This window comes from Streptosporangium oxazolinicum (genome assembly GCF_039537505.1).
Taxonomy (GTDB): Bacteria; Actinomycetota; Actinomycetes; order Streptosporangiales; family Streptosporangiaceae; genus Streptosporangium; species Streptosporangium oxazolinicum.
The window spans coordinates 343944-385253 of record NZ_BAABAQ010000010.1; the positions used below are offsets into that span (position 1 = coordinate 343944).

Annotated in this window: 36 protein-coding genes and 1 pseudogene (1 of these 37 cut by a window edge); 14 read left to right on the forward strand and 23 right to left on the reverse strand. The window is 71.2% G+C overall.

Annotation, left to right across the window (positions count from 1 at the left end; all coding sequences use genetic code 11):
• The 3 genes from ABD817_RS26090 to ABD817_RS26100 all read right to left on the reverse strand — a co-directional run.
• On the reverse strand, positions 1 to 136 hold the 5' end (the start) of the coding sequence (locus ABD817_RS26090; RefSeq protein ID WP_344920773.1) for an acetamidase/formamidase family protein. It extends 875 nt beyond the left edge of the window; only the first 136 of its 1011 coding nucleotides appear in the window; its start codon is at positions 134 to 136; the stop codon falls past the left edge of the window.
• A gap of 142 nt (positions 137 to 278) precedes the next feature.
• A complete protein-coding gene (locus ABD817_RS26095) occupies positions 279 to 1724 on the reverse strand; it encodes an APC family permease (RefSeq protein ID WP_344920774.1) in 1446 nt (481 codons plus the stop codon).
• A gap of 102 nt (positions 1725 to 1826) precedes the next feature.
• Complete coding sequence (locus ABD817_RS26100; RefSeq protein WP_344920775.1) at positions 1827 to 2915, reverse strand: substrate-binding domain-containing protein; 1089 nt, start codon at positions 2913 to 2915, stop codon at positions 1827 to 1829.
• 89 nt (positions 2916 to 3004) lie between these two features.
• On the opposite strand from ABD817_RS26100, the gene ABD817_RS26105 reads away from it, so the two are divergent.
• Positions 3005 to 3484 carry a MarR family winged helix-turn-helix transcriptional regulator gene (locus ABD817_RS26105; protein ID WP_344920776.1) on the forward strand — a complete coding sequence of 160 codons (480 nt, stop codon included), beginning with the start codon at positions 3005 to 3007 and terminating at the stop codon, positions 3482 to 3484.
• Positions 3485 to 3690: 206 nt separating this feature from the next.
• Here ABD817_RS26105 and ABD817_RS26110 read toward each other — a convergent pair whose 3' ends face one another.
• Positions 3691 to 4980, reverse strand: coding sequence for a Glu/Leu/Phe/Val family dehydrogenase (locus ABD817_RS26110; protein ID WP_344920777.1), 1290 nt, complete (start codon positions 4978 to 4980; stop codon positions 3691 to 3693).
• A 258-nt stretch (positions 4981 to 5238) separates the two neighbouring features.
• Here ABD817_RS26110 and ABD817_RS26115 point away from each other — a divergent pair, with 258 nt between their 5' ends.
• Positions 5239 to 6810 (forward strand): alkaline phosphatase D family protein, encoded by a 1572-nt coding sequence (locus ABD817_RS26115; protein WP_344920779.1) that lies wholly within the window; start codon positions 5239 to 5241, stop codon positions 6808 to 6810.
• A gap of 180 nt (positions 6811 to 6990) precedes the next feature.
• Here ABD817_RS26115 and rocD read toward each other — a convergent pair whose 3' ends face one another.
• The 5 genes from rocD to ABD817_RS26140 all read right to left on the reverse strand — a co-directional run bounded on the left by rocD (position 6991) and on the right by ABD817_RS26140 (position 12158).
• Positions 6991 to 8202, reverse strand: coding sequence for an ornithine--oxo-acid transaminase (gene rocD, locus ABD817_RS26120; RefSeq protein ID WP_344920781.1), 1212 nt, complete (start codon positions 8200 to 8202; stop codon positions 6991 to 6993).
• Positions 8203 to 8254: 52 nt separating this feature from the next.
• Positions 8255 to 9049, reverse strand: coding sequence for a dimethylargininase (gene ddaH / locus ABD817_RS26125; RefSeq protein WP_344920782.1), 795 nt, complete (start codon positions 9047 to 9049; stop codon positions 8255 to 8257).
• Between the two features lie 136 nt (positions 9050 to 9185).
• Positions 9186 to 9683 carry an Lrp/AsnC family transcriptional regulator gene (locus ABD817_RS26130; RefSeq protein WP_344920783.1) on the reverse strand — a complete coding sequence of 166 codons (498 nt, stop codon included), beginning with the start codon at positions 9681 to 9683 and terminating at the stop codon, positions 9186 to 9188.
• A 193-nt stretch (positions 9684 to 9876) separates the two neighbouring features.
• Entirely contained in the window at positions 9877 to 10587 is a 711-nt protein-coding gene (locus ABD817_RS26135; RefSeq protein ID WP_344920784.1) for a DUF5941 domain-containing protein, read from the reverse strand.
• The gene (locus ABD817_RS26140) at positions 10584 to 12158 is read right to left on the reverse strand and encodes a CDP-alcohol phosphatidyltransferase family protein (protein ID WP_344920785.1); all 1575 of its coding nucleotides are present in this window, start codon (positions 12156 to 12158) and stop codon (positions 10584 to 10586) included. Before ABD817_RS26140 ends, ABD817_RS26135 begins: the two co-directional genes overlap by 4 nt.
• Before the next feature lie 171 nt (positions 12159 to 12329).
• Between ABD817_RS26140 and recO the strand changes: the two genes are divergently transcribed.
• From recO to ABD817_RS26155, 3 genes are read left to right on the forward strand one after another with little or no spacing between them, the layout of a single operon-like run.
• A complete protein-coding gene (gene recO / locus ABD817_RS26145; RefSeq protein ID WP_344920786.1) occupies positions 12330 to 13067 on the forward strand; it encodes a DNA repair protein RecO in 738 nt (245 codons plus the stop codon).
• The gene (locus ABD817_RS26150; RefSeq protein ID WP_344920787.1) at positions 13064 to 13873 is read left to right on the forward strand and encodes an isoprenyl transferase; all 810 of its coding nucleotides are present in this window, start codon (positions 13064 to 13066) and stop codon (positions 13871 to 13873) included. The genes recO and ABD817_RS26150 overlap by 4 nt, the downstream gene beginning before the upstream one ends.
• Positions 13874 to 13916: 43 nt before the next feature.
• Entirely contained in the window at positions 13917 to 14681 is a 765-nt protein-coding gene (locus ABD817_RS26155) for a crotonase/enoyl-CoA hydratase family protein (RefSeq protein WP_344920788.1), read from the forward strand.
• A 24-nt stretch (positions 14682 to 14705) separates the two neighbouring features.
• Here ABD817_RS26155 and ABD817_RS26160 read toward each other — a convergent pair whose 3' ends face one another.
• The 11 genes from ABD817_RS26160 to ABD817_RS26210 form a co-directional block, all read right to left on the reverse strand.
• Positions 14706 to 15200 (reverse strand): beta-class carbonic anhydrase, encoded by a 495-nt coding sequence (locus tag ABD817_RS26160; protein WP_344920790.1) that lies wholly within the window; start codon positions 15198 to 15200, stop codon positions 14706 to 14708.
• 84 nt (positions 15201 to 15284) lie between these two features.
• Entirely contained in the window at positions 15285 to 15833 is a 549-nt protein-coding gene (locus tag ABD817_RS26165) for a CGNR zinc finger domain-containing protein (protein ID WP_344748104.1), read from the reverse strand.
• Between the two features lie 212 nt (positions 15834 to 16045).
• The gene (locus ABD817_RS26170) at positions 16046 to 16453 is read right to left on the reverse strand and encodes a Fur family transcriptional regulator (protein ID WP_344920792.1); all 408 of its coding nucleotides are present in this window, start codon (positions 16451 to 16453) and stop codon (positions 16046 to 16048) included.
• Positions 16450 to 17283: a metal ABC transporter permease gene (locus ABD817_RS26175; protein ID WP_344920793.1), complete on the reverse strand. Its 834-nt coding sequence runs from the start codon at positions 17281 to 17283 to the stop codon at positions 16450 to 16452. Before ABD817_RS26175 ends, ABD817_RS26170 begins: the two co-directional genes overlap by 4 nt.
• The gene (locus tag ABD817_RS26180; protein WP_344920823.1) at positions 17280 to 18032 is read right to left on the reverse strand and encodes a metal ABC transporter ATP-binding protein; all 753 of its coding nucleotides are present in this window, start codon (positions 18030 to 18032) and stop codon (positions 17280 to 17282) included. The genes ABD817_RS26175 and ABD817_RS26180 overlap by 4 nt, the downstream gene beginning before the upstream one ends.
• A 36-nt stretch (positions 18033 to 18068) precedes the next feature.
• Positions 18069 to 18995: a metal ABC transporter substrate-binding protein gene (locus ABD817_RS26185; protein WP_344920794.1), complete on the reverse strand. Its 927-nt coding sequence runs from the start codon at positions 18993 to 18995 to the stop codon at positions 18069 to 18071.
• 733 nt (positions 18996 to 19728) lie between these two features.
• The gene (gene fdhD, locus ABD817_RS26190; RefSeq protein WP_344920795.1) at positions 19729 to 20562 is read right to left on the reverse strand and encodes a formate dehydrogenase accessory sulfurtransferase FdhD; all 834 of its coding nucleotides are present in this window, start codon (positions 20560 to 20562) and stop codon (positions 19729 to 19731) included.
• Positions 20555 to 21514 carry a 2Fe-2S iron-sulfur cluster-binding protein gene (locus ABD817_RS26195; protein ID WP_344920796.1) on the reverse strand — a complete coding sequence of 320 codons (960 nt, stop codon included), beginning with the start codon at positions 21512 to 21514 and terminating at the stop codon, positions 20555 to 20557. Before ABD817_RS26195 ends, fdhD begins: the two co-directional genes overlap by 8 nt.
• Positions 21511 to 23583 (reverse strand): NAD(P)H-dependent oxidoreductase subunit E, encoded by a 2073-nt coding sequence (locus ABD817_RS26200; protein WP_344920797.1) that lies wholly within the window; start codon positions 23581 to 23583, stop codon positions 21511 to 21513. The genes ABD817_RS26195 and ABD817_RS26200 overlap by 4 nt, the downstream gene beginning before the upstream one ends.
• Positions 23584 to 23590: 7 nt before the next feature.
• On the reverse strand, positions 23591 to 25525 hold the full coding sequence (locus ABD817_RS26205; RefSeq protein ID WP_344920798.1) for a molybdopterin oxidoreductase family protein: 1935 nt from the start codon (positions 25523 to 25525) through the stop codon (positions 23591 to 23593).
• A 46-nt stretch (positions 25526 to 25571) separates the two neighbouring features.
• Positions 25572 to 26561 (reverse strand): 2-dehydropantoate 2-reductase, encoded by a 990-nt coding sequence (locus ABD817_RS26210; RefSeq protein ID WP_344920799.1) that lies wholly within the window; start codon positions 26559 to 26561, stop codon positions 25572 to 25574.
• A gap of 72 nt (positions 26562 to 26633) precedes the next feature.
• Between ABD817_RS26210 and ABD817_RS26215 the strand changes: the two genes are divergently transcribed.
• The 7 genes from ABD817_RS26215 to ABD817_RS26245 all read left to right on the forward strand — a co-directional run bounded on the left by ABD817_RS26215 (position 26634) and on the right by ABD817_RS26245 (position 36399).
• A complete protein-coding gene (locus tag ABD817_RS26215) occupies positions 26634 to 28064 on the forward strand; it encodes a molybdopterin molybdotransferase MoeA (protein WP_344920800.1) in 1431 nt (476 codons plus the stop codon).
• A 78-nt stretch (positions 28065 to 28142) separates the two neighbouring features.
• On the forward strand, positions 28143 to 29834 hold the full coding sequence (locus tag ABD817_RS26220) for a thiamine pyrophosphate-binding protein (protein WP_344920801.1): 1692 nt from the start codon (positions 28143 to 28145) through the stop codon (positions 29832 to 29834).
• Between the two features lie 10 nt (positions 29835 to 29844).
• Complete coding sequence (frc, locus tag ABD817_RS26225) at positions 29845 to 31068, forward strand: formyl-CoA transferase (protein ID WP_344920802.1); 1224 nt, start codon at positions 29845 to 29847, stop codon at positions 31066 to 31068.
• The gene (locus ABD817_RS26230; RefSeq protein ID WP_344920803.1) at positions 31068 to 33203 is read left to right on the forward strand and encodes an acetate--CoA ligase family protein; all 2136 of its coding nucleotides are present in this window, start codon (positions 31068 to 31070) and stop codon (positions 33201 to 33203) included. Before frc ends, ABD817_RS26230 begins: the two co-directional genes overlap by 1 nt.
• Before the next feature lie 71 nt (positions 33204 to 33274).
• Positions 33275 to 34777: an Nramp family divalent metal transporter gene (locus ABD817_RS26235; protein ID WP_344920804.1), complete on the forward strand. Its 1503-nt coding sequence runs from the start codon at positions 33275 to 33277 to the stop codon at positions 34775 to 34777.
• 15 nt (positions 34778 to 34792) lie between these two features.
• Complete coding sequence (locus ABD817_RS26240; protein ID WP_344920805.1) at positions 34793 to 35311, forward strand: hypothetical protein; 519 nt, start codon at positions 34793 to 34795, stop codon at positions 35309 to 35311.
• On the forward strand, positions 35308 to 36399 hold the full coding sequence (locus tag ABD817_RS26245; protein WP_344920806.1) for a TerC family protein: 1092 nt from the start codon (positions 35308 to 35310) through the stop codon (positions 36397 to 36399). The genes ABD817_RS26240 and ABD817_RS26245 overlap by 4 nt, the downstream gene beginning before the upstream one ends.
• A gap of 52 nt (positions 36400 to 36451) precedes the next feature.
• Here the strand turns inward: ABD817_RS26245 and ABD817_RS26250 are convergent, their stop codons facing one another.
• The 3 genes from ABD817_RS26250 to ABD817_RS26260 form a co-directional block, all read right to left on the reverse strand.
• Complete coding sequence (locus ABD817_RS26250; RefSeq protein WP_344920807.1) at positions 36452 to 36640, reverse strand: hypothetical protein; 189 nt, start codon at positions 36638 to 36640, stop codon at positions 36452 to 36454.
• 596 nt (positions 36641 to 37236) lie between these two features.
• Positions 37237 to 37986, reverse strand: a complete 750-nt coding sequence (locus ABD817_RS26255; protein ID WP_344920808.1) for a GntR family transcriptional regulator — start codon at positions 37984 to 37986, stop codon at positions 37237 to 37239.
• A 127-nt stretch (positions 37987 to 38113) separates the two neighbouring features.
• Positions 38114 to 39436 (reverse strand): MFS transporter, encoded by a 1323-nt coding sequence (locus ABD817_RS26260; protein ID WP_344920809.1) that lies wholly within the window; start codon positions 39434 to 39436, stop codon positions 38114 to 38116.
• A gap of 99 nt (positions 39437 to 39535) precedes the next feature.
• Between ABD817_RS26260 and sucC the strand changes: the two genes are divergently transcribed.
• Together sucC and ABD817_RS26270 are read left to right on the forward strand one after the other, a co-directional pair.
• Positions 39536 to 40699: an ADP-forming succinate--CoA ligase subunit beta gene (sucC, locus tag ABD817_RS26265; protein ID WP_425583406.1), complete on the forward strand. Its 1164-nt coding sequence runs from the start codon at positions 39536 to 39538 to the stop codon at positions 40697 to 40699.
• Positions 40700 to 40778: 79 nt separating this feature from the next.
• Positions 40779 to 41310: pseudogene (locus ABD817_RS26270) on the forward strand (succinate--CoA ligase subunit alpha); the annotation flags it as partial.

Below are 41310 nucleotides of genomic sequence, written 5' to 3' on the forward strand. Positions count from 1 at the left end.
AGGTCACCCGGCCGCCGAAGCAGTCCTCGGTGTACGTCTCGACGATCGAGCCGGGGGCGATTCTGGCCACCGCGGGCCGCCCGCCGAAGGTGTAGCTGAGGTCCTCGGGCGCGGGCCGGTAGGAGAAGACGTTCATCGCGCGCCTCCCGCGGTGGCGCGCTTCATAGTGGGGGAGGGGGTACGGAAGGAGCCGAGCCCCTCCCCGACCTCCTGGAAGATCTCGAACAGGGTTCTGCCCTCGCATGCTGTCGGGTCGGCGGGATGGGGGTCGTGGGCTTTCAGGGCTTGCCCGCGGTGCCGGACGTCGCGGACGTGCCGGGCGCGGCGGGGGTGCCGGGGGTGTCCGGGGTGTCGACGAGCCCGGCCAGGGTGGGGCGCCGGCCCGTGGCGTAGGAGACGCCGAGCACCACCAGGCCGACGACGAACCAGACGACGCCGAGCGTCTGGGCCGCGATGCTGGCGTTGATCACGACGTAGAGCAGGATCGCGAAGCCGAGCACCGGGGCGACCAGGTGCCGCCACAGGTCGCGGCTGCCCTGGCGCACGACGTAGTGGACGACCACCGACACGTGCAGCGCGAGGAAGGCCGTCATCGCGCCGAAGTTGACCAGCCCGCTGATCAGCGTGATGCCGTCGTCGCGGGTGGTCAGGTAGAGGCCGACGACCAGGGAGATCGCGGCCACGACGAGGGTGGCGTTGACGGGCACCCTGTGCCTGGGGTCGATCCTGGCCAGGAAGGAGGGGAGCTGGCGGTCGCGGGCCATCGCGAACAGCAGACGGGAGGTGGCGGCCTGGGCGACCAGGGAGTTGGCGAAGCCCCAGGCGATGGCGGTGGCGACCGCGGTCAGCACGCTGAGCCAGTGGCCCCCGGCGAACTCGGCCATGTCGTAGAAGGCGGTGCCCGCGGGGTCGCCCGTGGTCAGCAGGTCGGCCCGGTTGGGGGCGAGCAGCGCGGCGACCCAGGTCTGCGCGATGAACAGCACCCCGGCCAGGCCCAGCGCCGCGACCATGGACCTGCCGAGCCGCCGCGTGTCCTCGCGGCTCTCCTCGGCCATCATCGAGATGCCGTCGAAGCCGAGGAAGGACAGGACCGCGATCGAGACCGCGCCGAAGACGAGCGACCAGGAGAAGGTCGAGGAGTCGAACAGCGGGCTGAGCGCGCCCGCCTGGGCCTTGCCCTGCGCCAGGGCGACCACGCCGACGACCATGAAGATCGCCAGCACGATGAGCTCGCCGATCAGCATGATCTTCGTGATGCGCGCGGTCATCTGGATGCCCGTGTAGTTCACGACCGTGTTGAGCACCACGAACACGATCAGCCAGCCCCAGACGGGGATGGCGGGCACGAAGGAGGCCATCGCCGCGCTCGCGATGAGGTAGAGCAGGGCGGGCACCAGCACGTAGTCGAGCAGGATCACCCACCCGGCCAGGAAGCCGACGGGCGCGGCGATGCCGCGGCCCGCGTAGGTGTAGACCGATCCCGCCATCGGGAACGCGCGGGCCATCTGCGCGTACGAGAGCGCGGTGAAGGCCATCGCGACCATGCCGATGGCGTACGCGAGGGCGACCATGCCACCCGAGGCCTGGAAGACGCCGCCGAAGATGCCGAACGGCGCGATCGGGACCATGAAGATCAGGCCGTAGACGAGCAGGTCGGTGAAGCTCAGTGACCTGCGGAGTTCTTGGCGGTAGCCGAATTGTTCCAGTGAGGGCTCGGTTGTCATGTACGGCTCCTTGAAGTGGGTGCAGCCGTACCCTAGAACTTTTCTTTGCAGAGGAAAAGTTTTCAGTCGAAAGTTTTTGCTCGATCCTGACCCGCCACGTGCCTAGCGGACGATGTCGAAGTCCAGCCCGTCGGCCCGGCCGATGTGCGCCTGGCGCCGCACCCCGTGCCCACGCAGCGTGAGCCGTCCCCGGGCGGTGACGATGGAGGTGCCGTCGGCGATCGCGTCCACCTCGGGCACGGCGAGCGTCCCGGCGCGCGAGCTCAGCGCGGCGAGCATCAGCACCGCCTCGTAACAGCCCTGCCCGTGCCCGTTGAGCAGCGGCGCGGTCGAGCCGAACCGGCGGGTGTAGCGCTCGCCGAGGCTCAGGCTGTCGTCGGTGACCAGGCTCGCGAAGTAACCCATCGCCCCGTACAGCTCGCCGGTGGCGTCGCCGCCGATGCCGAGCAGGCCGTGCTCCTCCAGCGCGCCGCAGAGCCGGGGCCACGACAGCCCGGCCGCCGCGAAGGCCCGGTTGAAGGCGACCAGGTCGCTGCCGATCAGGCTGAGCAGCACCGCGTCGGGCCTGCCGGCGACCAGTCTCTCCATGATCGAGGGGATGTCGCCCATGCCGTACGGCACCAGGAGCTCGCCGACGACCCCGACGTCCCGCGCGGCGAGGTGGCGGCGGGCCGCCCCGTGGACCAGGCGCGGCCAGACGTAGTCGTTGCCGAGCAGGAACCACCTGCGCGCCCGGCGCCGGTCGATCAGCCAGTCGAGGCCGGGCCGCAGCTGGCGGGCGGGGGTCTCGCCCAGGAAGTAAACACCGGGCGCGTGGCCGCCCCCCTCGTACGGCGGCGCGTAGACGAACGGCACCCGCCCGGCCAGCGCCCGCACCACCTCGATCCTGACGTCGCTGCCGTGGGTGCCGACCACGGCGTCGATCGCGCCCCAGCGCGCGAGCCCCGCCACCTCGGCGGCCACCTGGGCCGCCGGACGGCCGCCGTCGACCAGGACCAGCTCCACCGGCCTGCCGAGCATCCCGCCCGCGAGGTTCACCTCGTCGGCGGCGAGCATCGCGCAGTTGATCGCGCACGGACCCACCAGGCCGAGCACACCGGAGACCGGCACGACCAGCCCGACGCGCAGCGCGTCACCCCGGAGAAGCTGGGCCTCCAGGGGTTCTATGACGGGTGTGATGGCTTCTGCCACAGGGACGAGTATCCTCCGGGATGGAAGGGTACGGCAGTCCCGTTACCTGGACGGGACACGGATCGTGACGCAGACGGGAGCTCCATGTGGTGACGACCGGGCTGGGATCCTCGCTCGCCTACCTCCTCAGCAGGGCTGAGCGCAGCGTCAACCGGGCACTCGCCGCCGCGGTGACCGCCGAGGAGGTCTCCGTCGAGCAGTGGCGCATCCTGCGCGCCCTCGCCGACGGCCGGGGGCACTCGATGGGTGACCTGGCCGAGGCCGTGCTGATGCCGCATCCGACGCTGACCAAGGCCATCGACCGGCTCATCGACCGTTCTCTCGTCTATCGGGGCCACGATCCGGGCGACCGCCGCAAGGTCGCCGTCTTCCTCGCCGACCGAGGCTCCGAGCTGCTCGACCGGGTCGAGGGCGGGGTGGCCGAGCACCACCGGCTGATCGAGGCGGTCTACGGCACCGAGCGCACCGAGCGGCTCATGCGGGACCTGGAAGGGCTGGTCGCCGCCCTGGACGAGTCTCCGGCGACCCCGGAGCGTGAGCGTGCCCCGGGCGGCATGAGCCGCTCGTGACACGCCCCGGCCAACGGCCGTCGAGCTCATGACGCGCTCCGGTCCGCGGTTTCGGGATCCACCGCACATTCCCTCACGGCTTCTGGGCTCATGTACGCGCTCCGGTGCGCGGCTTCGGGATCGATGGCGTGTCCTCCCATGGTCTTCTGGCTCATGACACGCTCCGGTTGGCGGCTTCGGGATCCATCGCACCTCCCCGTACGGCCTCAGGGGTGCAGCCCGCGCGCCCGGTGGGCCTCGGCGACCCGGCCGACGCCGATCACATGGGCCGCCTGGCGCAGGGTGATCCCGCACTCGGCCGAGACCGTCGCGGTGGTGTCGAACGCGTCCTCCATGATGCCGCGGAGCCTCGCGTCGACCTCGCGCGCGCTCCAGCGGCGCGCCTGCATGTCCTGCAGCCACTCCAGGTAGGAGACGATCACGCCCCCCGCGTTGGCCAGGATGTCGGGGACCACGGTGACGCCCGCGTCGGCGAGGACGCGGTCCGCCCCGGGCGTGGTGGGGGAGCTGGCGCCCTCCACGATCAGACCGGCCCTGACGCGGACGGCGTTCTCCTCGGTGATCGCCCCCTCCATGGCGGCGGGGACGAGCACGTCCACGTCGAGCTCCAGCAGCTCCTCCCACGACAGCGTGTCCGCCCGGCGGTAGCCGCGTACGCCGCCGGTCTCCTCCGACCACGCCCGCAGGTCGTCGACGTCCAGGCCGGAGCGGTCGATCACGGCCCCGGTGCGGTCGGAGACCGCGACCACCAGGCAGCCCGCGTCGGCGAGGTAGCGCGCGGCGGGGGCGCCGACCTTGCCGAACCCCTGGATCGCGACGGTGCGGCCCTCGGGGGAACCGCCCAGGGCCCTGAGCGCGGCGATCCGCACGCCGCGGGAGGTGGCCCCGGCCCGGTCGGGCGCGCCGCCGGGGGTCACGGGACCGCCGGTCGTCACGCCGGGCACCGGATAGCCCGCGTTCACCGAGTAGGTGTCCATGATCCAGGTTATGGTCCGCTCGTCGGTGCCGACGTCGGGGGCCGGGACGTCCCTCTCGGGGCCGATGATCGGCAGGACCTCGTTGACGTAGCGCCGGGTGACCCGTTCCAGCTCGCGGGCGCTCAGCGAGGCGGGGTCCAGGGAGACGCCGCCCTTGGCGCCCCCGTAGGGGACCCCGGCCAGCGCGCACTTCCACGTCATGCCCATGGCCAGGGCGGTGACCTCGTGGACGTCGGTGCGAGGGTGGAAGCGGATGCCGCCCCTCGCCGGGCCGCGGGTAGTGTTGTGCTGCACCCGGAAACCCTGCACGACGTCCATCCGGCCGTCCTCGCGGCGGACCGGAACCGAGACGGCGAGCGAGCGGCGGGGAGTGGCGAGCATGGTGCGCAGGCTGTCGTCCAGGTCCAGCCGATCCGCCGCCTGGTCGAGCTGGAAGAGCGCGGCGTCGAGGGCCTGCCGGCCCGGACTGACGGAAGCGGTGGCGGCCGGCGTCGTCGACGGCACCGTGAGCGTTCTCAAGGGAAACCTCCGTACGGTGAGTGGAGCGCCTTTGCTCCGCTCGGGGCACATGGTCACGATCAGACTAGGTGCGGTTTTTTGCCCGCAGGGACGGACTGTGTTTCGTTCTCATGACTGATTCCCTGACCCGGTCGCGAGCCCGCGACCAGGAGGTGCGTTGTTATCTGCCAGCCCCCCTGGGCAATCTGGGAGTAACACGCAGATTTGCCAGGATCCGGTCAGGGGTCTTGGCGTTGTGCAGTGGCTGAGGGGATGAAAGTGCCGGAACTTGTGGTCGGACCGATGCTGCGTTACGTGGACGAGACGAGCGCGTCGGTGTGGGTGGAGACGAGCGAGCCGTGCGAGGTGACGGTCGAGGTCGGCGAGGTGCGCTCGGAGGCCAGGACGTTTACCGTCCACGGTCACCACTACGCGCTCGTGGACGTGGAAAGCGGCGGGACCTACGAGGTGCGCCTGGACGGTGAGACCGTGTGGCCCCTGCCCGACCGGCCGCCGAGCCGCATCCGCCTGCTCGGCCCGGACGGCCCGAACCGGGTGATGTTCGGCTCCTGCCGGACCAGCGTGCCGCACGACCTCGTGTACACGATCTCCCACGGGGTGGACGTGCTGCGCGCGTACGGCGGCACCCTGCCGGACGCGCCCGACGAGCGCTGGCCCGACCTGCTGCTGCTGCTCGGCGACCAGGTCTACGCCGACGAGCCCTCCGCCGAGATGCTGGAGTTCATCGCGGGCCGCAGGGACACCGACCCGAAGAAGGAGATCGCCGACTTCGAGGAGTACGCCGAGCTGTACCGCCTGGCGTGGACCGACCCGGAGATCCGCTGGCTCCTCTCCACGGTGCCCACCGCGATGATCTTCGATGACCACGACCTGCGCGACGACTTCAACACCTCCATCTCCTGGCGTACGGCGATGGAGGACGTCCCGTGGTGGCGGCACCGGGTGGTCTCCGGGATCGGCGCCTACTGGGTCTACCAGCACCTGGGCAACATGTCGCCGGCCGAGCGCGCCTCGGACGAGGTGCTGAGCAAGGTGTGCGCGGCCGAGGGGGACGGCGCCGAGGTCCTCGACGTCTTCGCCGAGCACGCCTACGACGTTCCCGCCGACAGCCGGTGGAGCTACGCCCGCGACCTCGGCGACACCCGCCTGATCATGCTCGACTCCCGCTGCTCCCGCCAGCTCGACCCCGCCGACCGGCGCATGATCGACCCGGTGGAGTGGGAGTGGCTCACCGAGCAGCTCCACAAGGGGGGCGCGAAGCGCTTCGTGATCGGCTCCTCGGTGCCGTTCCTGCTCCCCGCGGGCATCCACCACATCCAGAACTGGAACGAGGCCCTCGCCCAGGGCGCCTGGGGCAAGACCGTGGCCCGCTGGGCGGAGGTCCTGCGGCAGGCCGTCGACCTGGAGCACTGGGCGGCCTTCCGCCGCTCGTTCGAGGACCTGTCCAAGCTGCTGGCCGGGCTGGGAAAGCCGGTGATCATGCTCTCCGGCGACGTGCACTACTCCTACGTGGCCAAGGCGCGCGGGCTGCCCATCTACCAGCTGGTCTGCTCCCCGATCCGCAACCCGCTGAGCCGCACCCTGCGCCTGGCCAACATCGTCGCCCAGTTCGGCATCGCGAGCCTGATCGGCCGCTCGCTCTCCCGCGCGGCGAAGATCCCCAAGCCGCCCTTCAAGTGGCGGATCACCAACGGGCCGTGGTTCTCCAACGCGGTGGCGATCCTCTCCCTGGACACGCACCCCACGTCGGTCCGCTGGGACACCGCCGCGGGCACCGAGGTCTCGGAGATCACCGTCGTGGAGCTGGGCGAGGACTCCGCCGTCCGCTAGAGGACCCGGGCGCCGCCCGGGGGAGCGGCGGTTCCGACGCGGCGCGCCCCCACCGGGGCGCGGGCCGCGCCGGAGGGATTTCCCGCGGGGCCGCACCGAGTCGGCTCCCGCACCGGAGAAGTCACCTCGCGAGTTCCTCCAGAACCGCGCCGCACCGTACCGACTCCCGCATCGGAGGGGTCACCTCGCGAGTTCCTCCAGGACCGCGCCGAGCTGGCCGACCGCCCACAGGAGGTCCTCCTCGGAGACGACGATCGGCGGGGCGAGGCGGATGGTCGAGCCGTGGGTGTCCTTGGCCAGGACGCCGTGGGCCATGAGCGCCTTGGAGACCTCCCGCCCGCTCGCCAGCGACGGGTCGATGTCGATCCCCGCCCACAGGCCGCGCCCGCGCACGGCGATCACACCGTGGCCGACCAGCCCGCGCAGCCTCTCGTGCATGACCTCGCCGAGTTCCCTGGCCCGCGCCTGGTACTCGCCGGTGCCGAGCAGCTCGATGACCGCGTTCGCGACCGCGCAGGCGAGCGGGTTGCCGCCGAAGGTCGAGCCGTGCTGCCCCGGCCTGATCACGCCGAGCACGTCCTCGTTCGCGGTGATCGCCGAGACCGGGACGACGCCGCCGCCCAGGGCCTTGCCCAGCACGTAGACGTCGGGGACGACGCCCTCGTGGTCGCAGGCGAAGGTCTCGCCGGTGCGGCCGAGACCCGACTGGATCTCGTCGGCGATCATCAGGATGTTCTCCGCGGTGCACAGCTCGCGGACCTGGGTGAGGTAGTCGTCCGGCGGCACCAGCACCCCGGCCTCGCCCTGGATGGGCTCCAGCAGCACCGCGACCGTGTTGGCGTCGACGGCCTCGCGGATCGCCTCGACGGAGCCGTACTTCACGATCCTGAAACCGGGGGTGTACGGGCCGAAGCCGCCCCGGGCGTCGGGATCGGTGGAGAAGCCGACGATCGTGGTGGTCCGGCCGTGGAAGTTGTCCTCCATCACGATGATGTTGGCCTGCTCGGCGGCCACGCCCTTGACCTCGTAGCCCCACTTGCGGGCCACCTTGATCGCGGTCTCCACGGCCTCGGCGCCGGTGTTCATCGGCAGGACCATGTCCTTGCCGGTGAGGTCGCCCAGCCCGGCGGCGAAGGCGGCGAACTGGTCGTGGAAAAAGGCGCGGCTGGTCAGGGTGAGCCGCGACAGCTGCTCCTGCGCCGCTGCGATGATCTTCGGGTTGCCGTGCCCGAAGTTCAGGGAGGAGTAGCCGGACAGGCAGTCGAGGAACCGCCTGCCCTCCACGTCGACGACCCAGGCGCCCTGTGCCTCGCGGATCACGACGGGCAGGGGGTGGTAGTTGTGCGCGCTGCGGCGCTCGCTCAGCTCGATGAAGTCGTCGGTGCCGGTCATCCGATATCCGCCCCTCCCTGGTGTGTCTGGTCCGTGGCCGTCATGCCGGGCACTATGCCCGGATTTCCAGCGTGCAGCACTTGGGACCGCCGCCCGCCTTGCGCAGCTCCGACAGGTCCACCGGGATGACCTCGAAGCCCCGGCGCTTGAGTTCGAGCTGCAGGTCGGCGGCCTCGGCGTTGATCACCACGTTGACGCCGTCGCTGACGGCGTTGAGGCCCAGTACGGCCGCGTCGCCCTCGCTCGCGATGACGGCGTCGGGGAAGAGGTGGCGGAGCACCTCCTGACTTCCTGGAGAGAAGGCCCCCGGGAAGTATGCCACGTTATGTCCGTTTAGCGGGAAGAGTGCGGTGTCCAGGTGGTAGAAGCGGGGATCCACCAGCTGCAACGTCACCACCGGGCGGCCGAGGAACTCCTGGGCCTCCTTGTGCGCGGTGATGTCGGTACGGAACCCGGTCCCGGCCAGCACCAGGTGGTCGAGGGTGAGGAAGTCGCCCTCGCCCTCGTTGGTGAAGGCCGCCTCGCGGACCCGCTCGTAGCCGTTGTCGACGAACCACCGCAGGTACGCGGGCCCCTCGGCCGCGCGTTGCGGGTGGGTGAACCGCGCGCCGTACACACGGCCGCCCACGACCAGCGCGCCGTTGGCGGCGAAGACCATGTCCGGCAGGCCCTCCACCGGCTCGATGAGACTGACGCGGTGCCCGAGCTCCTCGTAGGCGCTCCTGAGGGCCTCCCACTGCCTGATCGCCACCTCGCGGTCGGCTCCGGCCTCGGGGTGCATCCACGGGTTGATCGCGTACTCGACCGCGAAGTGGTCGGGCCGACACATGAGGTAGTGCCTCGTCATGGATAACCCCGCATATGAAAAGATCGTGATGACAGCCGCCGATCATGGTTCCGATGGCGGCGTCATCAGCCTAGGAACAGCGTTCTCGCAGGCCAAGAGCCTGCGATTGCGCGCTGACGCGGGTTTCTTGCGTCGTTCAGGCCAGGAACGTCGATTCGTTGTGCGGGGCGATGAACGGCTCGCTGCGCGAGGTCACCAGGGGTGCCTCGATGAGGCGGGAGAGCACGATGGAGCTCTTGGTCCGCACCACGAACGGCTCCGCGGCGATGCGCTCGATCACCCTCTCCACGTGCCGCACGTCGGTGGCCCTGATGTGTAGCAGCGCGTCGGCCTCACCGGTGATGGTGCACGCCGAGACCACCTCGGGATGGCGGCCGACGGCCACCCCGATCTCCGACGGCGAGGTCTTGCCCGCGCAGAACAGCTCCACGTAGGCCTCGGTGGTCCAGCCGAGCGCCGCGGGCTCCACCCGGGCGGTGAACCCGGTGATGGCGCCGGTCTCGCGCAGCCGGTCCACCCGGCGTTTCACCGCCGACGCCGACAGGCCCACCCGCTGCCCGATCTCCGCGTACGTGGCGCGGGCGTCCTCGACGAGTGCCCCGATGATGTCGCGATCCAGCCTGTCCAGTTCCACGCAGACCTGTATATCGCTTCGGATCGGCGCGGGCTCGCGGCGGGCGGCGTGGCGGCGGTGGGGCGGTGGTGGGGCGGTGGTGTGGCAGGTGGCCCGGACGCGCGAACGCCGCCGGACGGGTGGTCCGTCCGGCGGCGTCCTCTTCGGTCAGGTCTGTTTGGCGGCCTTCCGAGGGCCCAGGGGAGGTCTCAGGTCAGGTCTGGTCGGCCTCGCCGGTGGCCTGCTCCTGGGCCTCCTCGGGGGAGGTCTCCAGATCGTCGCTCGCCTGCGCGGCGTTCGCCGTCTGCTTGTCCAGGCCGACCCAGCTCGTCACGCTCTCGACCGCGAACAGCACGCCGAGGTAGAGCGTGAGCGCGGCCAGCACCCACGTCAGCACGCCCAGCGCGGCGCCGGCGCCGATCAGCAGCAGCCGCAGCTCCCAGCCCAGCCCGGCCTGGAACACCCAGGGGGCCGGCCAGATGCTCTGCCGCGTCCGGTAGACCGTGTCGTAGGTGTGGTAGCCGATCACGTAGATCAGCACGTACAGCAGCCACTTGGGCGCGTCGGCCGCGAGACCGACGAGGATGATCGTGAGGAACTCGGTCCCCCGGATCAGCGGCGGCGTCAGCCAGTCGAGCTTGCCGAGGTGGTCGCGGGCCGCGGTGGGCAGCACCAGGACGATCATGACCAGCACCGGGACGAGCAGGATCGGCCCGTCCACCAGCATCCCGGTCACCGCCATCGCGATGATCGCCAGCAGCGCGGCGAGCGCGGCGGGCACCGGGGGCAGCCCCGGCCCCACCTTGTCGCGGAGCAGCCTCACCAGCGGGCCGTCGTCGCGGTAGGCGAGCAGCCGGGCGGTCTGCACGCGCAGCCGCTCCTCGTACGGATCCGGAACGGGGGTGGTCTGCGGCTGGGTGATCATGCGAGAGACCTCATCAGGCGTCCGGTGAGCGAGTAGGCGGCCCCGATGCCGCCCCAGATGATCAGGGTCAGGAAGGTGATCCTGGCGTCGAACAGGGCGCTGACGATCGCGATGGCGGCGAAGCGCTCGCCGATGGGGAACACGATCATCTTGCGGGCCCAGTGCACGGCACGGTACCTGCCGGCCCGGCCCCAGATCTTCAGCAGGTTGCGGATCCCGCCGGTCTTCGCGTTCTTGCGCTCCTCCAGCGCCTGGCGCAGACCGGTGTCGGCGCTGACCGACAGCGCCACCGAGGGCAGCGGCGACGGGGGCTTGCGCCGGTTCGCCGCGCCGTAGGAGAAGTCGAGGAGGTGCCTGATGGACTGCACGCCGAGCGCGATCAGCGCCAGCGTCCAGACGTCGCCCACGCCGGAGACCGCCGCGCCGACCGCCAGGCCCGCGAAGACCACGTACTCCTTGAACCGGTCGAACGTGGCGTCCAGCCACGCGCCGAGTACGCCGAACTTGCGGGCGTACCGCGCGACCTGGCCGTCCACGCAGTCGAACACGAACGCGAAGTAGATCAGCAGGCCACCCGCGACCATCCCGGCCCGCTCGCCGGTGGCGAAGCACAGCGCCGCCGCCACCCCCAGCGCGATCGAGATCAGCGTGACCTGGTTGGGGGTGAGTCCCCGCCGGGCCGCCCAGCGGGCGATGAAGCGGGAGTAGGTGCTGACGAAGTACGTGGTGAAGAAGCCGTCGGCGCCCTTCACCGCGTTGTTCAGCCGCGCCCTGTCCTCGTTGAACGTGGACATCTCGGCCAGTGCCTCGGCGGCCTGCTCGGGGGTGAAGACCCGGCGGAAGAACAGGTCGCGGCGGCCGCGGATGCCGACGGAGACGCCCTTGCGGACCAGGCCCAGCACCAGCAGCTGGACCAGGTCGTCGTCCGGACCCAGCAGGTGGGCCATGTCGGCGAGCTCGCGGGCGGCCTCGGCGAGGGCGGGCGCGTGCTTGTGGTGCAGGTGCAGCGGGCCGAGCAGGACCGAGTTGGGCCTGGTCACCGCGTGGTAGGCCGAGCCCACCGAGATGACCCGGGACTTGCGGGCGCGCACCCGGACGGGCAGGCCCTCCAGCCTCCGGTCGCCGATCTCCGGCAGGGCCTCGTCGATCGGGACGTCCTGGACGATGACGTCGCCGTTCTCGTCCTCCTCGCGCGGCTCCTTGGTGATCAGCGCGAGGGCTCCGCGCTTCGACTTGGTGATCTGGTAGATCAGCTCGTCGTGGATCAGCGAGTTGGCCGGCAGGAAGAGCAGGTTCTCGGTGGCGCCCTCGACCGCGTCGGCCACGGCGCGCAGGTCACCGGCGAGGTCGGAGGTCTCGACGAGGCTGCCGGGGAAGCCCCGGTGGGCGGCGGCGTCGCCGGAGCGGACGATCGTCACCGGCTCGGAGTCGAGTGAGGCGAGCTGGCCGTGCAGCTTGCCGATCACCGTGGGGCAGCCGGGAAGCGCGGGCAGGGTCAACGCGGCGGGCGTCACCTGGCCGGGAGCGGCATCGGGGCCGGGCGATGAGCCCAGCAGGACCACGCGGGGCATGGCACCCTTTCGTGCGGAGACGGGTGTGGGGCGGGTGTAACCAGGGGCGGCATTTCGCCAGAGGCCAAAGTTTAGTGAGTTTTAGGTGAACAACACGCACCGGTGATCTATCCGTGTCGTTTGATCATGGTTCCACCTCTGCCAAGTGGACGGTCCCACTACACTGTGCGGGTGAGTCTGTACCGTGACGACGGCATCGTGCTGCGCACCCACAAGCTGGGCGAGGCCGACCGTATCGTCACCGTCCTGACCCGGCGGATGGGCAAGATCCGGGCCGTCGCCAAGGGGGTCCGGCGGACAACATCACGATTTGGCGGCCGACTCGAACCTTTTACTCATGTTGACCTTCAGTTCCACACCGGCCGCACGCTCGACATGATCACCCAGGCCGAGACCATCAGGCCGTACGGCGAGCCGCTCGCCTCCGACTACCCGCGCTACACGGCGGGCACCGCGATGCTGGAGACCGCCGACCGCCTGGTGATGGGGGAGAAGGAGCCGGCGCTGCGCCAGTTCCTGCTGCTCGTCGGCGGCCTGCGCACGCTCGGTTCGGGTGACCACGAGGCCAGGCTCGTCCTGGACGCCTACTTCCTGCGCTCCCTCGCCGTCGCCGGTTACGCCCCCGCCCTGGACGCCTGCGCCCGGTGCAAGGCCGTCTCGGTGCGGGCCTTCGCCATCGTGGCCGGTGGCGTGGTGTGCGGGGCCTGCCGTCCCGCGGGCGCGGCGGTGCCCGAGGGGGAGACCCTCTCCCTGATGACGGCGCTGCTCAAGGGCGACTGGCCCGTCGCGGACGCCTCCGCCGCCCGGCACCGCGCCGAGTGCAGCGGCCTGGTCGCGGCATACCTCCAATGGCATCTCGAACACGGCATACGCTCTCTTCGACACGTAGAAAGGGAGCTCGCCACGTGAACATCCGCCCGCCCGCCCCGCATCCCTCCGGCGCCACCCCGCCCCCGATCCCGCGCGACCTCGTGCCCCGGCACGTGGCGATCGTGATGGACGGCAACGGGCGGTGGGCCAAGCAGCGCGGCCTGCCCCGCACCGAGGGCCACAAGGCGGGCGAGGCGTCGCTCTTCGACGTGATCGAGGGCGCGATCGAGCTCGGCGTCCCCTACCTGTCGGCCTACGCCTTCTCCACGGAGAACTGGAAGCGCTCCCCCGACGAGGTCCGCTTCCTGATGGGTTTCAACCGCGACGTCATCCGCCGCCGCAGGGACCAGCTCCACGCGATGGGCGTGCGGGTCCGCTGGGCGGGCCGCCCCGGGCGGCTGTGGCGGAGCGTCATCCAGGAGCTGCGCGACGCCGAGGAGATGACCGAGGGCAACTCCACGCTGACCCTGCAGTTCTGCGTCAACTACGGCGGCCGCGCCGAGATCGTGGACGCCGCCCTGCGCCTGGCGCGGGACATCGCCGACGGGCGGGTCAAGCCGGGCCGGGTGAAGGAGGAGACCTTCGCCCGCTACCTGGACGAGCCGCAGATTCCCGACGTCGATCTGTTCGTACGGTCCTCGGGCGAGCAGCGCATCTCCAACTTCCTGATCTGGCAGACGGCGTACGCCGAGATGGTCTTCCTCAACCGCCTCTGGCCCGACTTCGACCGCCGTGATCTGTGGGAGGCCTGCGAGACGTACGCCAAGCGCGACAGGAGATACGGGGGAGCGGTGCCGAACGCGGTCCCGTCGGCCCGGGACGCCTCGGGCGGCGTCGCAGAATAATGTTATGTTCCGGGTGACGCCGACCCGCTGAGAGGTGCCCCGGATGACTGTCAGGATCGAACGCGACGGGCCCGTCACCACCGTCGTGCTCTCCAGGCCCGAGGTCCGCAACGCCGTCGACGGTTCCACGGCTCGGGCGCTCGCCGACGCCTTCCGCGACTTCGACGCCGACCCCGGCGCGGCGGTGGCCGTGCTGTGGGGCGAGGGGGGCACGTTCTGCGCGGGAGCCGACCTCAAGGCCGTCGCCGAGGGCCGCGCCAACCGGGTGGACGCCGAGGGGGACGGGCCGATGGGGCCCACCCGGATGCGGCTCGGCAAGCCCGTGATCGCGGCCGTCGCCGGGCACGCGGTCGCCGGGGGGCTGGAGCTGGCCCTCTGGTGCGACCTGCGGGTGGCCGAGGAGGACGCGGTGTTCGGGGTCTTCTGCCGCCGCTGGGGCGTCCCGCTGATCGACGGCGGCACCGTCCGGCTGCCGAGGCTGGTCGGGACGGGCCGGGCGATGGACATGATCCTCACCGGCCGTCCGGTGGCCGCCGCGGAGGCCCTCGGGATGGGGCTGGTCAACCGGGTGGTGCCGGCCGGCACCTCGCGCGCCGCCGCCGAGAACCTGGCCGCCACCCTCGCGCGCTTCCCCCAGGAGTGCATGCGCGGCGACCGCCTGTCGGTACTGGAGCAGGAGGGGCTGCCCGAGCGGGAGGCGATGGCGGGGGAGCTGCGCCACGGCCTGAACGCCCTGCCCGGCGCGGTGGCCGGCGCGTCCCGCTTCGCCGCGGGGGCCGGCCGCCACGGTGACTTCGGCGCCCTCTGACGCGCGGGCTCCTGTCGCGGGCCGTCAGGCTTTGACCTCGCGCAGGCGGCCGGTCTCCACCTCGTAGACGAAACCGCGCACCGAGTCGGTGTACGGGATGAAGGGGTCGGTCCTGATCCGCTGGAGAGACTGGACGACGTCCTCGTCGAGGTCGGTGAAGGCCTCGGCCGACCAGTCGGGCTTCACCCCGACCTCGTCCTGGATCTGCCGCTTGAAGTCGTCGTCGGTGAAGGTGAGCATGCCGCAGTCGGTGTGGTGGATGAGGATGATCTCCCTGGTGCCGAGCAGGCGCTGGCTGATGGCCAGGCTGCGGCGCTCGTCGGCGGTCACCACGCCGCCCGCGTTGCGGATGACGTGCGCGTCACCCTCCGAGAGCCCGAGCAGGCCGTAGGGGTTGAGGCGGGCGTCCATGCAGGCCAGCACGGCCACCCCGCGCGCGGGCGGCAGGGGCAGGTGGCCCCTGGTGAAGGTCTCCGCGTAACGCTCGGCGTTGGCGAGCAGCTCGTCGGTGACGCTCATGGCTTCTCCTCGGGGGTAGGCGACGTCACGTCTCAACCTATCCGCATTACCTACTTGGTCAATAGGTATTAGCGGAGAGTGACGTCAGGCCCGGCGCCGTGCGCGGTAGGCGGCGACGTGCATCCGGTTCCCGCAGGTGCGGCTGTCGCAGTAGACCCGTGAGCGGTTGCGTGACTCGTCCACGAAGACGTGGTCGCAGTCGGGCGCCGAGCAGGTGCGCAGGCGCTCCCACTCGCCCTCGACGAGCAGGTGGGCGAGGGCGACCCCGATGTCGGCCGCGAGGTGCTCGTGCAGCGAGGCGTCCGGCGCGAAGTAGTGGACGTGCAGGGGGTGGCCGTCGTGCTCCGCCAGGCGCGGGGTGATGCGGGTCCCGCTCAGCAGGGTGTTCAGCCGGATGACCGCGGTGGGCTGGTCCGGGGCGGTGAAGACCTTGTGGAAGGCCTCGCGCAGCGCGCGCACCTGGGTCAGGTCGGCGGCGTCCAGCTCACCGATCCCGCTGACCTCCCAGCGTGCCACGAAGTCGCCGAGTTTTCGCAGGTCGGTCAGGGTGTCCTCGCCTCCGGTGGAGGGGGAGGTGTTGACCAGGTCGACCGCGGTGGCGAGTGAGTGCACCATGTCATGTCCGAATGGCATGTTGACTCCTGTATGAGCGATTGCAACGTGGAGGCGCGTACGGCGGCTCGCCGTGTCGGAAGCGTATCTCTCCCGTGGCCCTCCGGCGCCCCCTCGCGTGCGCTCATCACCGTGGCGTGCCCCGGATCATAAGACTCATGTCCCGATACGTCAGGATGTGTCCGCTACGTCCGAACCGCTCTTCCGCACCCGCGCCTCACCGGGGCGTCCGCTCAGGCGCGGCTCGGGGTGCGGAGCGGCTTGGCGGCGGTGGAGCAGGAGGCGCAGGTCCCGAAGACCTCCACCGTATGAGTGATCTCGGTGAAGCCGTGCTCGGAGCCGATCGCCTCGGCCCAGCGTTCCACCGCGGGCCCGGCCACCTCCACCGTACGGCCGCACCTGCGGCAGACCAGGTGGTGGTGGTGATGGTCGCTGGCGCACGCCCGGTAGACCGACTCTCCGTCGTCGGTTCTCAGCACGTCGACGTGGCCGGTGTCGGCGAGCGCCTGGAGCGCCCGGTAGACGGTGGTCAGTCCGATCTTGGCGCCTTCCGCGCGCATCTCCGCGTAGACGTCCTGCGCGCTGCGGAAACCCTCGCTCTGGCGGAGGATCGCGTGGACGGCATCACGCCTGTTGCTCATGGGCTGGACTCCTGAGGTCGGCTTCGACGTACGAATCTACCGAGCCCGAGGGCGAGGACGAACCCCGTGAGAGCGACAATGACGATGATCGCGCCCGGCGGGACCTCGACGTAGAAGGAGGAGGTCAGGCCACCGACCGTGGAGATCATCCCAAACAGCATGGAAAGGAACATCGTGCTCACGAACCCCCGGGTGAGCTGCTGACTGGTCGCCACCGGCACCACCATCAACGCGCTCACCAGAAGCAATCCTACGACGCGCATGGCGATGACCACGGTCAGCGCGGCGGTAACGGCGATCAGCAGGCTGAGGAAGCGGACCGGCAGACCGCTGGCCTTGGCGACCTCCTCGTCCTGGCACAGCACGTAGAGCTCCCGCCCGAAGACGGTCACCACGCCGAGCACCGCCACCGCCAGCAGGCCGATCACCCACACGTCCTCGACGGCGACGCTGCTGATCGAGCCGAACAGGTAGGACATCAGCGTGGCGTTGCTGCCGCCGGGGGCCAGCGAGATGAGCAGCACGCCCCCGGCGATACCGCCGTAGAACAGCAGTGCGAGCGCCACGTCCCCGCTGGTCCTGCCGCGCTCGCGGACCAGCTCGATGGCGACGGCGCCCAGTATCGAGACCACCACGGCCGTCAGCACCGGGGCGGTCCCGGTCAGGAAGCCCAGGGCCACGCCGGTCAGCGCGACGTGCCCGATGCCGTCGCCCAGCAGGGCGAGGCGGCGCTGCACCATGAACGTGCCGATGGCGGGGGCGGCCAGGCCGACCAGGAGAGCGGCGATCAGCGCCCGCTGCATGAAGTCGAACCGCAGAAGCTCGATCACGAGGTCGGCCTCCAGTCGAGCGGGCTCACGGGCTCCTCCTCGCCGTGCGGGTGCACGTGGTCGTGGCCGGGCAGCGCGTGCGTGCCGACCGCCTGGGGCGGCGGGCCGTCGTGGCACACGTACCCGTCCCTGAGGACCACCGCGCGGGTGATCAGGGGCTCCAGCGGGCCCAGCTCGTGCGCGACCAGCAGGACCGTCTTGCCCTGCTCGACGAGTGCGGACAGCGTTTTCGCGAGGAGCAGCTGGCTCTCGGAGTCGACGCCCGCGGTGGGCTCGTCCATGACGAAGGTGTCGGGCTCTCCGGCGAGGGCGCGGGCGATCAGCACCCGCTGCTGCTGCCCGCCGGACAGCGCCTGCACCGGGTCGGAGGCGCGATGGGCCAGGCCGACGGCCGCCAGGGCCCTGCCGGTCGCCTCACGGTCGGCCGCGCCGGTCAGGCGCAGGCGTCGCTGCCTCGCGATCCGGCCGGAGGCGACGACCTCACGGATCGTGGTCGGCACGCCCCCGCCCACCGAGAGCCGCTGGGGGACGTAGCCGATCCGCCACCATTCGCGGAACCGGGCGGGAGGGCTGCCGTACAGGAGAGTCTCGCCGCCGGACAGGGGGACGAGGCCGAGCAGGGCGCGGATGAGGGTGGACTTCCCCGATCCGTTCGCGCCGAGCACCGCCACCGCCTCGCCGGGTTCGACGGAAAGATCGATGCCGCGAAGCACCGGACGGCGGTCCAGGTTGACCTGGCCGCCGTTCATGGTGAAAACCGTTTTGCTGGATGTCACGTGTGACCTTTACGAGCAGCTGAGCGCCGCCTGGAGTGTGGAGAGGTTCTGGCGCATGGCGGACAGGTAGTCGCCGTTCGACGGCCGGCTTTCCACCGGGTCGAGGACAGCGGTCTTCGCACCGACCTCCTGGGCGAGAATCTCGGCGACCTTCGGGCTGACGAGGGTTTCGGTGAAAATCGTAGTTACTTTCTCCTGCTTGGCCACTTTTGCCACTTCGGCGAGGCGGGCGGGAGAGGGCTCGGCGTCGGGATCGAGGCCGCTGATGCCGATCTGGTGCAGCTTGTAGCGGTCGGCGAGGTAACCGAACGCGGAGTGGCTCGTGACGATCGCGTCCGACGAGCAGGTGGCCAGGCCCTTGGCCAGTTCCCCGTCCAGGGCGGTGAGGTCGGCGGCGGTGGCGGCGGCGCGGTCCCGGTAGCCCCGCGCGTGCGCGGGGTCGGCGGCGGCCAGCCTCTCGCCGAGCTTGGTGGCGACCGTCGCGAAGCGGGCCGGGTCGAGCCAGAGGTGGGGGTCGTAGTCGACCTCCTCGTGCTCGTGTCCCTCCTCGCCGTGGTGTTCCTCCTCCGCGACCGCGGGAAGGGGGGTGACCGCGGTGGCCGCGTCGAAGGCCCGGTCGGCGGCGTGCTGCTCGACGGCCTCGTCCACCGCGGGCTGGACGCCCCTGATGTAGACGACGAGCCCCGTCGTCTCCAGCCCGCCCACCTGGAGCGGGGACAGCTCCAGGTCGTGCGGCTCGACGCCGGGCTTGGTCAGGCCGGTGACGGCCGCGTCGGGGCCGCCCACCCGCTCGGCGAGCCACTGCAGGGGATACATGGCCGCGGTGACGGTGGTCTTCCCGTCCGTGGAAGCGCTCGACGCCCCCCCGGGTGAGCCGCCGCTGGTCGAGCCGACTTCGGTACCGCAGGCGGTGGCGGCGAGAAGGGCGGCGGACACAGCCAGGCCGACATTACGTATACGGATACGTCGGGAGGACTCGGACATCATGTCGACTAGTATGCGCGTAAATGAAAACGGTTGTCAAAATCGAGCCTCGGGCGATGCCCCACCGAGGGCGTCACTCCACGCGTGGTGAGCCACCGTACGGCATCCGGGCCGGACGCGTCCGGCCCGGCGGGGAGAGGCGGAGGGAGGTCGTGACGCGCAGGCGGGGGACGCGCTGCCCGGCGGGCGGGGGCCGTGAGGGGGGTGTCCGTCGCGGGGTACGTCAGGCGCGTGAAGGGGAGGTCGTGACGCGTGGGCGGAGGTTGTCGTTTCGCGGGGAAGGCGGGTGCGGCCGGGAGACGGGGAGGCGTCAGGCGTGTGAAGGGGAGGTCGTGACGCGTGGGCGGAGGTTGTCGTTTCGCGGGGAAGGCGGGTGCGGCCGGGAGACGGGGAGGCGTCAGGCGTGTGAAGGGGAGGTCGTGACGCGCGGGCGGGGACGTGCCGCCCGGTATTCAGGGGAGGACGCGCGGGCGTCAGAGAGCCCGGCCGGCGAAGGGGGCGAGTATCGCGGGCCGGGCTCTCGTCGCCGGGCCTGGGAGCCGCCGCTCCCCGGCCTCGGCGGTCGGTGTGGGGCGAACGCGGCGGCTTCGGCCCGGTGGAGAGTGTCACGGGCCGCACCTCCCGGCTCCCGGTGGGCCGCGGCGCTGAGGGTGTGGGCGCCCGGCCTGGGAGGTGCGGCCCGAGCTCAGCCGGGGACCAGGTCGACGCGTCCTTCCCCGGTGTAGACGTTCATCGAGCTGCCCCTGACGAACCCGATGAGTGTCAGCCCCGTCTCGGCGGCCAGCTCCACGGCCAGCGAGGAGGGGGCCGAGACGGCGGCGAGGATCGGGATGCCGGCCATCACCGCCTTCTGGACCAGCTCGAAGGAGGCGCGTCCCGACACCATGAGCACGGTCGAGGCCAGCGGCAGGCGGCCGTCGCGCAGCGCCCAGCCCACCAGCTTGTCCACCGCGTTGTGCCGGCCCACGTCCTCGCGCACGCAGAGCGCGTCGCCGCCGAGCGTGAACAGGCCCGCCGCGTGCAGCCCGCCGGTCCGGTCGAACACCCGCTGGGCCGCGCGGAGCCGATCGGGCAGCGCCGCGATCACCTCGGCCGTCACCGGCGCGGGATCGCCGTCCACCCGCCATTTGGCGACCGTGCGGACCGCGTCGAGCGAGGCCTTGCCGCACACCCCGCACGAGGAGGTGGTGTAGAAGTTGCGCTCCAGCGAGGTCGCCGGCGGGGACGTGCCCGCCGCCAGCCTGACGTCGAGCACGTTGTAGGTGTTGGCGCCGTCGGCGGTGGCGCCCGCGCAGTAGCGGATCGCGGTGACCTCCTCGGGGGAGGTGACCACTCCCTCGCTCACCAGGAAACCCGCCGCCAGGTCGAAGTCGTCGCCCGGCGTGCGCATGGTGATCGTGAGCGGCCGCCCGTCGAGCCGGATCTCCAGCGGCTCCTCGGCCGCCAGCACGTCGACCCGGTGGGCGGCCGCGGCCTCCCGCAGCCGCAGGACCCGGCGTTTGACGGTGACCCTACCCATCGGCCGAAGCCGTCCGCGCGCCGGGGACGGCCCCTGGGGCGGAGCCGGAGACAGGGCTGGACACGGGGCCGGAGACCGGGATCGCGTCCTCCTGGGAGGCCACGTTCTGGACGTGCTGGAAGCCGAAACGGCCCTTGATACAGAGGTTGCCGTGGGTGACCGGGTTGTCGTGCGGCGAGCTCACCTTGACGATCCGGTTGTCCTGCACGTGCAGGGTCAGGTTGCAGCCGACCCCGCAGTAGCTGCAGATCGTCGTCGTCTCGGTCTGCCGGGACTCGTCCCAGCTGCCCGCGGCGCGCATGTCGAACTCGCTCTTGAACGACAGCGCCCCGGTGGGGCAGACCTCCACGCAGTTGCCGCAGTAGACGCAGGCCGAGTCGGTGAGCGGGGCGTCGTGCTCGGTCGAGATCATCGCGTCGAAGCCCCGCCCGGCGACCGAGATGGCGAAGCTGTTCTGCCACTGGTCGCCACAGGCGTCGACGCACTTGTAGCAGAGGATGCACTTGGAGTAGTCGCGCACGTAGAGGTCGTTGTCGACCTTCGCGGGCTGCGCGACCGTGGCGGCCTCCTCGCCGAAGCGGTCGGGCCGCGCGCCGTACTCCTCGATCCACTCGGCCGCGCGCGGCGTGGTGGACAGGTCGGCCGTCGAGGCGAGCAGCTCCAGGACGATCTTGCGGCTGTGCCGGGCGCGCTCGGTCGCGGTGCCGACGACCATGCCGGGCTCGGCCCTGCGTGAGCAGGCGGGGGCGAGGGTACGGGCGCCCTCGACCTCGACCACGCAGACCCGGCAGGCGTTCTTCGGGGTGAGGGTGTCGCCGTAGCAGAGGGTCGGGATGTCCTTGCCCGCCGCCGAGCAGGCGTCCAGCACGGTCGAGCCCTCCGGGACCCGGACCGGGTCGCCGTCGACGGTTATCTCGATCAGCCGCCGGGGCGGCTGCAGGGGAACACTCATGATGCCTCCGAGGGGGAGAAGACGCCCAGCCGGTCGATGGCCGATTCGACGGCGTTCCAGGCGGTCTGGCCGAGCCCGCAGATCGAGGCGTCGCGCATGGCCTGACCGACCTCCCGCAGCAGCGCGATGTCGCCGGCCGTGGGTCTGCGGCTCAGCCGGTGCAGGGCCTCCTCCTGCCGTACGGTGCCCACCCGGCAGGGCACGCACTGCCCGCACGACTCGTCGCGGAAGAACTCCGCGATGCGCAGGAGGATGTGGGCCAGGTCGACGCTGTCGTCGAGCACCAGGACCACACCCGAACCCAGGGTCGTGCCCGCCGCCCGGGTGCCCTCGAAGGTCAGCGGGACGTCGAGCTCGTCCGGGCGGACGAACCCGCCGGCCGCGCCGCCCAGCAGCACCGCCCGGAGCCTCCCGGTCGCGCCCCCGGACAGCGCGAGCAACTCGCGCAGGGTGGCGCCGAACGGCAGCTCGTAGACGCCCGGCCTGGCGACCGTGCCCGAGACGCAGAACAGCTTGGTGCCCGTCGAGCCCTCCGTGCCGGTCGCCGCGTAGGCGGCGGCCCCGCCGGTCAGGATGGGCAGCACGTTGACCAGCGTCTCGACGTTGTTGACCACGGTGGGCTTGCCGAACAGGCCCTTCTCCACGGGGAAGGGCGGCTTGCTGCGCGGCTCGCCGCGGAAGCCCTCGATCGAGTTGAAGATCGCGGTCTCCTCGCCGCAGATGTAGGCGCCCGCGCCGCGCCTGATCTCGATGTCGAAGGCGAAGCCCTGCCCCATGACGTCGGCCCCGAGCAGGCCGCGCGCGCGGGCGACGTCGATGGCGTGGGCCATCCGGCCGATCGCCCGGGGATACTCCCCGCGGATGTAGAGGTAGCCCTTGGGGCAGCCGGTGGCGTACGCGGCGATGGTCATCGCCTCCACCAGCGCGTACGGGTCACCCTCCATGACCACGCGGTCCTTGAAGGTGCCCGGCTCGCTCTCGTCGGCGTTGCAGACCAGGTAGTGGGGGTGGTCGAGCTGGCGGGCCGTGGCCTCCCACTTGCGCCCGGTGGGGAACGCCGCACCGCCCCGCCCGACGAGGCCGGATTCGAGCACCTCGCGGATGACTCCGGCGGGACCGATCCTGACGGCCTCGCGCAGCGCGGCGTAGCCGCCCTCGGCCCGGTAGTCGTCCAGGCTCGCCGGGTCGACGGCCCCCACCCGGCGCAGCAGCACGAGGGAGGGATCGCCCGCCTGCGGGACGGCGTGCTCGGCGGGAGGCTCCGCACGCTCGGCCAGGGCGGGGCCACCGGTGGCGTCCATGCCGATGAGGCCACCGAGCCTGCTGAGACCCTTCGTGCCACCCGAGCCCGTGCCACCCGGGCCCGTACCGCTGACGCCCTCCGCGGGGCGAGTGGTGCCCGCGTCGCCCGCACCGCTCACGCCGCCGATGTCGCCCGCGCCGCTCACGCCACCCGCGCCGTCGGCGTCGTGGGCCTGGCCCGTTCCGTTGGCCGCACCACTCGCGATGGCCGCACCGTTTCCGTTGGCGCCGCCGGTGGGAGCCGATGCCGGTTCGGCGGGGCCGTACACGGTCGCCCCGGGGAACTCGCCGGCCTGCAGAGCCAGCGCGGCGGGTGCCCGCTCGCACAGGCCGAGACAGGGGCTCGGCTGCCAGGACATGCCGGGCGGGCCGAGTCTCTCCTCGGTGCTCCGCCGCACCGCGTCGGCGCCGCGCGCCTGGCAGGCCAGGTCGGTGCAGACGTGCAGCACCCGCGCCGGTCGCGGCTTCGTCGAGAACAGCGAATAGAACGTCGCCACCCCGTACGCCTCGGCGGGGGGCACGGTCAGGCGGCGGCAGATGTAGTCGAGAGCGCCCTCGCTGATCCAGCCGATCCTGTCGTTGACCGCGTGCAGCGCGGGGAGCAGCAGGTCGCGCCGGTCGCGGGCCTCGTGCCCGCCGACGGCGACCCGCAGGTCGCCGTCGGAGCGGATGCCACCCTCCCAGCCCGTCGCGGGGGCGCCGAGGAACGCGTCGATCGCGGCGCGCTCCTCGGCCGAGGGTTCGGCGTCGCTGAACCGGAGATCCACGCCCCTTTCACCCGGCCTTCGCGGGCACGAGCTTGTCGACGCGCACGGCGGCGGCCTTGAACTCGGCGGTGCCCGCGATCGGGCAGGTGGCCTCGATGGTGAGGGCGTTGGTGTCGACCTCGTCGGGGAAGTGCATCGTCATGAAGACCAGGCCGGGACGGAGGGCCGGGTCGATGTAGACGGGGGCGACGACCGAGCCGCGCCGGGAGCTGATCCTCACCTCCTCGCCGGGACTCACCCCCAGCCGCGCGGCGTCCTCGGGGGAGAGCTCGATGTTCTCGCCCCTGCGCAGCGGCGAGGCGAACCCGGACGACTGCACGCCGGTGTTGTAGGAGTCGAGACGGCGGCCGGTGGTGAGCCGCAGGGGGTATTCGTCGTCGAGCAGGTCGACCGGCGGGGAGTGTCTGAGCACCGCGAACGGCGCGGCCCTGCCCCGCAGGGCCGGGTCGCTCTCCCAGAGCCGCCCGTGCAGGAAGGGCGGTTCGAGGGAGTCCTCCGACGGGCAGGGCCACTGGATGCCCTGGAGTTTGTCGAGCCGCTCGTAGGTCATGCCGGTGTGGGCGGGGGAGAGGGCGCGGAGCTCGTTCCAGACCTCCTCGGCGCCGGTGTAGTTCCAGTCGTGGCCCAGGCGGCGGGCGAGCTCACAGAGGATCCAGATGTCGTCGCGGGCCTCGCCCGGCGCCTGGAGCGCCTTGCGGACCCGCTGCACCCGCCGCTCGCTGTTGGTGAAGGTGCCCTCGCTCTCGCACCAGGCCGCGCCCGCCGGCAGCACCACGTCGGCCATCTGGGCGGTCTTGGTCAGGAAGATGTCCTGCACGACCAGGTGGTCGAGCATGCTGAGCCGCTTGATGCAGCTCAGCGAGTCGGCCTCGGACTGCACCGGGTTCTCCCCGATGAGGTAGCAGGTGGTGACCTCGCCCTCGGCCATCCCCTCCAGCATCTCGGTGAGGTTGAGGCCGTAGCGCGGCTGGATGGGGGTGTCCCACGCCTGCTCGAACTTGACGCGGATCTCCGGGTCGAGGATGTCCTGGAAGCCGGGCAGCCGGTTGGGGATGGCTCCCATGTCGCCGCCGCCCTGCACGTTGTTCTGGCCGCGCAGCGGGGACAGGCCCGACCCGTATCGCCCGACGTGGCCGGTGAGCAGCGACAGGTTGATGAGGGCGCGCACGTTGTCGGTGGCGTTGTGGTGCTCGGTGATGCCGAGCGTCCAGCACAGCTGGGCGCGGTCGGCCCTGGCGTAGGTGTGCGCGAGCTCCCGGATGGCGGCCGCGGGCACGCCGGTGACCTGCTCGGCCACCGGGAGCGTCCACTGCTCGACCGAGGCGGCGAACTCCTCGAAGCCCTCGGTGGCGCGCTCGATGAAGGAGGTGTTGTGCAGCCCCGAGTGGATGATCTCGCGGGCCACCGCGTGCGCGAGCGGGATGTCGGTGCCCACGTTGAGGCCCAGCCAGAGGTCGGCCCACTCGGCGGTGCCCGTGCGGCGGGGGTCGACCGCGAACATGCGGGCGCCCTTTCGTATCCCCTTGAGCACGTGGTGGAAGAAGATCGGGTGTGCGTTGCGCGCGGCCGACCCCCACATCACGATCACGTCGGCGTCCTCCACCTCCTGGTAGGAGGAGGTGCCGCCGCCGCTGCCGAAGGCCGCGGACAGGCCCGCCACGCTCGGGGCGTGGCAGGTGCGGTTGCAGGAGTCGACGTTGTTGGTGCCGATCACGACGCGGGTGAACTTCTGACCCACGTAGTTCATCTCGTTGGTGGAGCGGGCGCACGACAGCATCGCGAAGGCGTTCGGCCCGTGCGCCTCGACGTTGCGGCGGAAGCCCTCCGCGGCCCGCTGTAACGCCTCGTCCCAGGTGGCGCGGCGCAGCACGCCGTTCTCACGGACAAGGGGATGGGTGAGCCGGTCGTAGTGCTCGGCGCGGTCCCCGCGGTCCTTCTTCATACCCCATCCTTTCGACAGTCCTGTATACAGTCTACGGTATGTCGCATCAACTGGCGGCGGCAAGATTTTCCCGGACCCGCTCGTCCAGGAGGTCGGCGACGGCGTGGATCGCCCGCAGCGTGGGCACCTCGGCCCCGGTCAGGTCGGCGAGTTCCACGACGGCGGCGAGGAGCACGTCGAGCTCCAGGGGCTTGCCCTTCTCCAGGTCCTGGAGCGTGGAGGTCTTGTGCTCCCCGGCCCGCTCGGCGCCCGCGATCCGGCGCTCGATCGAGATGTCCGGCTCACAGCCCACCCGGCGGGCCACGTCGACGGTCTCGCGCATCATGGTGACGACGAGGTCGCGCGTCCCGCGGTGGCGGCAGATGCCCGCCATGGTCGCCCGGGTGAGCGCGCTGATCGGGTTGAAGGCGATGTTTCCCATGAGCTTGATCCAGATGTCGCGCCGCAGGTCGGTCTCGACGGGACACTTCAGCCCGCCCTGGACCATGGCGGCGCTGAAGTCGACACAGCGTGACGAGAGGGAGCCGTCGGGTTCGCCGATGGAGAAGCGGGTGCCCTCCAGGTGGCGGATCACGCCGGGCTCCTCGATCTCCGTCGCCGCGTAGACGACGCATCCGATGGCGCGCTCCAGCGGCAGCGCGGAGGTGACCGCCCCGCCGGGGTCGACGCTCTCGATCACATGGCCCTGGTAGGGGCCGGGCAGCCGGTGGAAATACCACCACGGGATGCCGTTCTGGGCCGCGATGAGGCCGGTGGTCTCGTGAAGCAGCGGCTGGATCATGGGGCCGGCCGCCGCGTAGGAGTTGGCCTTGAGGCCGAGGAAGACGTGGTCCACCGGGCCGATCTCGCGGGGGTCGTCGGTGGTGTGGGGGTGGGCGGTGAAGTCTCCGCGCGGGCTGAGCACGCGCACTCCCGATTTGCGCATCGCCGCGAGGTGCTCTCCGCGGGCGATCAGATGCACCTCGGCACCTGCCCTGCACAGGGCGGCGCCGACGTAGGCGCCGATGGCGCCGGCGCCAAGAACAGCGACTTTCACAAGAGGCTCCGTCCTCGCGTCCATAGTGCATTCGGTATACAGTATGGAAAAAATCCGGTCAAGGAGCCGCCGATGGCCGTCCCCAGATCCACCGTCCACGAAGCCCCGTCCCGAGATCCGGCCGTCGTGTCCCCGCCGGGCCCCTCACCCGGCCTCCCACCAGGACCCTCACCCGCGGGGGCCCCGCACCGCGGCGCACATGCCGACTCCCACGCGGAGGCGCTCCCGTGGGAGTCGGCCCGCCGGGTCGCGGCGTCCGCCGCGGGGCCGCTGCCACCCGTCGACCTCCCCCTCCACCTGGCGTACGGCTGCCGCCTGGCCGGGCCGCTGCGGGCCCTCGTCCCGGTGCCCGGCGCCGACGTGGCCGCGATGGACGGCTACGCGGTCGCGGGCGATCCGCCCTGGCGGATCACGGGTCTCGTGCTCGCCGGGGGCGCGGCCCACGGGGCCGCGCTCGCGCCCGGCACGGCGGTGGAGATCGCCACCGGCGCCCCGGTGCCCGAGGGCGCCGAGGCGGTGCTGCCCTACGAGGCGGCCGTACGGACCGGCGCGCCGCCGCCGGGAAGCGGGATGCCCGGCAGGTCGGCGCCACCGGGCCGGTTCACACCGCCGCTCGGCCGGTTCGCGCCGCCGGGCGAGCCGGTGGGTGAATGGGCGGGCGAGTGGGTGTCGGCCCCTCCCGGGGCGGTCGAGCCCGGCAGGCACATCCGCCGGCGCGGAGAGGACTGCCCGCTGGGGACCGTCGTGCTCACGGCCGGTTCGGCTGTGACGCCCGCGGTGCTCGGCCTCGCGGCCGGGCTCGGGCACGACGTGCTCCGCGTACGGCCGAAACCCCTGGTGTCCGTGCTGGTCACGGGCGACGAGGTGGTCACGCTGGGGCTCCCGGGCCCGGGGCGGGTGCGTGACGCGATCGGTCCCATGCTGCCGGGGCTCGTCGAGTGGGCGGGCGGCCGGGCCGAGGCGCCGTCGTGGCTGCCCGACGGGGCGCGGGCGCTGACCGCCGCGCTCGCGGGAGCCCCGGACGGCTCAACGGGCCAGGTGATCGTGGTCTGCGGCGCCTCGTCGAAGGGGCCCGCCGACCACCTGCGGGCGGTGCTCGCCGGGCTCGGGGCGGAGATCCTCGTCGACGGCGTCGCGGTGCGTCCTGGCCACCCGCAGCTCCTCGCCAGGCTTCCCGACGGGCGCCTGGTGGCCGGGCTGCCGGGCAATCCCTACGCCGCGCTGGTCGCCGCGCTGACGCTGCTCGCCCCGGCGGTCCGGGCGCTCGCGGGCGGGCCCGAGGCCCCGCGCGAGCGGTCCGCGCTCGCCGGTCACGTGCGGCCCCACCACGCCGACACCCGCATGGTCGCGGTGCGGCGCGACGGACGTGGCGCGGTGCCCGTCGGGCACGACCGGCCGGGGTCGCTGTGGGGGGCCGCGCTCGCCGAAGCGCTCGCGGTCGTCCCGCCCGGGTGGAGGGGCGAGCCGGTCGAGCTTGTCCCACTCCCCGCACAAAGGGTCTAGACATCGCCGGACCCCGGGGGTAACCATTGCCCTCATACGGTATGCAGTATGGAGAACACAATCGAGAGGACCACCAGAATGACCCAGCCAGCGGACACGGCGCCGGAAACCATCTCCGGAGGCCACCTGGTGGCGAAGGCGCTCAAGGCGGAGGGGATCGATGTGATCTTCACGCTCTGCGGCGGCCACATCATCGATATCTACGACGGTTGCGTCGACGAGGGCATCGAGGTCATCGACGTCCGCCACGAGCAGGTGGCGGCGCACGCGGCCGACGGTTACGCCCGGATCACCGGTAAGCCGGGTTGCGCGGTCGTGACGGCGGGGCCGGGCACCACCGACGCGGTGACCGGCGTGGCCAACGCCTTCAGGGCGGAGAGCCCCATGCTGCTCATCGGGGGGCAGGGGGCTCTGAGCCAGCACAAGATGGGCTCGTTGCAGGATCTGCCCCACGTCGACATGATGACCCCGATCACCAAGTTCGCGGCCACGGTCCCCTCGACCGAGCGGGTCGCCGACATCGTCTCGATGGCCTTCAGGGAGTGCTACCACGGCGCTCCCGGGCCGTCCTTCCTGGAGATCCCGCGCGACGTCCTCGACGCCAGCGTCCCGATCTCCAAGGCCCGGATCCCCGAGGCCGGCCGCTACCGCGCCTCCGTACGCCAGGCCGGAGACCCCGAGGCCGTCGAGCGCCTCGCCGACCTGCTGGCCCACGCCGAGAAGCCCTGCGTCCTGCTGGGCAGCCAGGTCTGGACCACCCGGGGCACCGACGACGCGATCAACTTCGTCCGCGCGCTCAACGTCCCCGCCTACATGAACGGCTCGGCCCGCGGCACGCTGCCCCCGGGCGACCCGCACCACTTCCAGCTCTCCCGGCGCTACGCCTTCACCAACGCCGACCTGATCATCATCGTCGGCACCCCGTTCGACTTCCGGATGGGCTACGGCAAGCGCCTGTCGCCCTCGGCGACGGTGGTCCAGATCGACCTCGACTACCGCACCGTCGGCAAGAACCGCGACGTCGACCTGGGCATCGTCGGTGACGCCGGGCTGATCCTGGCCGCGGCCACCCAGGCCGCCTCGGGCCGCGTCGAGAACGGCGCGACCCGGCGCAAGGAGTGGCTGGAGGAGCTGCGCGCGGTCGAGACCGCGGCCTACGAGAAGCGGCTGCCCCGCCAGCTGTCCGGCTCGCAGCCGATCGACCCCTACCGCCTGGTCCACGAGATCAACGAGTTCATCACCGAGGACACCATCTACATCGGCGACGGCGGCGACATCGTCACCTTCTCCGGCCAGGTCGTCCAGCCCAAGTCGCCCGGCCACTGGATGGACCCCGGGCCGCTCGGCACCCTCGGCGTCGGCGTCGCCTTCGCCATGGCGGCCAAGTACGCCGAACCCGACAAGGAGGTGCTCTGCCTCTTCGGAGACGGGGCGTTCAGCCTCACCGGCTGGGACTTCGAGACGATGGTCCGCTTCAACCTGCCGTTCATCGGCGTCATCGGCAACAACTCGTCGATGAACCAGATCCGCTACGGCCAGGCCGCCAAGTACGGCGAGAACCGCGGCCGGGTCGGCAACACCCTCGGCGATGTCAGATACGACGAGTTCGCCCGGATGCTGGGCGGTCACGGCGAGGAGGTCAGGGACCCCGCCGACATCCGGCCCGCGCTGGAGCGGGCCCGCGAGTCGGGCAAGCCCGCACTGATCAACGTGTGGGTCGATCCGGACGTCTACGCGCCCGGAACCATGAACCAGACCATGTACAAGTGAGGGGGACCCCATGAAGGCACTGGAAGGTGTCCGCGTCCTCGACATGACCCACGTGCAGTCGGGTCCGTCCTGTACGCAGCTCCTGGCCTGGCTCGGCGCCGACGTGATCAAGCTGGAGGCGCCCTCCGGCGACATCACCCGCAAGCAGCTGCGCGACGTCCCCGACGTCGACAGCCTCTACTTCACGATGCTCAACTGCAACAAGCGCAGCATCACCCTCAACATGAAGAGCGAGCGCGGCAAGCAGATCTTCACCGATCTGGTGCGCGACTCCGACATCCTGGTGGAGAACTTCGGGCCCGGCGCGGTCGACCGGATGGGGTTCTCCTGGGAGCGGCTCCAGGAGCTCAACTCGCGGCTGGTCTACGCCTCGATCAAGGGTTTCGGCCCCGGCCGCTACGCCAAGTTCAAGGCGTACGAGGTGATCGCCCAGGCGATGGGCGGCTCGATGAGCACCACCGGCTTCGAGGACGGCCCGCCGCTGGCCACCGGCGCCCAGATCGGCGACTCCGGCACCGGCATCCACGCCGTCGCCGGCATCCTGGCCGCCCTCTACCAGCGCGAGCAGACCGGGCGCGGCCAGCGCGTCCAGGTGGCCATGCAGCACGCGGTGCTCAACCTGTGCCGGGTCAAGCTCCGCGACCAGCAGCGGCTCGGCCACGGGCCCCTGTCGGAATACCCCAACAAGACCTTCGGCGACGAGGTGCCGCGCTCGGGCAACGCCTCGGGCGGCGGCCAGCCCGGCTGGGCCGTGCGGTGCGCCCCCGGCGGTCCCAACGACTACATCTACGTCATCGTCCAGCCGGTCGGCTGGGCGCCACTGGCCACGATCATCGGCCGCCCCGAGCTGGCCAACGACCCCGAGTGGGCCACCCCCGAGGCGCGCCTTCCCAACCTCGACAAGATGTTCCAGCTCATCGAGGAGTGGAGCGTCACCCGCGACAAGTGGGAGGTCCTCGACCTGCTCAACGCCGCCAACATCCCCTGCGGCCCGATCCTGTCCACCAAGGAGCTGCTGGAGGACGAGAGCCTGCGGCAGGAGGGCGCGCTGATCGAGGTCGACCACCCCCAGCGCGGCTCCTTCGTGACGGTCGGCAGCCCGCTGCACCTGTCCGACTCGCCGGTGGACGTCACCGCGCCGCCCCTGCTCGGCGAGCACAACACCGAGATCTACGCCGGCCTCGGCCTGTCCGTCGACGAGCTGGCCGACCTGAAGACGAACGGAGTCATCTGATGGCGCATGACCAGGCCGCCGTACGCGAGGTGCTGGAGGCGGCCCGCGCCGAGGGCCGCACCGCGCTGACCGCCCCCGAGGGCAGGAAGATCTGCCAGGCGTACGGCATCTCGACCCCCGGCGAGGGGGTGGCGACCTCGGCCGACGAGGCGGTGTCGCTCGCCGAGGAGATCGGCCTGCCCGTGGTGCTCAAGATCGTCTCTCCCGACATCCTGCACAAGACCGAGGCCGGCGGGGTGCTCGTCGGCCTGGCCGACCTCGACGCGGTGCGCGCCGGCTACGACCGGATCGTGGCCTCCGCGCGCTCGTACGACCCCGAGGCGTCGATCGACGGCGTCCAGGTCCAGGCCATGGTCGGCGCCGGGCACGAAGTGATCATCGGTGCGGTCACCGACCAGACCTTCGGCAAGGTCGTCGCCTTCGGGCTCGGCGGGGTGCTCGTCGAAGTCCTCAAGGACGTGACCTTCCGGCTGGCCCCCCTCTCGGGTGATGATGCACTCGGGATGCTGGACGACATCAGGGCGGCGGACGTGCTGCGCGGTGTCCGTGGTGCCGAGGCGGCCGACAGGGGGGCGCTCGCGAACATGATCGAGCGAGTCGGCGCCCTCGTCGGGGACTTCCCCGAGATCGCGGAAGTGGACCTGAACCCCGTCTTCGCCACCTCAGACGGAGCGACGGCCGCCGACGTGCGCATCCTGCTCGACGCCGACCCCGCCATCGCGCCCGCCCGGCTCTCGCGGGAGGAGATCCTCACCGGGATGAACCGGATCTTCAAGCCGCGTGCCGTCGCGGTGATCGGAGCCTCCGGCGAGACCGGCAAGATCGGCAACTCGGTGATGCGCAACCTGATCAACGGCGGCTACCGGGGTCACATCTACCCGATCAACCCGAAGGCTTCGGAGATCCTCGGGCTGCCCGCCTACCCGAGCATCGCCGACGTGCCGGGCGAGGTCGACGTGGCGGTCTTCGCCATCCCGGCCAAGTTCGTGCCCGCGGCGCTGGAGGACGCCGGGCGCAAGGGGGTGGCGGGAGCCATCATGATCCCGTCCGGGTTCGCCGAGACGGGTAACGTCGAGGGCCAGCAGGAGGTCGTCGAGATCGCCCGCAAGCACGGTGTGCGCGTGCTCGGCCCCAACATCTACGGCTACTACTACACGCCGGAAAACCTGTGCGCCACGTTCTGCACGCCGTACGACGTGAAGGGCGGGGTCGCGCTGACCTCGCAGAGCGGTGGCATCGGCATGGCCATCCTCGGCTTCAGCCGCACCACCGGGATGGGCGTCTCGGCGATCGTCGGGGTCGGCAACAAGGCCGACGTCGACGAGGACGACCTGCTCACCTTCTTCGAGCAGGACGACAACACCAACTGCGTGGCCATGCACCTGGAAGACCTCAAGGACGGGCGCGGGTTCGTCGAGGCCGCGCAGCGGATGGTCGCCAAGAAGCCGGTGATCGTGCTCAAGGCCGGGCGCACCGCGATGGGCGCGCGGGCCGCGGGCTCGCACACCGGGGCGCTCGCCGGCGACGACAAGGTCTACGACGACATCCTCCGCCAGGCGGGCGTCGTGCGGGCCCCGGGCCTCAACGACATGCTCGAGTACGCCAGGGCGCTGCCGCTGATGCCCGCCCCCAAGGGGGAGAACGTCGTCATCATCACCGGGGCGGGCGGCTCGGGAGTGCTGCTCTCCGACGCCTGCGTCGACAACGGACTGACCCTCATGGAGATCCCGCCGGATCTCGACGAGGCCTTCCGCGCCTACATCCCGCCCTTCGGGGCGGCGGGCAACCCCGTCGACATCACCGGTGGCGAACCGCCCAGCACCTACGAGAACACCATCAGGCTGGGCCTGGCCGACCCCCGCGTGCACGCGCTGGTGATCGGCTACTGGCACACGATCGTCACCCCGCCGATGGTCTTCGCCGAGCTGGTGGCGCGGGTCGTGGCCGAGGAGCGGGCCAAGGGCAACGACAAGCCCGTGGTCGCCTCACTCGCCGGTGACACCGAGGTCGAGCAGGCCTGTGACCATCTCTTCGCGAACGGAGTGATCGCCTACCCGTACACCACGGAGAGGCCCGTGGCCGTGCTCGGCGCCAAGTATCGCTGGGCGAGGGCCGCAGGGTTGCTGCGCGGCTGAGCCGCGCTTCATGAGCGAGGGGGCGAATCGGGGCACTCGCAGGATCAACCAACCCCCCAGGAGGTCCGCAGGTGGACACATCGAGAACACCGGCTGCAGCGGAGTCCGGCGAAGCCGCCGCCGCATCCGGCCAGGAAGAAAAAGTATGGCGGGCGGGCGGGCTGGAGCCGATGCCCATCCGCACCCTGCCCGACGCTCCCCCGTCGGTCCACATCCTCGGGCCGACCGTGTTCCTCGTCGCGCTCGGCGTGGGCATGGGCGAGTCGTACATGTGGCCCCGGCTGGTCCTGCTGTTCGGGCCGGAGATCCGGTGGCTGTTCCTCATCGGCGTCACCCTCCAGGCCGTGGTCATGCTGGAGATGGCCCGCTACGCCATGGCGACCGGAGAGAGCATCTTCTTCGGCGCGGCCCGGGTCTTCAAGCCGCTGATGTGGTTCTTCTTCACCGTCGCGATCCTCGTCTACATCTGGCCGGGTCATCTGTCCGCGGGGGCCGCCGCCTTCGAGCAGATCACCGGCATCCCATGGGTGATAACGGCCGTCACGGGCCTGATACTCGTCGGCGTCGTCTTCAGCCTGGCGAAGGTGATCTACAACCTGCTGGAGAACCTCCTGTCGATCCTGATCGGCGTCCTCGTCGTCGGCACCGCCGTGGTGGCGGCGATGGTCGGCACCTGGAACGACGTGACGAGCACCATCGGCGGGATGTTCGCCTTCGGGTACCTGCCGCAGGAGGCGCTCACCCCGACCTGGTTCCCGGTGATCGTGGGAGCGATCGCCTTCGCCGGCCCGTCCGGCATGCAGCAGATGTGGTACACCCTGCACCTGCGTGACTCGGGCGCCGGAATGGGCACCCACATCCCGACGGTCCGCGGCCTGCGGCACGCCGGGGAGGAAGAGGCCATGCCCTCGCGTGGCTTCATGTTCGACACCGACAACCCCGAGGAGATGCGGAAGTGGAAGGGGTGGCGGCGCTGGGTCACCTTCGACGCCTTCCTGCTCTTCTGGGGCGTCACGATGCTGGTCACCATCTCCTTCACCGTGATCGCCCAGGCGGCGACGAGGAACACCCCCAACGTCCGTACGGTGATCGAGTCCGGCGAGCGGGAGGCGGCGCTGTACGCGATGGCCGACTCCTTCGCCTCGGCGGGCAGCTCGGTGCTGGGGGTCGTCTTCCTCGGGTTCATCGCGCTGATCGGGCTCAACGCCACGCTGGGCCTGTTCGACTCCTTCTCCAGGGGCCAGGCGGACATGTCCTACCACTTCGTGCGCGGTGCGAAGAAGTTCGGCATGTCCAAGCTGTACGCGGGCTTCCTGTGGGGCGTCATCGTGTTCGGCATCCTGATCCTGCTGTTCGGCCCGGCCGACGGCCCGAGCGGGATCCTCGACACCCTGGCGTTCCTGTCCACGTTCGCCATGGGTGCCTACTGCGTGACGCTCCTGCTGGTGAACAATCGCATGTTGCCCAAACCGATCCGGCCGAAGATCTGGACCAACCTGATCATCGGCTTCGGCGCGGTGTTCTACCTGGGGATGTTGTTCTACAGCCTGTTCGCCTACGGCGTGGTCCTGTGAGCTGAGACCGTGCCGATGCGACAGGACGCTGAACTGGCCCTCCCCGGGGCACTGATCGGAGTCGTCGCCGGCACCATGGCCGGGGGGCTGACCCTGCTCGCAGGGCAGTCCTCCGGCTGGGCCGCGATCTCCGCACTGACGCTGGCCCTGCCCCTCGGCCTCCTTGGGGCGGGATACGGCGTCCTGCTGGGCCATGGCCTGTTCAAGCCGGGGTTGTTCACTCCGGCGGGCCTGTACTGGCTGGCCGGCTTTCCCCTGGCCCGGCTGTTCCAGGAGGCGGTCACCGGCCTGGTCGTCTTCGGCCAGGTCAGCCTTCCCGGCGGTACGGCCGGATTCCTGGCCTACCAGGCCATGGTGAGCCTCGGCTTCGCGATCGGCTTCGTCTGGTTGCACGAGAGGCTCATGCCCCACTGGTTGATGCGCCTGAGAGAGCGCAATCCGCAGGCGCGCGAGCTGTTCGCCGCCTACGTTGAGCACGCTGAGGCGCTGTGGCATGCCAAGGAACGCCGCCGCGCACGGAAAGGAGTGCGTTGAACATTCCCACCTGGGTGTGGCTGGTCACGATCGCCGGGTTCGGTCTCATCCTGGCCATCGACTTCTACCTCGTCGCGCGCAACCCGCGAAAACCGTCGTTCCGCGAATGCACGTTCTGGGTGGCCTTCTACGTCTCGCTCGCCGTCGCCTTCGGCGTGGGACTGCTGGTGGTCACGGGGCCGTCGCACGGCGGCGAGTTCTTCGCGGGCTGGATCACCGAGTACTCCCTCAGCGTCGACAACCTGTTCGTCTTCCTGCTGATCATGAGCCGCTTCTCGGTGCCGGACCGCTACCGGCAGAAGGTGCTCCTGATCGGCATCGTCCTGGCACTCCTCATGCGCGGCATCTTCATCGCCGCCGGGGCGGAGGCCGTGACCCGCTTCGACTGGCTCTTCTACATCTTCGGCGCCTTCCTCATCTACACCGCGTGGAAGCTCATCGGTCATGAGGAGGAGGAGGCGGAGTTCTCCGAGAACATCGCGCTGCGTACGGTCAGGCGGGTCGTCCCCACCACGGAGACCTACCACGGCTCGTCGCTCTCCGTGGTGGTTAACGGCCGCCGTGCCGTCACCCCGATGCTGATCGTGATGGTGGCGATCGGGACCACGGACCTGCTCTTCGCCCTCGACTCGATCCCGGCCATCTTCGGGCTGACCAAGGAGCCCTACCTGGTGTTCACCGCCAACGCCTTCGCGCTGATGGGGCTGCGGCAGCTGTTCTTCCTGATCGGAGGGCTGCTCGACCGCCTGGTCTATCTCAGCAAGGGCCTGTCGGTGGTCCTCGCCTTCATCGGCGTCAAGCTCATCTTCGAGGCACTTCACCACGACGGCGTCTCCTGGGCCCCGGAGATTCCCATCCTGGTCTCCCTCGGGGTCATCATCGGCACGCTGACCATCACCACCGTGGCCAGCCTCCTCAAGTCGAGGAGCGACCGCGGCCGTACCCCGGCGGACCAGAACGGCCCCGCGGAGGGTCCGGCTGCCGGTCCCACGGACCCGGTGACCGACCCCTCCCCCTCTTCCGACGCCGTCGATCCCGATCCCGCCGGCCCCGCCACGAAGCGGAGCGAGGCGCACGCGGACGGCTGAGGCGCGGCCGGCCGTCGCGAGCGGGTGGTCTCCACGGAGGCCGCCCGCTCGCTCATTTGGGAACGTCGATCCCGTCGGTCCGCTGCTCGGTCGCCCAGCGGCGCAGATGGCGCTCGGCGTTCTCCGCGGAGCCGTACTTCCGCATGGCCGTCGCGAGGCCGAGCCCCATCATCCGGCCGTCGGCGGAATAACCCGCTGATCCAGAGGTGAGAAAGCGGAACCTGTTGAGAAACGCTCTCATCGATCATCACCACCAATTCTTTCGTTCAGTATCTGCCCTGGGTGTTTCACCCAAACGGGCCAACCGTGAATTCTGTGTCAACTAGCCTGTGAGCTGCTCGGACCGGGTGGGAAGGGCCTTGGAATGGTGGTATCCCGTGACGGTCCGCGCGGGATACCCGCGCTTTTCCGCGCCGGTCGGTACGGATTAGCCGGTGCCGGCCCGCACGGATTAGCGGATGCCGATCCGTTGGAGCGGCAGGCTTCGGCCCGTGCGTGATCGGCCCATGTCGGTTCGGTTGATTCGTCGGTTCGCCGGTGCCGGCCCGCAGGGGTCCGGGGCCGGCTCGCACGGGGTTCGTTCCGCGCCTGCCCGGACGTGCCTGCCCGGACCGGGACGCGCGTGATCGTCTCGTGCCGGATCGGACCGGCAGGAGCGGGTTTCTGGTGATCAGCCCGTACCGGACCGAACCAGCACGGGAGGGGACGGCTCGCGGCGGATCGGCCCGGCGCGAGCGGGGGAGCGGGGAGCTGAGAGCGGGAGCGGGTCGGGATCGGCTCGCGCCGGCCGGGGAGGGGCGGCCCGCGCCGAGGGGGCGGAGCCGGGGGAACGGAGGGTCAGCTCGCGCTGAGCGAGCGCGGGCGCCGACGGCGGGCCACGGGCGTGGGCTCCTTCGGCTCGGCGGGCTCGGCGGCCCGCTGCTCCAGGTAGGAGGAGCGGGTGTGCTCGGTGTGGTCGCGCATGATCTCCGCGGCCCTGACATCGTCGCGCGTCTCGATGGCGTCGATCAGCTGGCCGTGCTCCTCCCAGGAGGCGCGGCCGCGCTGGCGGGCCACCGGTGTGTGGTACCAGCGCACGCGGCGGGAAACCTGGGAGGCCAGCTCGGCCAGAACCGTGTTTCCGGACAGCTCGGTGACCAGCGCGTGCAGCTCGGAGTTGGCCGCCACGGAGGCGTCGATGTCGTCCGCCTCCAGGGCCCGGAGCCCGCGCGCGCACACCTCGCGCAGCCGGGCCACGCCCGCGGCGTCCGAGTTGAGCGCGGCCAGCCGCGCCGACTCGGTCTCCAGCAGGGCGCGTACGGCGAGCAGCTGGTCGGCCTCCTGCACGGTCGGCGCGTGGACGAACGCCCCATGGCCGGGGCGGAGGTCGACCCAGCCCTCGCCGCTGAGCATCTGCAGCGCCTCGCGGACCGGCTGGCGCGACACGCCGAGCAACTCGGCGAGCTCGCTCTCCGCGAGGTGCTGGCCGGGGCTGAGGCTCCCGTTCACGATGAGCTCCAGGATCGCCTCGAAAACGCTTTCCCGGAGGGTGGTCGGGCGCGGGATCTTGGGCGCCGCTCCCGAGTTCGCCAGTTCCGACCGCACCATGTCTCTTCAGCTCCAGGATGAGAAAATGTGGCGGCCCCTCATCTGGCCAGCCCATTGTCTGTTGTCGACTGCCTACAGTATACAGTTTCGGACAGAGTGTCCGTCGTGAGCCTGATCACACCATCGCTCACCCCGGAAGCGTGACCGGATGGCCAGGCTGACGCAGTGTGGCGCTGAGGCCCGCGGCGGCCAGCACCAGGCCGGCGGCGAGGAAGAACGCCGCCGCGTGCCCGGACGAGGTCAGGGCCAGAGCGGCGAGGCCGACCCCGACGAGCCCGGCGACCGCCTTCGCACTGTAGACCACGCTGTGGATCGAGGCGGTGTGCCTCTCGCCGAAGTATTCGCGGACCAGGCTGGCGATGAGCGGATAGAACGCGCCCCCGCCCAGGCCCGCGGGCACCGTCGCCACCAGGATCATGACGGCCGACCCGGTCACCGCCCCCCAGGCCAGCAGCAGCTGCCCGAGGCAGAGCAGGGCCAGCACGGCGCTGAGCGCGCGCCCCCGCCCGGTCGTCTCGGCGTAGATCATGGCGCAGGCGCGTCCCGCTCCGTTGAGCACCAGGAGCAGGGCGACCGCGGCCCAGGGGGAGAAGCCGCCGAAGGTCGCCAGCGCGACCACGTCGAAGATGGAGACCGCCCCCGCGCAGACCAGGATCGACACCAGGGTGGGAAGCGAGCCGGTGCGCAACGCCTGGCTCAGGGAGAACTGGCGGACGGCCCGGGGCTCCCTGCGCAGCGCGACCCGGTCGTGGGCCCAGGCGCGCGGGTCGATGTGGGCGGGCCACCAGTGCGGCGGCGGCAGGCGTACGAAGGCCGCCGCCAGGCCCACCGCGGCGAGCGCGACGGCCGCGGCCACGGTGAACGCCGGCTGGAGCACGCCCTCCGCGCCTCCCACGCTCACCGGATCTCCGTTGAGGCCGGCCACCACCGCGAGCGGGGCCGTGCCGTAGGCGAAGGCGCCGGTGGTGAAGCCCACCCGCGTGGCCGGGCGCTCGGGGTACCAGCGGGCGACGGCCTCGGTGCACGAGCCGTACACCAGCCCGGCGCCCACGCCGCCGAGGAGGGCGTAGCCCGCGACGACCACGGGAAGGTCGCGGGCGAAGGCCACCGTGAGCAGCGCGGCGGCGCTGAGCGGCGCGCCGGCCCACAGCGCGACGCGGATCCCGAGCGCGCCGCGCCGCAGCAGCAGCACGGTGGGCAGGGCGACGGCGGCCTGGCAGACGATCCAGACGGCCAGCGGCGCCAGGGCCGGGGCGAGCGGCCAGCCGCGCGCCTGCGCCAGGGCGGGCACCGCCGCCGCGTAGCCGTACTGCATGGCGCCGATGGAGGCCATGGCGGCCCAGGGGAGCCAGAACATCCATGACCGGGGGCGGTTGATCAGATCCTGCGGGGTGTCGCCGACGAGGTAATCGCGTCCCCGCCAGTCTCGTACGAGCTGCGTCTTCTCCATACCGTATGGAATATCCGTCGCCGGAGTCCCTGTCGAGGTCTGGACGGGTAGATTTCCATACGGTATACCGTCTACAAGAACCATATCCAGGGAGGTCGCGTGGACCTGTTCGAATATGAGGCGAAGAAACTCTTCGCGCGGCACGGGGTCCCCGTCCCCATCGGCGAGGTCGTGGCCACCCCCGAGGCCGCCCGTGCGATCGCGGCCGGTCTCGGGGGGCCGGTCGTGATCAAGGCCCAGGTGAAGACCGGCGGCCGGGGGAAGGCCGGGGGCGTGCGGCCCGCCCCCGGCCCCGCCGCCGCCGAGCAGGAGGCACGGCACATCCTCGGCATGGACATCAAGGGCCACATCGCCGAGACCGTCCTCGTGGAGACCGCCACGGTCCCGGTCGAGGAGTATTACGTGGCCTATCTCGTCGACCGGGCCAACCGGTGCTTCCTCGCCATGGCGTCCGTCCACGGCGGCATGGACATCGAGGAGGTGGCCGCGACCAAGCCCGGGGCGCTGATCAAGATGCCGATCGACCCGCTGACCGGGATCGACGAGGGCGCCGCACGCGAGCTGGTGGCCCGCGCCGGCTTCCCCTCCGACCTGCAGAACGCGGTGGCCGAGGTGCTGGTCCGCCTCTGGCGGGTCATGGTGGAGGAGGACGCCCTCCTGGTCGAGGTCAACCCCCTGGTCTGGACGGCGGGGAGCGCGATCATCGCCCTCGACGGCAAGGTCAGCCTCGACGAGGGCGCGGGCTTCCGCCACGACCATGCGGCCCTGACCGCCGGGCCCGGCGACGGCGGCCTCGAGTCACGGGCCAGGGCCAAGGGCCTCAACTACGTCAAGCTCGACGGCCGCGTGGGGGTCGTCGGCAACGGCGCGGGGCTGGTGATGAGCACCCTCGACGTCGTCGCCCAGGCCGGGGAGCGCTTCGGCGGGGTCCGCCCGGCCAACTTCCTCGACATCGGCGGCGGAGCGTCCGCGCAGGTCATGGCCGACAGCCTGGAGATCATCCTCTCCGACCCCGACGTCAAGTCGGTCCTCGTCAACGTCTTCGGTGGCATCACCGCCTGTGACGCGGTGGCCGACGGCATCGTCTCCGCGCTCGGGCTGCTCGGCGACCGCGGCCTGAGCCGCCCCATCGTCGTGCGGCTCGACGGCAACAACGCCGAGGAGGGCCGCCGGATCCTCACCGAGGCGGGGCACCCCGCGGTCCGCCAGATCACGACCATGGACGGCGCCGCCGAAGAGGCGGCCAGGCTCGCCGCGGCATGAGCGGGCCGACCATCGGACCCGGCGAGCCCGCCGGTCCCGCCCACGAAGGGCACGCGAGCACCGAGAGGGAGTGGCGAGCATGGCGATCTTCTTGACAGGCGACAGCAAGGTGGTCGTGCAGGGCATGACCGGCGCGGAGGGGCGACGGCACACCGCCAGGATGCTCGCGGCGGGCACCGACGTGGTCGCCGGTGTCACGCCCGGCAAGGGCGGCGGCACGGTCGACTTCGCCGAGCGGAGCGTCCCGGTGTTCGGCACTGTCGCCGAGGCGATCGCCTCGACCGGGGCGGACGTCTCGGTGGTCTTCGTGCCGCCGAGGTTCGCCAAGGCGGCGGTCATCGAGGCCGTCGACGCGGGGATCGGCCTCTGCGTGGTGATCACCGAGGGCATCCCCGTCCACGACACGCTGGCCTTCTGGGGCCACGCCCAGGCGGCGGGCGGCAGGACCAGGATCATCGGCCCCAACTGCCCGGGGCTGATCAGCCCCGGCGCCTCCAACGCGGGGATCATCCCGGCCGACATCACCAGCGCGGGCCGCATCGGCCTGGTCTCGAAGTCGGGCACGCTGACCTACCAGCTCATGTACGAGCTGCGTGACATCGGGTTCTCCA

Bases quoted from the DNA above. Each gene is read 5' to 3' on its own strand.
- ABD817_RS26095 (WP_344920774.1), bottom strand. From the start codon at position 1,724: ATGACAACCGAGCCCTCACTGGAACAATTCGGCTACCGCCAAGAACTC.
- rocD (WP_344920781.1), bottom strand. From the start codon at position 8,202: ATGACCGGCACCGACGACTTCATCGAGCTGAGCGAGCGCCGCAGCGCG.
- ddaH (WP_344920782.1), bottom strand. From the start codon at position 9,049: ATGACGAGGCACTACCTCATGTGTCGGCCCGACCACTTCGCGGTCGAG.
- ABD817_RS26135 (WP_344920784.1), bottom strand. From the start codon at position 10,587: ATGATCACCCAGCCGCAGACCACCCCCGTTCCGGATCCGTACGAGGAG.
- ABD817_RS26140 (WP_344920785.1), bottom strand. From the start codon at position 12,158: ATGCCCCGCGTGGTCCTGCTGGGCTCATCGCCCGGCCCCGATGCCGCT.
- ABD817_RS26155 (WP_344920788.1), top strand. From the start codon at position 13,917: ATGACTGTCAGGATCGAACGCGACGGGCCCGTCACCACCGTCGTGCTC.
- ABD817_RS26160 (WP_344920790.1), bottom strand. From the start codon at position 15,200: ATGAGCGTCACCGACGAGCTGCTCGCCAACGCCGAGCGTTACGCGGAG.
- ABD817_RS26165 (WP_344748104.1), bottom strand. From the start codon at position 15,833: ATGCCATTCGGACATGACATGGTGCACTCACTCGCCACCGCGGTCGAC.
- ABD817_RS26170 (WP_344920792.1), bottom strand. From the start codon at position 16,453: ATGAGCAACAGGCGTGATGCCGTCCACGCGATCCTCCGCCAGAGCGAG.
- ABD817_RS26180 (WP_344920823.1), bottom strand. From the start codon at position 18,032: ATGAACGGCGGCCAGGTCAACCTGGACCGCCGTCCGGTGCTTCGCGGC.
- fdhD (WP_344920795.1), bottom strand. From the start codon at position 20,562: ATGGGTAGGGTCACCGTCAAACGCCGGGTCCTGCGGCTGCGGGAGGCC.
- ABD817_RS26195 (WP_344920796.1), bottom strand. From the start codon at position 21,514: ATGAGTGTTCCCCTGCAGCCGCCCCGGCGGCTGATCGAGATAACCGTC.
- ABD817_RS26205 (WP_344920798.1), bottom strand. From the start codon at position 25,525: ATGAAGAAGGACCGCGGGGACCGCGCCGAGCACTACGACCGGCTCACC.
- ABD817_RS26215 (WP_344920800.1), top strand. From the start codon at position 26,634: ATGGCCGTCCCCAGATCCACCGTCCACGAAGCCCCGTCCCGAGATCCG.
- ABD817_RS26220 (WP_344920801.1), top strand. From the start codon at position 28,143: ATGACCCAGCCAGCGGACACGGCGCCGGAAACCATCTCCGGAGGCCAC.
- frc (WP_344920802.1), top strand. From the start codon at position 29,845: ATGAAGGCACTGGAAGGTGTCCGCGTCCTCGACATGACCCACGTGCAG.
- ABD817_RS26230 (WP_344920803.1), top strand. From the start codon at position 31,068: ATGGCGCATGACCAGGCCGCCGTACGCGAGGTGCTGGAGGCGGCCCGC.
- ABD817_RS26240 (WP_344920805.1), top strand. From the start codon at position 34,793: ATGCGACAGGACGCTGAACTGGCCCTCCCCGGGGCACTGATCGGAGTC.
- ABD817_RS26250 (WP_344920807.1), bottom strand. From the start codon at position 36,640: ATGAGAGCGTTTCTCAACAGGTTCCGCTTTCTCACCTCTGGATCAGCG.
- ABD817_RS26255 (WP_344920808.1), bottom strand. From the start codon at position 37,986: ATGGTGCGGTCGGAACTGGCGAACTCGGGAGCGGCGCCCAAGATCCCG.
- ABD817_RS26260 (WP_344920809.1), bottom strand. From the start codon at position 39,436: ATGGAGAAGACGCAGCTCGTACGAGACTGGCGGGGACGCGATTACCTC.